This is a genomic window from Streptomyces sp. NPDC044719, from assembly GCF_056433405.1.
Window position 1 is genome coordinate 506600 of sequence record NZ_JBWKHE010000002.1, and the last position, 56134, is coordinate 562733.

Below are 56134 nucleotides of genomic sequence, written 5' to 3' on the forward strand. Positions count from 1 at the left end.
GCGCGTTTGTTCGGTTTCATCTGGGTTACTCGAACAGCAGCGGACCCAGAAGGAAGATGATGCGTCGTGACGTCCATGGACCTGAGTGACAAGCCCACCGTCCGCCGGCCCGAGACCGGCTGGTCGAAGGCACGCCGCCTGCGCGGCAAGGCCCCGCTGCGGACATGCCTCCCCGCCGTCGAGAACCGGGCCACCGCCGGAAGCACACGCTCCGGGCCGGAGTGGAACATCGTCAGGGGCGAGGACTGACCGCTCCCCGGGGGACCGCGCGGTGACCATTCGAGTAACTCCGCGCATCGACAACCAAAAGAAGTGATGTTCACAACCGCCGGATCACGACTAAGGTGAACCGAATGAAGGCTCTCGTGCTGTCCGGCGGCGCAGGAACAAGACTGAGGCCGATCACACACACGTCGGCCAAACAACTGGTGCCAGTGGCCAACAAGGCTGTGCTCTTCTACGGGTTGGAGTCGATCGCCGAGGCCGGCATCACCGACGTGGGAATGATCGTCGGGGACACGGCCGCAGAGATCGAGGAAGCCGTGGGCGACGGGTCGAAGTTCGGCCTGAAGATCACCTACATCCCCCAGGAGCGGCCCCTCGGGCTGGCCCACGCGGTACTGATCGCCCAGGACTACCTCGGCGACGACGATTTCGTGATGTACCTCGGCGACAACTTCATCGTCGGCGGCATCACCGACCTCGTCGACGAGTTCCGCGACAGCCGGCCCGACGCCCAGATCCTGCTCACGCGCGTGGCCGACCCACGCGCCTTCGGTGTCGCCGAACTCGACCCGTCCGGCCAGGTCGTCGGCCTGGAGGAGAAGCCCGACCAGCCCAAGAGCGATCTCGCCCTGGTCGGCGTCTATCTGTTCACACCCGTGATCCACGAGGCCGTGCGCGCCATCGAACCCTCGTGGCGCGGCGAGCTGGAGATCACCCACGCCATCCAGCACCTGATCGACTCCCGCGCCGACGTGCGCTCCACGGTCATCAAGGGCTACTGGAAGGACACCGGCAACGTCGGCGACATGCTCGAGGTGAACCGTACGGTCCTCGAAGCCATGGAGCGCCGCATCGACGGCGAGGTGGACGACGCGTCGGAGACTATCGGGCGCGTCGTACTCGAAGAGGGCGCGCGGATCGTCAACTCCCGGGTCGTCGGGCCCGTCGTCATCGGCTCGGGCACGGTCGTCAGCAACTCCTACGTCGGCCCCTTCACCTCGATCGCGGAGAACTGCCGGATCACCGACAGCGAACTGGAATTCTCGATCGTGCTGCGGGATTCCTCGATCCAGGGCGTCGGCCGGATCGAGTCCTCGCTGATCGGCCGGCATGTCCAGGTGACCCCGGCCCCCAGCGTCCCCAGCGCCCACCGACTCGTCCTCGGAGACCACAGCAAGGTGCAGATCACTTCATGAACCTCCTCGTCACCGGTGCCGCCGGGTTCATCGGCTCCCGCTACGTCCGTGCGCTGCTCGCCTCGGACGCGCCCGACGCGCCGCGCATCACCGTGCTGGACAAGCTCACTTACGCCGGCACCCTCGACAACCTCGAACTGACCCACCCCCGGCTGGAGTTCGTCCAGGGCGACATCTGCGACGCCGAGCTCGTCGACAAGCTGATGGCCGGCGCCGACCAGGTCGTGCACTTCGCCGCCGAGTCGCATGTGGACCGCTCCATCACCGGCGCCGCCGACTTCGTCCGCACCAACGTGCTGGGCACCCAGACCCTGCTGGACGCCGCCCTGCGCTACGACGTGGGCCCGTTCGTGCACGTCTCCACCGACGAGGTCTACGGCTCCATCGAGTCCGGCTCGTGGCCGGAGGACCACCCGCTGCAGCCGAACTCGCCGTACTCGGCCTCCAAGGCCTCCTCCGACCTGCTCGCCCTCGCCTACCAGCGCACCCACGGCCTGGACGTGCGCGTCACCCGCTGCTCCAACAACTACGGCCCGCACCAGTTCCCCGAGAAGGTCATCCCGCTCTTCGTCACCAACCTCCTCGACGGCGGCACGGTGCCCCTGTACGGCGAGGGCCGCAACATCCGCGACTGGCTGCACGTCGACGACCACTGCCAGGGCGTCGACCTCGTCCGCACCAAGGGCCGGCCCGGCGAGGTCTACAACATCGGCGGCGGCACCGAACTCACCAACAAGGAACTCACCGGCCTGCTCCTCGATGCCTGCGGCGCGGACTGGGACCGGGTGGAGTACGTCGAGGACCGCAAGGGCCACGACCTGCGCTACTCCGTCGACTGGAGCAAGGCCCGCGACGAACTCGGCTACCGCCCTGCCCACGACTTCACCACCGGCCTCGCCGAGACCGTCGCCTGGTACCGCGACAACCGTGCCTGGTGGGAGCCCCTGAAGCGGCGCGTCGCCCAGGAGCGCGCATGAGGTGGCTGATCACCGGAGCGGGCGGCATGCTCGGCCACGACGTCGTCGAGGAGCTCACCCGGCGCGGCGAGGACGTGGTGGGCCTGGACCGCTCCGCCCTGGACATCACACGCCCCGATGCCGTCGGCACGGCCGTGCGGGAGCACCGCCCCGACCTCGTCGTGAACTGCGCCGCGTACACGGCGGTCGACGACGCCGAGACCGACGAGGCCCGCGCCCTGGAGATCAACGGTGACGGACCGCGGCTGCTGGCCCGGGCCTGCGCGGAGCACGACGCCCGGCTGATCCACATCTCCACCGACTACGTCTTCTCCGGCGAAGCCGGTACCGCCCCCTACCCGGAGGACCATCCGCCGGCCCCGCGCACCGCCTACGGCCGCACCAAGCTGGCCGGGGAGCGGGCCGTGCTGGAGGAACTGCCCGGGGCGAGCGCGGTCGTGCGCACGGCTTGGCTCTACGGGGTCCACGGCACTAACTTCGTGCGGACCATGATCGGTCTCGAAGCCCGCCGCGACACCCTCGACGTCGTCGACGACCAGCGCGGGCAGCCCACCTGGAGCGCGGACGTCGCCGAACGGATCGCCGACCTCGGCGTACGGCTCGGCCCCGACGCGCATGGCGTCTTCCACGCCACCAACTCCGGTGAGGCCACCTGGTACGAACTGGCCCGCGAGGTGTTCTCCCTCATCGGCGCCGACCCGGACCGGGTGCGCCCCACCAGCAGCGCGGCCTTCCCCCGGCCCGCGCCCCGCCCGGCGTACAGCGCCCTCGCACACGGCCGGTGGCAGGAGATCGGCCTGCCCCCGCCGCGCGAGTGGCGCTCCGCCCTGCACGAAGCACTGCCCCGCATCCGCAAGGAAGGTCCCACTTCGTGAAACGCCATGAGTTCCTCCGGGGACTGCACAAGGTCAGCGCCAATCGCAACTACCTGGAGATCGGCGTCAACGACGGTCGCAGCCTGCGCCTGTCCCGCGTCCCCAGCATCGCGATCGACCCCGCCTTCAAGGTGGTCTCGGAGCTGAAGTGCGACGTCCACCTGGTGAAGGCCACCAGTGACGACTTCTTCGCCCGTGACAACCCCCTCCAGCACCTCAAGGGCGGCCGTCACCCGCTGCGCAATCTGCGCCGCGGCCGCAGCCCCTTCGGCTACTGGCGCCGCACCACGCTGGATCTGTCGTTCATCGACGGCATGCACATCTTCGAGTACGCCCTGCGCGACTTCATGAACGTCGAGAAGCACTCCGACTGGTCCAGCGTGATCGTCTTCGACGACATGCTGCCGCGCAGCGTGGACGAGGCGGCCCGGGACCGGCACACCAACGCCTGGACCGGTGACGTCTACAAGATCACCGAGGTGCTGGCGCGCTACCGCCCCGACCTGGTCACGATCCAGGTGGACACCGCCCCCACCGGCCAGCTCGTCGTCTTCGGCGCCGACCCGAACAACCGGGTCCTGCACGACAAGTACGACGAGATCATGGCCGAGTACAAGGTGCCCGACCCGCAGAAGGTCCCCGAGGCGATCCTCGAACGGGCCGGCGCGGTCCGCCCCGAGACCCTCCTGGAAGCGGGCTTCTGGGGGCCCCTCACTCAGGCCCGCAACCGCGGCCTGCCCCGCCGCATCGGCTGGGAGCCCCTGCGCAAGTCCCTGGAACAGGTGGGCGTCAGCCGCTAGCCGCTGAACGACGGCGCCGGCCGCCGCCCCAAAGGGCGGCGGCCGGCGCCGTACGTGGGTCAGCCGTCGAGCCGCCCGCCCCGCAGCTCCTCGTAGTAGGCCCGGCACGCCTCGTACGACGGGAGCAGCCCCTGGCGCTCCGCCTCGGCCAGCGTCGGGGCCTGTTCGTCCTTGGGGGAGAGGAGAGGGGTGATTCCCTCGGGCCAGGCGATGCCGAGGGCCGGGTCGAGGGGGTGGATGCCGTGTTCGCGCTCCGGGGCGTAGCCGGTGGAGCACAGATAGACCACCGTGGCGTCGTCGGTGAGCGCCATGAACGCGTGGCCCAGCCCCTCGGAGAGGAACACCGCGTGACGGGTGTCGTCGTCGAGCCGTGCGGCCTCCCACTGGCCGTAGGTGGGGGAACCCACCCGGATGTCGATCACCACGTCCAGAACCGCACCGCGCACACACGTGACGTACTTGGCCTGACTGGGCGGCACATCGGCGAAGTGCACACCACGCAGCACGCCCCGCCGGGAGACGGAGCAGTTGGCCTGGGCCAGGTCCAGATCCCGGCCCGTGGCCTCGCGGAACTCCTCGCCGCGAAACCACTCGTGGAAGCTGCCCCGGTCGTCCGGAAAGATCTTGGGCTCCAGAATCCAGGCGCCCTCTATCCCCAGTGGTCGCATGCCGTCACTGCCCTCCGATCCTGATACGGGAAACCACCTTCCGACGCGCGGTACCGACCACCCGCCGTGCCCGCCGCGCGAGCCGAAGCGCGACGCCGGGCCCCGGCGCCGGCACCACCAGCACCTGACCGTCGGCGGCGCGCAGCGCGAACGGCAGCCCGGTGAAGCGGGGCCGCTCGGCGCCCGGGGCCAGGCAGACAGCCACCCGCCAGGTGTCACGCGAGAGGTCCTTGGCTGGCATCTGCGCCTCCAGCACCGTCCCGCGCCCGTCCGGAGCGGGGGAGAGCGTGCCTGTCGCGTCGAGGATCCGGCTCGACGAGACGAACCTCAGCAGTACCTCGCTGTCACCCTCGACATGCAGCGGAAGCGGGGCACGGAAACGGTCCCCGGAGACGGTGACGTCCATCGGCTGCACGCCGCCCAGACCGAGCCGCTTGCCCCGCGCGCCCAGGTGCAGGGAGAGGTTGCCGTGCGGCTCCGTCCAGTACGGCAGAACCGGGCGGTCGCCGACGAGTCCCACGTCCGGAGTGGGCCGGGTAGCCCGCGGGGCCGGGCCCAGCCGGCACTCCTTGGTCCAGCCGCCCAGCTTGACCCGCACGACCGCGTCCCAGACGCCGTCACCCGGCAGGGAGGCCGGATCGACGGTGGCGGTCGCCCGCAGCACCAGCCGGACCTGCCCGCCGTCCCCGACGGGCACGGTCTCGCGCGTGAACTTCACCGGCTGGAAGTACTGCGCGGCGCTCGAGCGCTCCCGCAGCAGCAGATCGGCCGTGGCCTGCCCAAAGCGCGCTGCGGTCTCCGAGGCCACCCACTCCACGCCCTCCGTCACATCCTTGGGCGTGTCGTTCAGCGGGGCCGCCTCGGCGTCGGCGGGGAAGGCCATCGGCTCGCCGCCGGAGGTGTACTCGGCCGTGAAGCCGATGCTGAGGGAGCCGTCCCGCCACTCCACGTGCGCGGGTGCCGCCTTGGGCGCGATGCCGGACTCCCACTCCGCGAGGGACACGACGTCGTCGTACCGGTCGGCCGCGGTCAGCGCGGCGACGACCTGCTGCGTCGGCTGCAGCCCCGCCGCGACACCGGGGCCGAACCGTTCGACGACGACCTCGTGGATCTCCCTGAACAGCTCCCTGCGGTAGTCGTCCGGCAGGTTCAGGAAGCGCCGGGCCCGCAGCCGCTCGACCATCTCCACGCGCAGCCAGCGGCGGAAGAGCCGGTCACGCACCGGGCCGGGCTCGGTGTAACGCTCGACGACGTCGAGGGCCTCGCGGAGGTTCTTGAAGTACCCGACGGGATCGAAGCGTTCGAAGCCGGCGTTGGAGCTGTCGTCCCGCCTGATGTGGTAGTAGCAGACGTAGTCGCTGACCACGGAGACGTTCTCCGCGCGCAGATACGCCTCGGCGATGAAGACGTGGTCCTCCAGGCGCCGTCTGCCCTCGGGAAAGCGCAGGCCGGTGCGGTCGAGGAAGGCACGGCGGAACATCTTGTGCGGGGTGAGGCTGTCGATGAGCGGGGCGTTCTCGACGGTGGCACGCGGGTGGTTGCGGCGGAACAGCTCCACCGGCACGCCGCGGCCCTTGCCGGCCATCTTGCCCACGATGACGTCGGCGCCGTTGGCCACGCCGTAGTCGTACATCCGCTCCAGGGCCTCGTCGCCCAGGTAGTCGTCGTTGTCGACGAACATGACGAACTCGCCCGTGGAGGCGGCGATGCCCACGTTGCGGGGCTTGCCCGACCAGCCGGAGTTCTCCTGGTGGATGACCTTCATCCGGGGGTCCTCGGCGGCGAGCTGGTCGAGCCGGGCCGGGGTGGCGTCGGTGGAGCCGTCGTCGACGAAGATCACCTCGTACTCTTCGGGAGGCAGGGACTGCCTCTGCAGCGAGGTGATGCAGTCCTCGATGTAGATCCCCGGGTTGTAGACGGGGATGATGACGCTGACCTTGACCGGCATCGGGTTTCCGGGCCCCTTCGGGTCGCTTGCCGTAGACGTCCTGTCTTACTGCGTGTTGCCCGATGCTAACCCGGTAGACAACGCTGCCTCATCTTTCGAGACCTGGCCGTGATCATCTCCGTCGCCACGGCAACTGAGCCGTGCCGTCTGTCTGTTCGCGATCAAGTCGGTTCCGGGGTGGAGCGGGCCGCCGCCTCTAGGCTAGGGGTGTGCGTCTGCTCCTCATGTCCGACACCCACCTGCCGAAGCGGGCCAGGCAACTGCCCGCGCCGCTGCTGGCCGAACTCCCGCACGCCGATGTCGTGTTCCACGCCGGGGACTGGGTCGACACGGCCACCCTCGACCTGCTGGAGAGCCGCTGCCGCAGGCTCGTCGCCGTGTACGGCAACAACGACGGACCGGACCTGCGGGCCCGGCTGCCCGAGGTGGCGTACGCGGAACTGGGCGGGCTGCGCTTCGGGACGATCCACGAGACGGGTCCCGCCCAGGGCCGGGAGAAGCGCTGCGCCGCCCGCTTCCCCGACCTCGACGTGCTGATCTTCGGGCACAGCCACATCCCCTGGGACACCACGGCCCCCACCGGCCTGCGCCTGCTCAACCCGGGCTCCCCGACGGACCGCCGCCGGCAGCCCCACTGCACCTACATGACCGCCACGGCCGCCGGCGGCCGGCTCACCGATGTGGAACTGCACCGGCTGCCGCCGCGGGCCTGACCGCGGTGGGGGCCGCCGTGACATGATCGGCGCATGGGTCGGGACGAGGGATATCTCCTGGACAACCGGCAGGCCGAGGCCGGTACCCGCTTCGACGCGCTGGCGGCCCTCTTCGACGCCTCGACGTTCCGGCACTTCGAGACGGTCGGGATCGACGAGGGATGGCGGTGCTGGGAGATCGGGGCCGGCGGGCCGCGCGTCGCCGCGTGGCTGCGGGAACGGGCCGGGCCGCGCGGGCGCGTGCTCGCCACCGACATCGACGTCTCCTGGGCGGAGACCGCCGCCACCGGGGGAGTGGAGGTGCTCCGCCACGACGTGGGCCGCGACGCACCCCCGGCCGGGCCCTTCGACCTGGTCCACGCCCGTCTCGTCCTGGTCCATGTGGCCGAGCGCGATGCCGCGCTGCGCAGGATGGTCCAGGCCCTGCGCCCCGGCGGGTGGCTCCTGGTCGAGGACGCCGACCCCGCGCTGCAACCGCTGATCTGCCCCGACGAGCACGGCCCCGAGCAGGAGCTGGCCAACCGGCTCCGCAGCGGCTTCCGCGAGCTGCTGCGACGGCGTGGCGCCGACCTCTCCTACGGACGGAGGCTGCCGCGCCTGCTGCGTGAGGCCGGTCTCGCCGAGGTCGAGGCCGACGCCTACTTCCCGGTCACCTCGCCCGCGTGCGGCGTCCTGGAAGCGGCCACCGTCCGGCAGGTGCGGGACAAGCTCGTCGCGGCGGGCCTCGCCACGGACGAGGAGATCGAGCGGCACCTCGCCGCCGTCGAGGCGGGGCGCCTCGATCTCGCCACCTCCCCGATGATCTCGGCCTGGGGCCGCCGGCCGGTGGACGACGGCTCGCAGCCCTGATGCGGGGGCGGGTCGTCTGTCAGCCGGGCTGAGCCGACAGGTGGATGAGGATGCCGCACACCTCGTCCACGATCTCCCGGGCCTCCCTCTCGTCCTCGCAGTCGCCCAGCTCGCGTGCCGCCCCGCCGATCACGGTGGTCAGCACTCTCACCCGGACCCGGCCGACACGTCGCTTCTCGTCCACCTCCAGGAGCCGGGCGTTGCGCCGTACCCACGCGCGGTCCCACTGGCGGCGCAGCGCGTCGAAGCCGGCGGGGCCGTCGTCCTCCACGAGGAGCATGGCGAGGCGCCGGTTGTCCCAGGCACCCTCGAGGTAGGCCCTGGCTCCCGCGACGAAGAGGGCTAGCGGGTCGTCCACGCCACGCTCACGCTCGGCGGCCAGCGTGGCCGCGGTCCGGCGCTCCAGCTCCTCGCGGAACTCCTCCCAGAGGGCGAGGTACAGGCCGCGCTTCCCGCCGTAGTGCTGGAAGAGGCTGCCCACCAGGAGGCCGGAGCGCGCCGCGATCTCGGTGAGGCCGGCCTCGGCGTAGCCGCGCTCGGTGAACACCTCCAGCGCCGCGCCCAGCAGGGCGTGCCGGGCCGAGCCGTCGTGCTCGGCGTTCCCGTCCGGCAGGCGCGTCTTCCCCGCCGCGTCCGGGTGCTGACGGGGCGTCGGCGTCCCGGTCGTCTCCACGGTTCCGCTCACTGGTGTTCTCCGTGTTCCTCGGCCCCGTCGCGGATGGCGAGGGCGACCAGCAGTTCCATGAGGTCGGCGATCCGGCGCGGATTGCGCCCGGTGCGTTCCTCGATGCGGCGCAACCGGTAGTGCGCCGTGTTGTGGTGCACCCGCAGCCGGTCGGCGGCCAGCCGCAGGTTGAGATCCGCCTCCGCGAAGGCCCGGATAGTGGCCGCCAGCGGGTCGCCCCGTCTCCGGTCCTCCTCCAGCAGTGCCCGCACGCGGGGATCGACCAGCTGGCGGGCGAGGTCGTCGGCGCGCAGCGCCAGGTAGTCGAAAGGAGACAGGCGCGGCAGTGCCGCCACCCCGCCTTCGTCCGACACCAGGTCGAGGGCGGCCCGGGCCTCCTCGTGAGCGCGCGGCAGTTCGCCGGCGCCCTGGGCGACGGTGCTGATGCCCATGGCGAGCTTGGTTCCCTCGGCTGCGAGCCGCCGCTGCACGGCTTCGAAGTGAGCGCAGATGTCCTCCGGGTCCATGCCGGTGCGGACCACGGGCACGGCAACCACCTCGCCGTGGCGGACGACGACCAGGGTCCGGCCGGCCCAGGGCCCGGCGACGCTGAGGGACGCGCTGGTCGCGTAGCCGTGCTCGGCGGAGGTGAGGTCGCCGGTGCGGGTGTCGTCGACGCACACCGCCACGACCGCCATCATCGGCGAGTGCGGCCCGATGCCGTACGCCTGGGCCGCGGCGAGCAGTGGGCCGCGCGTCGGTGCCGCGCCCGACAGGAGCTGGTCCAGGAGGTCCCGGCGCTCCCGGTCCGCGTCCGCGACCACGTGCTGCTTGTACTCGACATAGGCCTGCGCGGCATGGGTGCTGGCGTAGTCGACGTACCGCATCAGCGGGGTGACGAGTGACAGCGCGGCCTGCTGCGCCTCGGCGGACGGGCCCGCACAGTCCAGCAGCGCGTCCCACAGCACCTGCCGACCCACCCGGAAGGCGCTGATCCAGTCCTCCAGGGCGAACCCCGCGCGTGCCCTGCGCATCGCTGCCGCGCGGCTGAAGACCAGATCCTCGGGGGCGATGTCGCGGTCGCCGGCCAGCGCCGCAAGCTGCATCCGGTAGTGGGTGAGCACCTGGTCCCGTACGTCGTCGAAGAACCGCTCGTCCTGAAGGGCGTACGACGGGATCTCCGTGCGCATCACCGCGACGGTGGTCTTCGCGATCTCTTCGAGCCGGTCCTGCACGGCGTGCAGGATCCGGTGCCGCTCCCGGCTGAGCGGTTCGGAGAGTGCGGGGGCGCCCAGGGCGGGACCACGAGGCATGGCGCCGATCGTCGCTGTCCGCGTCGTGCCCCGTCAACAGGCGCGGGGGAGGAGATGCCCAGGTGGTTGGGCGCGGCGCACAAGTCGAGGGCCGCGAAGTTGGGTGCTCGCACCCAATGTGCGCCCGGGAGGCACCCACCTACTGTGACGCTCGCTCACCCCCCCAGCACCTCGGAAGGGGCGTCACTCATGCTCGCGGTCGACGGTATCAGCGTGCGCTTCGGCGGGATCACGGCACTGGACGGTGTCGCGTTCACCGTCGAGCCGGGCACCGCCGTGGGGCTCATCGGACCGAACGGAGCCGGCAAGACCACCTTGTTCAACTGCCTCACCAGGCGCTGCACCCCTGATGCGGGGACGGTGCGGTTCGACGACGAGGACCTGCTCGCCCTCCCGCCGCACTCCGTGGCCGGGCGCGGTATCGCCCGCACCTTCCAGAACCTGGGGCTCTTCCCGCGGCTCACGGTCCGGGAGAACGTCATGGTCGGCGCCCACAGCCGGGGCCGCACCGGTCACTTCGCCGCGGCGCTCCGGCTGCCCCGCGTCCGGCGGGAGGAGGCGGAACTGCGGGACCGGGCGGACGACCTGCTGCACAGGCTGGGCCTGTCGGACGTCGCCGGCCACCCCGCCTCCGGGCTGCCGTTCGGCACCCTCAAACGCGTCGAACTCGCCCGGGCCCTCGCGGTACGCCCCCGGCTGCTGTTGCTCGACGAACCCGTCAACGGACTCAGTCACGGCGAGGTCGACCGATTCGCGGATCTGGTGCGGACGGTGCGGGAGGACTTCGACCTGACGCTCGTGGTGGTCGAACACCACATGGGGTTCGTGATGGGCCTGTGCGACAAGGTGGTGTGCCTCGACTTCGGGCGCAAGATCGCCGAGGGCCCGCCGGAGGAGATCCAGCGCGACCCGGCGGTCATCGAGGCGTACCTGGGGGTGGCCGCGTGAGCGAGTCCACCACCGACCCCACCGCCACCGGGGCGAGTGCGGAGCCGGACTTCCTGAACGTGTCCGGACTGCACGCCGGATACGGCCAGGCCCGCGTGCTGCAAGGCCTGGACTTCAGCGTCGCGCGCGGCGAAGTGTGCGCGATCCTCGGACCCAACGGCGCGGGCAAGACGACCACCCTGCGGGCCCTGTGCGGCATGGTCCGCGGCCAGGGCTCGGTGACCCTGGACGGGACGGAACTCCTGGGCCGGTCGCCCGAACAGGCCGCCCGGCTCGGTGTGGCGCACGTGCCCGAGGGCCGGGGCACCTTCAACGACCTGACCGTCGAGGAGAACCTGCGCGTCGGCGCCCACGTGCACACCGGTCACTGGCGGCGGGGCGGAGCCGAGCGCGCGGCCGTGGCGGCCGGCCTGGAACGGATCTACGACTACTTCCCCAAGCTGCGCCAGCGCTCCCGCCAGGCCGCAGGCAGCCTCAGCGGCGGCGAGCAGCAGATGCTCGCCATCGGCAGGGCGCTGATGCTGCGGCCCGCGCTGCTGCTCCTGGACGAACCGTCGCTGGGGCTCGCTCCGCTGGTCACGCGCGAGCTGTTCGAGATCGTCCGTGCCGTGAACGAGGAGGAACGAACCACCGTGGTCGTCGTCGAACAGAACGCCCAACTCGCGCTGGATGTCGCGCACCGGGCCCATGTACTGGAGGCCGGCCGCCTGGTGCTGTCCGGACCGGCCGCCGAGATCCGCGAGGACGGCCAGGTCGCCGAGGTGTACCTCGGTGTCTCCGTCCGCTCGGCACAGGGCGGGTGAGGGCCGTGACCGAAGTGCTCCAGCAAGTGGTGGAAGGGATCGGCTCCGGCGCGGTCTATGCCAGCCTGGCACTGGCCCTGGTGCTGATCCACCGGTTCACCGGGATCGTCAACTTCGCCCAGGGCGAGCTCGCCATGATCTCCACGTATGTGGCGTGGCAGCTCGTGGCGTCCGGGATGTCGTTCTGGCTGGCACTGCCGGTCACCCTGGCGGTGTCGTTCGCCGGCGGCATGCTGGTCGAACGGATCGTCATCCGTCCCATGCGGAACTCGCCCGAGCTGACGACGGTCATCGTCACGGTCGGCCTGTTCATCTTCGTCAACGCCATGGCCGGTCTGATCTGGTCGTTCACCGTGAAGGACTTCCCGCAGCCGTTCCCCGACGGCGGGATCGACCTGGCCGGGGTGCGGGTGGACTGGTCGACGCTCGGGATCATCGTGGTGGTGGCCGTCGTGATGGGCCTGCTCTACCTGCTGTTCCAGCACACCTCCGCCGGTCTCGTGATGCGGGCGGCCGCGTGCAACCCCGCCTCCGCCCGGCTGTCGGGCATCCGGGTGGGCCGGGTGCTGATGCTCGGCTGGGGACTGGCCGCGACCGTCGGCGCGGTGTCGGGCGTGCTCGTCGCCCCCGTCCTCTTCCTGGAGCCCAACATGATGGGCGGAGTACTGATCTACGCGTTCGCCGCGGCCACCCTCGGAGGCTTCGACAGCCCGGTCGGCGCGGTCGTCGGCGGCCTGGTCGTGGGCGTCGCCGAGACGCTGGCCGGGGCGTACGTCGACGTGATCGGAGCCGATCTGAAGGTCGGCGTACCCCTGGTGATCATCCTGGCGGTGCTGCTGGTGCGGCCACAGGGCCTGTTCGGACGGGCGGCGGTGGAGCGCGCATGAGTACGATCCTCACCACACTCGGCACCGGTCGCGCCCGGCGGCTGCGGGCCGCGCTCACCGCGCTGCTCGCGGCGGCGGTCGCCGTCGGCGTACCGTTCTACTTCGCCCCCTTCCAGGTCTTCCAGCTGACCATGGTGTTGCTGTACGCCGTGGCACTGGCCGGACTGAACCTGCTTGTCGGATTCGGCGGGCAGATCTCGCTCGGGCACGGGGCGTTCTTCGCGGCCGGGGCGTACACGGCGGCGGTCATGCTCGACCGGTACGACACCGGTCACCCGGCCACACTCCCGGTCGCGGCCGCCGGATGCTTCCTGCTGGGCCTCGGATTCGGAGTGCCGGCCCTCCGTCTGCGCGGGCTGTACCTGGCTCTGGTCACCCTCTCGTTCGCGGTGTTCCTGCCACCGCTGCTCAAGCGGCTCGAGCCGCTCACCGGCGGCTCCATGGGACTGACCGTGGAGAAACTGCAGCCGCCCGCGTGGAGCGGGCTGGCCGAGGACCAGTGGATGTACCTCGTCGTCCTCGCCGTCACCGCGGTGGCCCTGATGCTCGCCCGCAACCTCCTGCGGTCGCGGGTCGGCCGGGCACTGCTCGCCCTGCGGGACAACGAGAGCGCAGCGGAGGTCATGGGCGTGCAGTTGTCCCTGCACAAGACCCTCGCCTTCGCCTGGAGCGCGATGTTCGCCGGTGTCGCGGGGTGTCTGTACACGTGGGTGATCGGCTTCGTCTCGCCCGACTCGTTCAGCTTCGTCCTGTCGATCACGCTCCTGGCCGGCCTCGTGGTCGGGGGCCTCGCCTCGCTGTACGGGCCGCTGCTCGGGGCGGCGTTCGTGATGTACGTGCCGAGCGTGGCCCAGGACGTCAGCGATGCGGCGCCCGGTGTGGTGTTCGGCCTGCTGATCATCGCGGTGATGTTCGTGGCTCCGACGGGACTGGCCGGTCTCGCGGGCCGTCTCCGGGGCGCCGCCGCCCGCCGCCTCACCCGCGCCGTCCCCGTCGCCGGCCGCACGCCCGCGCCCGCCACGCCCCCCACCGCGGATCCCGCACCTGTCGACGCCGAACCCGTGGGCGCACCGCCCCGCACGGAAAAGGAATGAATCACATGCGCAAGACGACTTCTCTGCGGGCGGCCGCGGCCGCGTCCGCCGCCCTGCTCCTCGCCACCGCCTGCAACAGCCAGCGCGGGCAGGACGACAAGGACGCCGCCGCCGACGGCGCGTGCCGGGGCCAGCAGACCACCGGCATCACCGACAAGACCATCAAGCTGGGCGGAATCTACCCGCTGTCGGGACCGGCCTCCGCCTACGGCACCATCGGCAACGGCGTGAACACCTACTTCAAGTACGTCAACGGCAAGGGCGGAATAGACGGCCGCACCGTGGAGTTCATCGTCCGCGACGACGGCTACCAGCCCCCCAAGGCGGTCGAGGAGGCCCGCAGACTCGTCGAGCAGGAGAAGGTCTTCGCCGTGTTCCAGACCCTCGGCACCCCGTCCACGGCAGCCGTCTGGGACTACCTGAACAAGCGGAAGGTGCCGCAGCCCTTCGTCGCCACGGGCGCCTCCCTCTGGGGCACGGACGACAAGCACCCGTGGACCACCGGCTGGCAGCCCAACTACGTGTCCGAGGCACGGGTGTACGCGAAGTACCTCGAGGAGGAGAAGCCGAAGGCCAAGGTCGCCGTCCTGTACCAGAACGACGACTTCGGCAAGGACCTGCTCGGCGGGTTCAAGGAGGCCGTCGCCGGCGGCGGCATCAAGGTGGTCGCCGAGGAGAGCTACGAGGTCACCGACCCCTCCGTCTCCGCGCAGATGACAAGCCTCGCCCGGTCCAAGGCGGATGTACTGCTCAACGTCACCACGCCGAAGTTCGGCAGCCAGGCCCTCGCCGCCGACGCCAAGAACACCAAGTGGGACCCGCTGCACATCGTCAACGCCGTGTCCGCGTCCACCACCGTGCTCAAGCCCGTCGGGTTCAAGAACGTCCAGGGCCTGGTCTCGGCGACCTACTTCAAGGACCCCGCCGACCCGCAGTGGGCCGACGACGCCGAGATGAAGACGTACAAGGACGCGCTGAAGAAGTACGCGCCCGACTCCGACCCGGCCAACCAGTTCAACGCCTATGGCTGGGCCGTCGCCTCCAGCCTGCACAAGGCCCTGGACGCGATGGACTGCCCGACCAGAGAGGGGCTGCGGGACGCGGTGCGCGATCTGAAGGACGTCAAGGTGGACATGTTGCTGCCCGGTGTCACTCTCTCCACCGGGTCCGACGACGCCTTCCCGCTCGAGACGATGCAGTTGATGCGGTTCAAGGGCGAGCGGTGGCAGCTGTTCGGCGAGCCGGTGGACACCCGCAAGGAGTTCGGTTCTCCGGAGAGCTGAGCCCATCGCCCTCGGCCGGTGCCTCCTTTGAAGTCGGCCCCATGACGGAGGCACCGGCACGTCGAGCCGAACCGGCGATGGCATACTGCTGGTCCGATGAGCGAACCAACCGAGGCGGCCGCACGCCCCGCGACCAGGCGTGATGAGCAGCGAGAGGCCTCCCGCCGCAGGCTTTTGACGGCGGCGGTGGAGATCCTCGCGGAGGAGGGCTACCGCGGGCTGACGGTGAAGAAGGTCGGCGACCGTGCCGGCGTCAGCCGAGGCATGGTCAACTACCACTTCACCTCCAAGGCGGGGCTCGTGGAAGCCGTGGTCGCCGACATCCGCGAGACGTTCATCGATGTGCTCCGGGCCCGGCCCGGATACGCGCGGCTGAGCGGGCTCGAAGCCGTACTGGCCAAACTCGACCAGTTCTTCGCCCGTCTGGCCGAGCCCGAGCCGGGGCTACGGGCGCGCGCGCTGCTGGTGCTCCTCGTCGAAGCGGTCGGGACCGCCGACGGGATCAAGGGCGTGATGGCCGAGCACCTGAGCCTGGTGCGGACCGGCGTCGAGGAGGACATCCGGCGGGGGATCGCGGACGGCAGCATCCGCCCCGACCTGGATGCGGTCGCCCAGGCGTTCCTGGTGGAGAGCATCGCTCGCGGCGTGCTCCTGCAGTATCAACTGGACTCCGCCCGCACCCGCCTGGCGGACATCGCACGGGCAGCCCACGAGACGCTGGTGCTCGGACTCACGTCGACGCGCGGCGAGGACTGAACTCCCGGCCGCACGTCATACGGCACTGAGCCCGCCGTCCACCACCAGGCTCTGGCCCGTGATGTAGGAGGCGCGGTCGGAGAGCAGGAACGTGACGGCCTCCGCCACGTCCCATGCGGTGCCCTGGCGGCCCAGGGGAATACGCTCGAACGAGGCTGTCCGGGACGCACGTCCGGCCGAGGCCTGCCGCCCCATCGGTGTGTCGATCAGGCCGGGCACGACGAGGTTGGCGCGGATCCGGCGAGCCCCTCCCTCCCTGGCGACATGGCGGGTGAGCCCGAACAGGCCGGCTTTGGAACTGTCGTACGCCGGCGAGTTCGTGGCGGCGCGCAGTCCCGCGAGGGATCCGATGAAGACGACGGCACCTCCGTCGGCCAACGCCGGAAGACCGTACTTGGCGGCCAGAAAGGGCGCACGCAGATTCAGGGAGAGCACCCGGTCCCAGTCCTCGGGGGACGACCCCTCCAGCCCGGTGCCGAGCCCCACCCCCACGTTGACCACCAGCGCATCCAGCCCGCCCAGACCGCGAACCGCCTCGGCGACCATGGCGGCCGACTGCCCGGCCTCCGTGGCGTCACACACCACCGCGACGCCCGACCTCCCCTCGCGGACGACGAGTTCGGCGGTCGCGGCGGCGGCCGGCGCTGCCACGTCGGCGCATGCCACGTCGGCGCCCTCGCGGGCGGCGAGGACGGCGATCGCCCGGCCGTTGCCGACCGGCGCTCCTGGGTCGTCGTCGAGGCGGGTGCCCGCGCCGACCACCAGTACCTTGCGGCCGGTCAGACGACGGGCCGGTTGCTCCACTCGCTCCTCACCCATGGCCCCGTTCCCCCTCGGCGAAGCCGGTGCCCTCGAAACCGGGGTCCAGTTCCACGCCGGTGGCGTTCAGGAAGAAGGCCACCATGTGGTACTGCCCCACCAGGATGGCGATCTCGATCAGTTCGGCGTCGCCGAAGTGCTCGGCCAGCGCCTCCCAGGTCGCGTCGGTCATCGTGGCATCGCGGTTCAGCTCGTCAGCCGCGCGGATCAGGTTCCGCTGGAGCTCCGTCCAGCCGGGTGCTCCCGGCCCCTCGGTGACGCGGTCGATGTCCGCGTCCGTGACGCCGGCGGCCCTGGCGAGGGGGAGGTGCCGTCCCCACTCGTACCGTGCCCCGGTGTTCCATGCGGTGCGCAGGATCAGCAACTCGCGCAGGCCTTCCGGCAGTCGGCCCCTGAGGAGCAACTGGCCGCCGAAAGGCATGAACCGCTCGTAGAGATCGGGGTGGCGCACAAGCGTGGTGAAGATGTTCGGGATCCGGCCCCCAGGGTCGTGGGGTGCTGTGGCCAGCAGTTCCCGGGTCCGTGCATCCCGCTGCTCTTCGGGGAGCGGCATCAGCCGCGGATGGGTCGGCCGGGCGGCTTCATGGCGCTGTGGCATGGCGACCTCCAGTGTCCGAGGGGCTCACCCTAGGAGACTGGCTGAACGCTTAGCAAGTGAACGTGCCCTGGAGTATCAGCCGGCCGGGTCGAGGAGGATCTTGCGGACGCCGTCGGAGCGGCCGGCGAACAGTTCGTACGCCGCCGGGCCTTCGGAGAGGGCGAAGCGGTGGGAGACCACGACCTCGGGCTTGATCCGGCCGGCACGGGTGAGGGCGATCAGGGGAGGGAGTTCGTAGTGCACCGAGCACAGCCCGATGGCGAACTCCAGTTCCTTGATCTGCGCCAGTCCCATGTGGAACGGGAACGCCTTGTTCTGGCTGACCCCGATGACACTGACCCGGCCGGCCTGCCGGACGGCCTTGAGGGCGAGCTCGATGGTGGCGTCGGAGCCCACGGCCTCCACCACCGCGTCCGGCCCGCGTCCACCGGTCATCTCCCGGATGGCCGACCGCGCGTCGTCACCCTCGATCGGCTCGACGCCCAGGCCGGCGGCGAAGGCGCGGCGCTCCGCGACCAGGTCCGCGCCCAGCACCCGCGCCGCGCCCATCGCGAAGGCGGACTGGGCGGCCATGAGGCCGACCGGGCCGAGGCCGACGACCAAGACGGTCTCGCCGGGCTGGATGCGGGCACGGCGGCAGCCGTACCAGGCGGTGGGGGCGTTGTCCGTCAGGACGATGGCGGCCTCGTCGGAGATGCCCTCGGGCAGGTGCACCAGGTTGACGTCGGCGTAGGGCACCGCCAGGGCCTGGGCCTGGCTGCCCGGGAGCTGCGGGCTCACTCCGTAGCAGAGCTCCGTGCTCGACTTGGCGCGCTCGCACCGGGCGGTGAACCCGGCCGCGCACGACCGGCAGTGCGCACAGCCGACGGAGGCGGGCACCAGGACCCGGTCGCCGGGCTTGAAGCGGGAGACCTGGCCGCCGGTCTCGACGACCACGCCGACGCATTCGTGTCCCGGTGTGTAGCCCAGTTCCGGGCTGAACGGGTTGCCGCCGTAGATGTGCAGGTCGCTGCCGCAGATCCCGGCCGCGGTCACCTGCACCACCGCGTCGGTGGGGCTGGTGACGGCAGGGTCGGTGACGTCCTCGTAGCGGATGTCGTGACGGCCGTGGTAGGTCAGTGCCTTCATCGGATCTCTTCCTTCCTTGCCCTTCCTCCCTCCGGCCCGGTCAGTCCGCGATCTTCAGCACGAGCTTGCCGTGATTGTCACCGCGGAACAGCCGCATCAGGGTTTCCGGGAACTCCGCGACCGAGCCCGACACCACGTCCTCCAGGGACTTCAGCCGGCCCTCCGCCCGCCACGTGGCCATCTCCGCGATGCCCTCCGCGTACCGTTCGGCGTAGTCGAACACCACGATGCCCGTCATGGAGGCGCGGTTCACCAGCAGCGACAGGTAGTTGGCGGGGCCTTGCGGCTTGGTGCTGTTGTACTGGGAGATCGCGCCGCAGACGACGACGCGGGCGCCGCGCGCCAGCCGCAGCAGCACGGCGTCCAGTATGTCGCCGCCGACGTTGTCGAAGTACACGTCGACGCCGTCAGGGGCGTGCTCACGCAGGGCCTTGCGGACGTCCTCGGTCTGGTAGTCGATCGCTGCGTCGAACCCGAACTCGTCGACCACCATCCGGCACTTGGCCTCGCCGCCGGCGATTCCGATGACCCGGCAGCCCAGGATCTTGGCGATCTGCCCGACGACGCTGCCGACGGCCCCGGCCGCTCCGGAGACCACGACGGTCTGCCCGGGCTGGGGGCGCCCGACCTCGATCAGGCCGAAGTAGGCCGTCAGGCCCGACATGCCGAGCGTGCCGAGATACGTCGGCAGGGGGGCCGCCGCCGGGTCGACCTTGGTCACGTCGCGTCCGTCCGACACGCAGTACTCCTGCACGCCGAACGAGCCCGACACATGGTCGCCGACCGCGAACCCGGAGTGCCGGGATGCGATCACCCGTCCCACCGCGCCGGCGCGCATCACCTCGCCGATCTCCACCGGGCGGATGTAGGACCGGCCCGCGTTCATCCAGCCGCGCATCGCCGGGTCGATCGACAGACAGAGCACCTGCACCAGGAACTCCCCGTCGCCCGGCTGCCCGGCCGGCTCCTCGACGTGCTCCCAGTCGGTGGGGCGCGGCTCTCCCACGGGACGGGCGGCCAGTCGCACTTGGCGGTTGATCGTGCTCATCTCCGGCGGCTCCTTCGAGTGTCATACCGGCTAGTCGGTATGGAGGGGGAGCGTACGGGTGCCGTGCCGTCCGGGACAAGAGGGTCCCGGTGCGATGTACGGCTCATGCCGGGATGACCTACTCGCCGGGCAGTCCGTGGTCGCGGACGGAACGCGCGGTCGTGCCCCACCAGCGCCGTGCGTAGCGGCTCAGGACGGCTGCCTCGCTGAGCCCGATGTTGCGAGCGACCTGCGTCAGCGGCAGATCGGACTCGATGAGCAGGTCCGCGGCCCGTTCGCGCCGAACGTCGTCGAGGACTGCCGCGAAGGTGGTTCCCGCCGCGGACAGGTGACGCTGCAGGCTCCTCGGCGACATGCCGAGTGTGTGTGCGGCGAAGGCCAGGTTGCTGGGGCTGGTGCCCAGTGACTGCTTCAGAAGTGTTCTGACGCGCCTCGTCATCGCGCTGCCCGTGGCGGAGGGCTGGGCCTCCAGGTAGGCGAGCGCCACCCGGCGGGTCAGCTGGTCTCCGCCCTGGACGGCTCGCCCGGGAAGATCACTCGCGACGCGGAGAACGGCGTGCGGCTGGGCGAAGTTCACCCGGGAGCCGAACAGTTCCTCGTAGCGGGCGCGCGGGGCCACGGCACGATGGGGTAGTTCGACGGTCCGCAGGCCGTACGGCCCGTCGAGCAAGGCGATCAGGACGCGGTGGAGGAAGAGCAGACCCATGTCGACGCTCTGCGGGGGCACCTGGGCGCCTGGTGGGTAGCCGTACCGCACCGCGACCACCGCTCGATCGCCCTGAGGGTCGGGGCCCAGGGCCACGCGCAGGTTGCGGTCGTGTACGAACAGGTATCGCGACGCGCAGGCCAGAGCTTCGGCGACGGTCGCGGAGTTCTGCAGGGCGACGGCCAGGGGGCCGAGCATGCTGAGGTCCTGCTTGAGGGCGACCCGCAGTCCGAGGTCGGGGCGGTCGAGCCGACGGGCAGCGGTTTCCAGGAGGACGGCCACGGTGGTGTCCTGCACCAGCAGCTCATCGTCGTCGAGCACGCCCGATGGGGCTCCTGCCGACCGCGCCAGGGCGTCGGCGTCTCCGCCGAGCTCCTCGATGGTCTGACGAACCCCACGCAGTGCCGCTGAGCGCACCCAAGCCATGACGTCCATGGTCCGGACTGTGGCGTGATCGGTCAATTCTGTGGCGTGATCAGTCAACGATGTCCGGTTGTCGCGCGCCTACGTTGATCTCAGCGTCACCCCCGAGATGCCCGGGAGGCAGGATGACGAACAGGACCGTCCTCGTCGAACGACACGACAATGTCCTGGTCGCACGGCTCGACAGCCCACCGTCCGCCCTGATGACCCGCGAGATGGTCATGGAACTCGGGGACCTGGTACGCCGTGTGGACGCCGATCCGACCGTGGGCGCGGTGGTGCTCACGGGCACCCACGCGTCGCGGTTCCTCGCCCATTTCGACGTACGGCTGATCTACGGGGGCGCGAAGCGTTCTCCCAAGGTGAGCGCCTCGATCCTCCGTGCCGGGCTCCGGGTCACCGGCGCGGCTCTCAAGGCGCCGGGCGGCAGCGCTCTGCTGGCCCGCTCGCCGCTGGTGGGGCTCATGGCCTGGGAGCAGATGAAGGACGTCCTCCACGCCATCGAGACCTCGTCGGCCGTCTGGGTCGCGGCCCTGAACGGGGACACCGGTGGCGGGGGCTGCGAGCTGGTCCTGGCCTGCGACTACCGCTTCATGGCCGACGGGCCCTTCCGCATCTCCCAGCCGGAGATCTTCCTCGGGTTCCCGCCCGGTTCCGGCGGCACCCAGCGGCTGGCACGCCTGCTGGGCGGACGCCGGGCACTGCAGATCTCTCTGGAGGGCACACCCATCAGCCCGGCCGAGGCCCGGGAAATGGGCCTGGTGGACCGAGTCGTACCGCCCGACGCGCTGCTCCAGGAGGCCATCGAGCACGCGGCCCAGCTGGGCCGACGACCGAAAGCGGCGATCGGGGCCGTGAAACGAGCCGTCCGTGAGGGAGGCTCCCTTCCGCTCCGGGAAGGACTGCGGTTCGAGGGCGCCGAATGGCTGGCGGCCACCACGACGGCGGAGTCGCTGGACGCCCAGCGCGCGTACCTCGCCCGCACCGAGGAGCTCGGTGACGTAGCCGGGCTGGACCCCACAACGGTCGAGGAGACGGTGGCGCGCGGCCGGTTCGCCTGACGTCCCGCCGGAAGCGCGCGGGTCCCTGACGCTCGGACAGGGCGCTACTCCTGTCCTGGGACCGCCATCTCCCCGAGGAGCGCCCAGTCGTCCTGCGGAATCGTCGCGTTCACGATGCGCGGCGTCTCGACCAGATGGGGCGGCAGTGTCTGCTGTGCGGCCTTGAAGTGCGCGGACCGCACATGTGCGGCCCCGGCCTCGTCGTCGCGGAAGGCCTCGACCAGGACGTACTCCGTCGGCTCGGCCACGCTGCGCGACCAGTCGAACCACAGGCAGCCGGGCTCGGCGCGCGTCGCCCGGGTGAAGTCGGCGGTGATCTCGGGCCAGCGGTCGGCGTGCTCGGGTCGGACTCGGAACTTCGCGGTGATGAAGATCATGGGATTCCCTTCGCTGATGTGCCGGGCGGGCTGTGCTCGCGTTCCGCCGCGCCGGCGGCGCGGCCTTCGGGTCGATGATCCACGCCAGGACCGCACCTGTGGCGTGGAGGGCAGGGCGGATCCATCGTGGAGCAAGGAGCCACGACCAAGGATGGAGAACATCCTTGTCCGACACGAGGTGGTGTCCGGGGTGGAAAAGCGGATGACAGTGCTCAGCGAGAGCCCGGACGAGCCGTTCGCACTGCTCCACGCCGCCTCGGCGGTGCTCGACGACCGGGGGACCGTGGTCGGCTGGAGCAGGCGGGCCGAGGAGTTGCTCGGACACCCGGAGTCCGCCGTGATCGGCCGTCCGGCCGTCGGGGTCCTGATCGACCCTGGCGACCTGCCGGCCGCCAAGGACGCCGCGGCGACGTGCAGGAGAGACGGTGGCTGGTTCGGCGTACTGACGGTGCGGCATCGCAGCGGACGCCTCGTGGAGATGGGTCTGAGGGCAGGTGCGCTGTCGCGCGGTGACCATGCCCGCGAATGGTTCCTCGTCGGGGCACCCGCGGCCGAGGTCCTCGAATGGCAGAGGGACCGCGCGGTCCTCGACGGGTTGTTCTGCCGGTGCCCGATCGGCCTCGTCGTGCACAGCCCCGAGCTGACGATTCTGCGGGTCAACAGGGCGATCGAGCGGTTCACCGGCGTCCCGGCCACCTCCTTCCCGGGAATGCCCACGGGCGCCCTGCTGGTCTCCGAGGACGCGCGGAGGGCCGTGGAGCGGGTCCGCCAGGTGATGGAGAGCGGCAGTTCACTGGTCTCCACCGAGCAGTACGCCCGTCTGGAGCGGGACCCGGCACGTGTGCGGGCCGCGTCCGTCTCGGCCTTCCTGCTGCAGGATCCCGCCGGCCGGGTCCTGGGAGTGGCCGAGACGGTGGAGGACGTCACCGAGCGTCATCGGGCCCGACTTCGCCTGGCGCTCCTCGACCAGGCCGGCGCCCGCATCGGATCGACGCTCGACGTGCGGCAGACGGCCCGCGAACTGGCGGATGTGATGGTGCCCCACCTGGCCGACCACGTGACCGTGGACCTGTCGCTGCCGGTGACGCGGGGCGAGGAGCCGACGCAGGCACTGGCGGGACCCGTCACCCGGGTCGCGGTCCGCGGCGTCGTGGTCCAGCAGCCCGACCTGCCCTACCCGGAAGGCGAGCCGGTGCACTTGGCACCCGGCACACCACAGGCCAGGTGCCTGGCCGACGGCAGCCCCCTCCTCGAACCGGTCCTCGCACCCGAATGGTTCCTCGCAGAGCCGCGCCGGGGCGAGCAGGCACCGGACCTGTCGGCCCATTCCCTGATCGTGGTGCCCCTGGCCGCGCGCGGCCTGGTACTGGGAGTGATGAGCCTGTGGCGATCGCGGCACCCCGAGCCGTTCGAGGCCGACGATCTCACCCTGTCCCAGGAACTCGCCTCGCGGGCCGCCGTCAGCATCGACAACGCCCGACGCTTCACCCAACAGCAGCAGACCGCGTCCACCCTGCAACGCACCTTGCTGCCGAGGACCGTTCCGCACCAGCCGGCCCTCGAAGTGGCCCCTCGCTACCTCCCGGCCAGTACGGCCCCCGGTCCCGGCGGTGACTGGTTCGACGTCATCCCGTTGTCCGGGGCCAGGGTCGCGCTCGTGGTCGGCGACGCGGTGGGTCACGGACTGCACGCCGCTGCCACGATGGGCCGACTGCGTACCGCCGTGCACACCCTCGCCACCCTCGACCTGGAACCGGACGAGGTGCTCTCCCGGCTGGACGACCTGGTCAACCTCCTCGCCGTCGAACAAGAGACAGCCGGCGAAGGACCAGCGGGGGAGCAGATCGTCGGCGCCACCTGCCTGTACGCCGTCTACGACCCGGTCTCCCGGCAGTGCTCCGCGGCGCGGGCCGGTCACCCGCTACCGGTCGTGACCACCCCGGACGGGCAGGCGGCCCCGCTCGACCTGCCCCCCGGCCCGCCGCTCGGTCTGGGCGGTCTGCCGTTCGAAACCCGGGAGACCGAACTGGCCGAGGGCAGCCTGCTCACGCTCTACACCAACGGACTCATCGGCGAACGCCATCTGGACGTCGACAGGGGCCTGCAACGGCTGTGCACAGCGCTGACACACCCGGCGGACCCCTTGGAGAGGACGTGCCAGGCGGTCGTCGAATCCCTCGTGCCCCGACAGCCCGCTGACGACATCGCCCTGCTCATCGCACGCACCCGGGTGCTTCCACCGGAGAACGTCGCCTCCTGGCAACTGCCGGTGGGGCCGACCGCCGCGGCACAGGCCAGAAGGCTCGCCACGACCCAACTCACTCACTGGGGACTGGAACACCTGGCGTTCGCCACCGAACTGATCGCCAGTGAACTGGTCACCAACGCCTACCGCTACGCCAAGGGCCCCGTGACGTTGCGGCTCATCCGTGAACGATGTCTCGTCTGCGAGGTCGCCGACGCCAGCCACACCTCACCGCACCTGCGTCGCGCCCGCACCACCGACGAGGGGGGACGCGGCATGTTCCTGGTGGCCCAGCTGACCGAGCGCTGGGGCACCCGCTACACCCGCGAGGGCAAGACCGTATGGGCCGAACAGCCGCTGCTCGGGCTGTGAGCCGACCGAGGGGAGCGGCCCGGGTGTGGTCAGGAGGACCGGTGCGGATGCACCGCTCCCTCCGTGGTGGTCAGCGGGGCGCCGCTGCCGCCCCAGCGCAGTGCGACGATCTCGGCGGCGACGGACACCGCCACCTCCTCGGGGGTACGGGCCCCGAGATCGAGCCCGACCGGTGAGCGCAGCCGGGACAGCTCGTGTTCCGTGAGGCCGGCCTCGGCCAGTCGTTCCGCCCGGTCGGCGTGGGTGCGGCGGCTGCCCATCGCCCCGATGTAGGCGGCCGGCCGGCGCAGCGCCTCCTGGAGCAGCGGCACGTCGAACTTGGGGTCGTGGGTGAGGACGCAGATCACCGTGCGCGCGTCGGTGTCCGTGTCGCGCAGATAGCGGTGCGGCCACTGGGCGACCACCTCGACGCCCTCGGGGAAGCGCCGGGGCGTGGCGAAGGCGGGCCGGGCGTCGCAGACGGTGACCCGGTAGCCGAGGAAGTCCCCGATGCGGGCCACGGCCGCGGCGTAGTCGATGGCGCCGAAGACCAGCATCCGCGGCGGCGGCGCGAAGGACTCCAGGAAGACGCTGACGGAGTCCTCACGGCGCTGCCCCCGCGGCCCGTAGTGCCGCAGACCGGTGGCGCCCAGGGCGAGCTCGCCCCGGGCGTCGGCGGTGACGGCCGCGTCCAGGCCGTTCGCGCCGAGCGTGCCGGTGGCCCCATCCGGCCGGACGGCGAGCGTCGCTCCGCGCGGCGCCGGGCCGTCGGTCACCGTGGCGAGAATGACCGGATCACCCGCGGCGACCGAGGCGGCGACCGCGCCGAACGCGGGATCCCGCGCGGGCGTCACGGGACGCACCAGCAGCGTGATCTCGCCGCCGCAGGTCAGGCCGACGGCGAAGGCGTCCTCGTCGCTGTAGCCGAAGGTCTCGAGACGCGCCTCGCCGCTCGCCACGACGTCCCGCGCCAGCTCGAACACCGCGCCTTCGACACAGCCCCCGGACACACTCCCCACGACCTCCTCGCCCGGGCCCACCGCCATCGCCGCACCCGGGTCGCGCGGCGCGCTGCGGCTGACCTCGACGACCGTCGCGAGGCCGAACGGAAGCCCGGCCGCGTACCAGCGGCCCAGCGCCGGGAGGATGTCACGCACGATCCGCTCCTTCCACGCACCGCGCCGGGTACCCCGGCCGGGATTAATTCCGTTGTGGCCCCTCGGGCCGGTCTGCTGCACTGCACGGGACAGCGACGTCACCGAGTCCCGAGGAGCCAGCAGATGCGCACTGCGTTCATGTCCCCCCAGCCAGGAACGGACCTCTCTCCGAAGGACATGACGCTTCGTGCACATGCTCAACCTTGGAATCCTCGCCCATGTCGACGCCGGTAAGACCAGCCTGACCGAGCGGTTGCTCCATTCGGCCGGGGTGATCGACGAGATCGGTAGCGTCGACGACGGGAACACCCGCACCGACACCCTCGCGCTGGAGCGGCGGCGCGGCATCACCATCAAGTCCGCGGTCGTCTCCTTCCCCCTGGACGGTGTGACGGTCAACCTGATCGACACCCCAGGCCACCCGGACTTCATCGCCGAGGTCGAGCGCGTGCTCGGGGTGCTGGACGGCGTCGTGCTCGTCGTCTCCGCCGTCGAAGGGGTGCAGGCGCAGACACGGGTGCTGATGCGTACGCTCCAGCGGCTGCGCATCCCGACCCTGCTCTTCGTCAACAAGATCGACCGGCGCGGGGCACGGTACGAGGAGGTGCTGCGGGCGATCTCGGCCCGGCTGACACCCGCGATCGTGCCGATGGGAACCACGACCGGCCTCGGCACGCGCCGGGCGCGTTTCACGCCAGGGCCCGTCCCGGCCGCGCTCGACGTCCTCACCGGCCACGACGACACGCTGCTGTCCGCGTACGTCGAGAACACCGTCACGGACGCCCTTCTGCACGCCTCCCTCGTCGCTCAGACCCGGGAGGCCCTGGTCCACCCCGTCTTCTTCGGCTCCGCCGCCACGGGCGCCGGTGTGGACGCCCTCCTGGCGGGCATCGAGGAACTGCTGCCGCCGGCCGGCGGGGACGCTGACGGGCCGGTCTCCGGGACCGTGTTCAAGGTCGAGCGGGGTCCGGCGGGGGAGAAGGCCGCCTACGTCCGGCTGTTCTCCGGCACCCTGCGCACCCGCGACCGGATCCCGTTCGGAACGGACGGCGCCGAAGGCCGGATCACCGCGATCAGCGTCTTCGGGGAGGGGACGGACACCCGTGGCGACGCCGTCGTGGCCGGACAGATCGCCCGGCTCTGGGGACTCGGCGACATCAGGATCGGCGACGCGATCGGCGAACCCCGCAAGGCGTACGAGCACTTCTTCGCCCCGCCCACCCTGGAGACCGTCGTCGTCCCGGGCCCCGACGTGCACGGCGGCGCACTGCACCTCGCGCTCACCCAACTCGCCGAACAGGACCCGCTGATCGGCCTGCGCCACGACGAACGGCGGCAGGAGACCTCCGTGTCCTTGTACGGCGAGGTGCAGAAGGAGGTCATCCAGGCCACCCTCGCCGAGGAGTACGGGCTCGACGTCACCTTCCGTGAGACCACGCCCCTGTGCGTCGAACGGCTCGTCGGCACGGGACACGCCGTGGAGTTCAACAAGAAGGACGCCAACCCGTTCCTCGCGACGGTCGGCCTGCGCGTCGACCCCGCACCGGTCGGCTCCGGCGTCGGCTTCCGGCTGGAGGTGGAGCTCGGCTCCATGCCGTACGCCTTCTTCAAGGCCGTCGAGGACACCGTGCGCGAGACCCTCGACCAGGGCCCGCACGGCTGGCGGATTCCCGACTGCACGGTCACCATGACCCACAGCGGCTACTCGCCCCGCCAGAGCCATGCCCACCAGGGCTTCGACAAGAGCATGTCGAGCACCGGCGCCGACTTCCGCGGTCTGACCCCGCTGGTGCTCGTCGAAGCGCTGCGGCGGGCCGGGACCAGGGTCCACGAGCCGATGCACCGCTTCCGTGTCGAGGCCCCGGCGGACACGCTCGGCGCGCTGCTGCCGGTGCTGGCCGCGCTCGGCGCCGTACCGCAGACGACCGAGACCCGGGGCGCGGGCTGCGTCCTGGCGGGCACGGTGCCCGCGGCGCGGGTGCACGAACTGGAGCAGCGGCTGCCCGGGCTCACCCGCGGCGAGGGCGAGCTGGAGAGCGTCTTCGACCACTACGCGCCCGTCGCGCACGGCACGGTTCCGCGGCGCCCGCGCACCGACCACAACCCACTGAACAGGAAGGAGTACTTGTTGAATGTGACACGAAGAATGGCCGGATGACGTGTGCGAGCCGGCCGAGCGGGAACTTACTCCAGAGTCAGGGGTGTTGACGGTGTCCTGATATCGCCGGACTGTAGTGGACATGCCAACTATTCGGGCACGTCTCCTGGTTGTCCTGGCTGTCCTCTTCGGCTCCGTGACGGTGGCGGGCGTCCCGCCGGCCACCGCCGCGCCCCCTCCCGGCTCCCTCTGGTTCGACGACCCGACCGTCACCGTGCGGGACGGCCGCTTCACCGACGCCTCCGGCCGCGAGATCGTGCTCCGCGGCTACAACGTCTCCGGCGAGACCAAGCTGGCGGAGAACGGCGGCCTGCCCTTCGCCTCGGTCGCCGACGCGAAGAAGTCGGCGACCGCCCTGCGCGCCCTCGGCGGCGGCAACACCGTCCGTTTCCTGCTCTCCTGGGCGTACGCCGAGCCCGAGCGCGGCAAGGTGGACACGGCCTACCTGGCCGCCGCCACCGACCAGATGCGGGCCTTCCTCGACGCCGGCATCCGCGTCTACCCCGACTTCCACCAGGACCTCTACTCCCGGCACCTCTTCGACGCCGACAGCTGGTACACCGGCGACGGCGCCCCCAAGTGGGCGGTGGACGCCGGGAACTACCCCGACGAGTCCTGCGGGATCTGCCTCTTCTGGGGGCAGAACATCACCCAGAACGAGGCCGTGAAGCGAGCCTCGTACGACTTCTGGCACAACGCCCACGGCGTGCAGGACGCGTTCCTCGGCACCGCCGAGAAGACCATGGCGTACGTGCGACAGCACCTGAGTGCCGACCAGTTCAAGGGCGTCGTCGGCTTCGACCCCTATAACGAGCCGCACGCGGGCGTCTACGACTCCGGGCAGACCAGCCGCGCCTGGGAGAAGGACGTGCTGTGGCCGTTCTACGAGAAGTTCCGGGCCCGCATGGACACGGCAGGCTGGCGGGACAAGCCCGCCCTCGTGGAGCCGAACCTCTTCTGGAACGCCAACCTCGACTTCCAGAAGCAGGAGGGCGGCCTGCTGGACGCCGGCACGCTCGGACCGCGCTACGTCTTCAACACCCACTTCTACGACCAGAAAGCCATCTCCGGCGTCTTCATGTGGGGCAAGGCGGTCGACGGCCAGTACGTCAACGACTTCCGCACCGTCCGCGACCGGGCCGCCGCCGGGCGGACCGCCGCCGTGGTCAGCGAGTTCGGGCACCCGCTGGCCGGCAATGTCTCCGGCAAGGCGCCGACCGTCCTCAAGGGGATGTACCAGGCCCTCGACTCAACGCTGAAAGGGGCCGACTGGTGGTCCGACCCGGCCGCCTCGGGGCCCGTGCTCTCCGGCTCGCAGTGGCAGTGGGACATCTACAACGGCCGGCACCGCGAGCTGATGAACGGCAACCCCGACAAGGCCCTCACCACCGGTGACGCCTGGAACGACGAGGACCTGTCCGCCGTGCGACTCGACGACTCGGGCAAGCCCGTGCTGCGCCAGGACGCCCGGCTCCTGGACCGCCTCTACCCGAGCGCCACGGCCGGCAGGACCGTCGGCTTCACCTACGAGGACCGCTCCCGGGACGGCTCGACCACGCTGACCTGGAACCCGGTGCCGAGCTCGCTGCCGAACGTGCAGCGGCTCGTGGGATCGGGACAGTACGGGCTGCTTCTGTGGCGCTCGGACGGCGGCTCGGCACCCACCGAGCTGCACCTGCCCGCGAGCTTCCCGACCTCGTCCACCACGGTCGTCTCCGACCTGGGCACGGCCCACGCCCCGCCGGCGTACACCTCGACGACCCCGGTCGGCGTGGCGCAGGAGCCCGGCGGCACGGGAAGCCGCCGCCTGCTGCTCACCGCGCCCGACTCGGGCGTCCTGCACTACGCGCTGGTGACCAACGGGGCGACGGCTCCCTCGGCGGACCTGCTGAAGGCGGCCCGCTCCGAGCTGGCGGCATGGGCCGCGAAGGAGGCCGGCTAGCCGGCCGGGCTCGTCCAGCCGGCCTCCACATGGCCGAGCCGGACGCGCTGCGGGTGGTCTCCGACCGGCACGGACACGACCTTCTTCCCGGTGGCGAAGTCGATGGCCGTGACCTGGTCGGAGCCGCTCTCGGAGACCACACAACTCCTGCCGTCACCGCTGACCGTGGCCCAGTAGGGCTTGGCGGCGGTGACGAGCGGGCCCTCCTGGAGGGTGGCGCGGTCGACGACCGTGGCGTAGTCGTCCATGGTGCCCGCGACGCAGAGCTTGCGGCCGTCCGGGCTCATCGAGAGGCCGTGGTGGCGGGAGTCGTTGACGAACGTCGTGCGGTCGTCGCTGGTCGCCGGGTTCTTCGGCAGGGTCTTCGTGCGGGTGATCTTGTCGGTGGCCAGGTCGTACTCGAAGAAGCCGTTGAAGAACGACACCTGGAAGTACAGCTTCGACTCGTCCGGCGAGAACACGGCCGGCCGGACCGCGTCCGAGTAGTCCTTGAGACCGATCGCGTCCAGGCGCTGGCGCATGTCGATGACCTTGACCTGCTGGTACGTGGTCGCGTCGATGACGGTGATGCGCCGGTCGCCCTTCGTCCAGTCCAGCCACGGGGCGTCGCTCTGCGTGTTCACCTCGCCGATCGACATGTTGTAGATGTACTTGCCGTCCTTGGTGAAGATGTTCTCGTGCGGCTTGTCCCCGGTGGCCGCCTTGCCGAGCTGTCTGCCGGTCTCGATGTCCAGCACGTGCACGGAGTTGCCGGTCGACGCCGACACCGCGACCCGCTTGCCGTCGGGGGAGACCGCCATGTGGTCGGCGCGGAAACCGGACACCGAAAAGCGCCAGTTGATCCGCCCGGAGGCGAGGTCGATCGAGACGACGTCGGCGAAGCTCGGCCGGGAGACCACCACCGACTTCCCGTCCGGCGTGGAGTACATGTCGTCGACGAACTGGTCGTGGCCCTCGCCGACGCTGTTGCGGATCGTCATGAAGGCGATCCACCGGATCGGATCGGCGTTGATCTCCGCCATCCGCTCGTCCTTGTCGGGGACGACGTCGATCCGGCCGATCTTCGCGAAGTCGCCGGTGGACCTGATGACATCGGCGGTGCCTTCCCAGTTGTTGCCCACGAACAGCACCTCGCGCAGCGCGGCGGAGGCGTCCGGGGCGTCCGCGTGGGCAGCGGTCGCGGGGACGGTGAAGGTCAGGGCGAGGGCGGCGGCTACGGAGCACAGGTGCCGTCGTCGGAAAGCAGGCATGACTGCTCCTTGGAATCTGAACACACGTGATTTCAGAATGAACTTACTGAAAAGTAAGGAAGGGGCGGCCTTCTCCACAAGAGCGCGTGCACGACAAAATCGGTGTTCGAACCACGAAGGGAGAGCCGGTGCCGGGCAGACTCAGAGCGCCGACCGGCCGCTACGGTGGCAAGACGGCCGAGGAGCGGCAGGCCGAGCGGCGCCGGCGGTTCCTCGACGCCGCCCTCCAGCTGTTCGGCGACACCCCCGGCTTCCGCTCCGCCACGGTCGCGGCACTCAGCGAGGCCGCCGGACTGTCCACCCGCCAGTTCTACGAGGAGTTCCGCACCCTCGAGGACGTGCTCGCCGCGCTGCATCTCCAGGTCAACGGCTGGGCCGAGACGGCGGTCCTGGAGGCCGCGGCCGCATCCGCCGAACTACCGCTGGTCGAGCGCGCCACCGCGATCTTCCGCGCCTACGCCGGGAACCTCGCGGCCGATCCGCGCCGGATCCGCATCACGTTCGTCGAGATCATCGGCGTCAGCCCACGCCTGGAGGAACAGCGGCTCGCCCGCCGGGCCGGCTGGGTCGGCCTCATCTGCGCCGAGGCCGACGCGGCCGCCGCGCGCGGGGAGGCCGCACCGCGCGACTACCGCCTCGCGGCGACGGGCTTCATCGGCAGCGTCAACGGCCTGCTGCACGACTGGAGCGCGGGGTGGGTCGACGCGACCCTGGACGAAGTGGTCGAGGAACTGGTCCGGCAGCTGCTGGCGATCCTGCGGCTGCCGGGGTGGACTCCCCGGACGTGAGCCGGGCCCGTGCCCGGCCGCGTCCGCCGGTTGCCGCCCCGGGGAAGGCCCGCCGGTAGTCGCCCGGCGACACCCCGATGTGCTTGAGGAAGTGGTGACGCAGGTTGTTGGCCGTGCCGAGGCCACTGAGCTCCCCGACCTTCTCCACCGGCAGGTCCGTCGACTCCAGCAGTGACCGGGCGCGCCCGAGCCGCTGGTCGAGGAGCCACTGGAGAGGAGTCGTCCCGGTGGCCGCCTGGAGGCGCCGGTAGAACGTACGCGGGCTCATCGAGGCCCGCCGCGCCAGATCGGCGACCGTCAGCGGCCGGTCGAGGTTCGCCCGCGCCCACTCCAGGACGGGAGCCAGCCCCTCGTCGTCGCTGGGCGGCACCGACAGCTCGATGAACTGCGCCTGCCCGCCCGGCCGGTGGGCGGGCACCACCATGCGGCGCGCCAGCTGGTTGGCGACGTGCGCGCCCAGATCGCGCCGCACCAGATGCAGACACAGGTCGAGGCCGGCGGTGAGCCCGGCGCTGGTGAGGACATCACCGTCGTCCACGTACAGCACCGACTCGTCGACCTGCACCTTCGGGTACCGCTCGGCCAGCCGGTCGGTGTGCATCCAGTGGGCGGTCGCGCGGCGGCCGTCGAGCAGTCCCGCCTCGGCGAGCGCGAACGCGCCGGTGCAGAGGGAGACCATGCGGGCGCCCGCGTCATGGGCGCGCCGCAGGGCGGGGACCAACCCCTCCGGCAGCGGCCTGCCCTCGTCGACGCAGGGGTCCGGCACCGAGGGCACGATCACCGTGTCCGCGTCCGCCAGATCGTCGAGTCCGTAGCGGGTCCGCAGGGTCAGCCCGTGGCCCTGCGCACCCTCCCGCGCCCCCGCTCCCGTCCCGCAGAGCCGCAGGTCGTACCAGGGATCGGCCAGATCCGGCTGCGGCTTGCCGAACACGGTGCAGGGGATGCTCAGTTCGTACAAGTCCCACGACGGAACCCCGATCTCCTCGGTCACGACCACGGCGACGGAACCAGCACCCATGCCCGGAAGCCTATGGCAGGAATTTGGTGGACGCCGTCACCACTGTCACTGTTCCCGATCTTCGCGCCCTGCGAGCGTTGCCGTACGTGATCACGCATCACCTACGCACACTTCACGAGGAGTTGGGCATGAACGCAGAACCGCAGGCCGTCACCGTGCTCGGACTGGGCTCGATGGGCTCGGCGCTGGCCGCCGCGCTGCTGGACCGGGGCCACCCGACCACCGTCTGGAACCGCACCCCGGACAAGGCCCGCCCCCTGGTCGAGCGAGGCGCCCGCCTTGCCGCCTCGCCCCAGGAGGCTGTCACCGCCTCCGCGCTGACCATCGCCTGTGTGCTGGACTACGAGGCGCTGTACACGGTCCTCGACCCGGCCGCCGGCGACCTCGACGGCAGAACCCTGGTCAACCTCACCTCCGGCTCTCCCGAGCAGGCTCACGAGGCCGTCAAGTGGGCCCACGCCCACGGGGTCGGCTACCTCGACGGAGCCATCATGACCACCCCGCCCGGCGTCGGCGACCCCGCCATGATGTTCCTGTACAGCGGCTCCCGGCAGGTCTTCGAAACCCACCGCCCCACGCTGACGGCCCTCGGCGACCCGCTGTACCTCGGCACCGACCCCGGCCTCGCCTCCCTCTACGACGCCGCGCTGCTCGGCCTGATGTGGTCCACCATGACGGGCTGGCTGCACGGCACGGCGCTGGTCGGCTCCGAGGGGACGCCCGCCGCCGACTTCACCCCCGTGGCGATCCGCTGGCTGACCGCCGTGACGGGCTTCCTCACCAGGTACGCCGCCCAGGTGGACGCGGGCCGCTACCCGGGCGACGACGCCACCGTCGATGTACAGATCGCGGCCATCGACCACCTCATCCACGCGGCGGCGGCCCGGGGCATCGACAACGCGCTGCCCGAGCTGCTGAAGGCGGCCATGGAGAAGGCCGGCGCGGCGGGTCACGGACAGGACAGCTACGCCAGCCTGATCGAGGTACTGCGACCCCGAGCGCGGGACTGAGCGGGCTAGCCCGACCCCAGCACCACCAGGTTCACAGCGACCACCAGCGTGACTCCCAGCAGCAGGGCGGCCAGCAGACGTGCGCGGAGCCCGCGGTACACCGCCTCGTACTCACCCCGCAGTTCCTCCCCGCGGCGTGCCGTCCGCTGCCAGGAGGCCCGGGTGAGGCCGAGGTGCTCCTCGGCGAACAACCGCTCCACCTCTTGCCGTTGGGCCTCCGGCAGCCAGTCGAGCCCGGCGGTGAAGCGCTCGGCGGCCGCCCGGGCCTCCTCGCGGGCCGCGGCGGCGAGCAGATGGCCCTCGACCTCGTGGTGGAACGCCCGCAGGTCCGCGGGGAGACCCTCCATCGCGGTCATCGGAGCGTCAGCTCCCTCTCCGCCGCGGCGACCTGAGCATGGTGCAGGTCGAACGCCGGGGATTCGCTGCGGATCCGCGGCATGGTGATGAAGTTGTGGCGGGGCGGCGGGCAGGAGGTGGCCCACTCCAGGGAGCGGCCGTAGCCCCACGGGTCGTCGGCCGTGACCCGCTCGCCGTACTTCGCCGTCTTCCAGACGTTGTAGAAGAACGGCAGCATCGACATGCCGAGCAGGAACGAGGAGATGCTCGACACCGTGTTGAGCGTCGTCAGGCCTTCCACCGCCAGATAGTCGGGGATCCGCCGCTGCATGCCCTCCGCGCCCAGCCAGTGCTGGACGAGGAACGTGCCGTGGAAGCCGGTGAACAGCGTCCAGAAGGTGATCTTGCCGAGGCGCTCGTCCAGCATCTTGCCGGTGAACTTCGGCCACCAGAAGTGGAAGCCGGAGAACATCGCGAAGACCACGGTGCCGAAGATGACGTAGTGGAAGTGGGCCACCACGAAGTACGAGTCGGAGACGTGGAAGTCGATCGGCGGCGAGGCCAGCAGCACACCCGTGAGTCCGCCGAACACGAACGTGATCAGGAAGCCCATCGCCCACAGCATGGGGGTCTCGAACGAGAGGCTTCCGCGCCACATGGTGCCGATCCAGTTGAAGAACTTCACACCGGTCGGGACCGCGATCAGGAAGGTCATGAAGGAGAAGAACGGCAGCAGCACACCGCCGGTGACGTACATGTGGTGCGCCCACACCGTCACGGACAGACCCGCGATCGCGATGGTCGCGCCGATCAGACCCGTGTAACCGAACATCGGCTTACGGGAGAAGACGGGGATGACCTCGGAGATGATGCCGAAGAACGGCAGGGCGATGATGTACACCTCTGGATGGCCGAAGAACCAGAAGAGGTGTTGCCACAGCAACGCGCCGCCGTTGGCGGAGTCGAAGATGTGGGCGCCGAACTTGCGGTCCGCCTCCAGGGCGAACAGCGCGGCCGCGAGGACCGGGAAGGCGAGCAGGACCAGCACACCGGTCAGCAGCACGTTCCAGGTGAAGATCGGCATGCGGAACATCGTCATGCCCGGGGCGCGCATGCAGATGATCGTGGTGATGAAGTTGACCGAGCCGAGGATGGTGCCGAAGCCGGAGAAGGCCAGACCCATGATCCACATGTCGGCGCCGATGCCCGGGCTGCGGACCGCGTCCGAGAGCGGGCTGTAGGCGAACCAGCCGAAGTCGGCCGCGCCCTGCGGGGTGAGGAAGCCACCGACCGCGATGAGCGAGCCGAACAGGTACAGCCAGTAGGCGAACATGTTCAGCCGCGGGAACGCCACGTCGGGCGCGCCGATCTGCAGCGGCATGATCCAGTTCGCGAAACCGGCGAACAGCGGCGTCGCGAACATCAGCAGCATGATCGTGCCGTGCATCGTGAACGCCTGGTTGAACTGCTCGTTCGACATGATCTGCAGACCCGGACGGGCCAGCTCGGCGCGCATGAACAGCGCCATCACGCCACCGATGACGAAGAACGCGAACGACGTCGCCAGGTACAGCGTGCCGATCGTCTTGTGATCCGTGGTCGTCAGCCACTTGAGGTGCCTCATGCCCCGCCTGTGTCCGCGCCCCGCCCGGGAGTCACACTGCACCGACGCGACGAGCATCACGAAACGGGGTGTGACGATCTAGAAGGTGCCGGACAGGAACGGGACATGAGCGACGACGAGATCTTCGCCGCTGCCTACCGCGAGCACTACTGGGCGGTCAGCCGCTATGTCGCACGGCGACTGGACGGGCGGGCCGGCGAGGTGGAGGAAGTGGTGGCGGAGGTGTTCACGGTCGCCTGGCGGCGCCGGGCCGACCTGCCGCCCTCCCCGCTGCCCTGGCTGTACGGCGTGGCACGCAACTGCCTGGCCAACGCGGTACGCGGCCACGGACGCCGCCGTCGGCTGGTCGACCGGCTCGGCAACGACGACACGGCTCATGGGCGGCACGTCGCGGTGGGCCCCGAGGCCGACACACCCGGCGCCTGGGTCCACGAGGCACTGTCCCGTCTCTCCGCGGCCGACCAGGAGGTGCTGCGCCTGACGGCCTGGGAGGAACTCGGCATCGACGAGGTCGCGGTCGCCCTCGGCTGCGGCAGCCGGGCCGCCGCGATGCGGCTGCACCGGGCCCGCCGCCGCCTGAGAACCGAGATCGACCGCATGGCCCCCGAGCGCGCCAAGGCCGACGCGCACTCCGTTGGAGGGCGGGACGATGACTGACCCGTCTTCCGGGACGACCGGCGGTGTCCGGCACCGTGCCTCGTGTCCGTCGCCGCCGACGGCAGAGGCGTGTGCCGCGTCGGGGGCCGTCCCTCGTCGCGCTCGCGCCGCCCGCACCTCCTCCCCGAGCGAGGCCCCGACGGCCGGCGAGACCAGTGCCCCGCGCTCCCCGCTCGCCCCCCGCATGACCGCCCCGAAGGAACACGGCCATGGCTGACGAACTCGAACTGCTGCGCGGCGCCAACCCGGTGCCGCACGACGCCCCCCACTTCGGCGACGGCCCCCTGGACCACAACGCCGAGCGCGGGCTCGAGCGGCTGCTGCGTGAGCGGCCCTCCGGCCGTCTGCGGGACCGGCTCCTGCCGGGCCAGGGCCGGCCCCGGCTGGCCTGGGGGCTCGTGGCCACGGCCGTCGTCGCCCTGGCCCTCACCCTCGTGCTGAGCGGCCCGGACACCACACCGGCGGTCGCCGCACCCCGCCCGCTGGTGGTGCAGTCCGGCTCCACCCCGGTGTCGCTGGACCGGCTGGCCGAACGTGCCGAACAGGCCGCGGCCGACGGCTCGCCCCGTCTGCGCAAGGGCACGCACGTGCAGTCCTGGAGCCTGGGCATGTCGGACGACAAGCCCCCGATCACCCTGCCCGAGGAACGCATCGTGCGCTGGCGGGCCGATGCCAGCCACACGGAGCTCGTCGTGGCCACCGACCCGAGGCACCCGGGCCGCCCGGTCCTCTCCGGCGCGGGCGGTGAGCCGCACCTCGTCGACGACGGACACGTCATCAGCGACCGGACGTACCCGCCGAGCTGGAGCGACGCCCCGCCCCACTCACCCCCGCCGCGGGATCCGGCCCGGCTGCGCGACTACCTGAGGGAAACCAGGTTCACGGACACGCCGTTGACCACGCCGGAGCTGCTGGACGCCGTGGCCACCCTGCTGGACAACTGGACCCTCGGCGTCAGGGAGAGCGCGACACTCGCCCGGCTCCTGGCCGGCTCCGAGGGGTTGCGGCCGGTCGGCCAGGTGACCGACCGGCTGGGCCGCCGCGGCCAGGCCTACGTGAACGACACTCAGGGCGTCCGCCGGATGCTGATCATGGACCCGGACACCGGCGCCGTTCTCGGTCTGGAGAGCACCCTCACACGCCCCGACCCCCAGTACGGGGTAGAGAAGGGCGCCGTCATGTCGTACAGCGCCTGGATGCGCTGATCACACCCCAGGCAGGCCCTACTCGTCCCAGGCCTGGACCAGGGTCTGTTCGGTGATCTTTCCGCCGCGCAGCGAGAGCATGGACTCGGACAGGACGCGCACGCCGTCCGCGTACTCGCAGCTCTCGCTGTAGGCGGCCTCGTCGCCCTGGACGACGCACCGCTCCAGCTTGTGCGTCATGTCGCGGCTGTACACGTCCTCGAGCATCCGGCCGATCTCGTTCCGGCCGTGCAGGACCTTGGGGTGGCTGGGCTGGGTCGTACGGTCCACGATGCGGAGCTCCGCGTCGTCGGCGTAGAGGGAGAGCAGCATCTCCGGGGTCTGTCCTTCCACGCCCTGACGCAGGATCTCTCGGTCGAAGGCGGGTTCTGCCGCGGTTCCCATGATGATGACCTCCTTCGAAGGGCCGCGACCCGGCCGGGAGCGGGCCGCGAGAAGCCTCACCCTTGAGCCTCCTCCCGCCCGCCGGGCTCGGCAAGCGCAGCCGGGTCACCGGGCCCCGCACACCGGCTCAGTCGGCCGCGGCCAGGAACTGGGTCGCCGCCAGCTCCGCGTAGAGCGGGTCCGAGGTCACGAGTTCGCGGTGGGTGCCGACGGCCCGGACCCGGCCCGCGTCCATCACCACGATGCGGTCGGCCATCGTCACCGTGGACAGCCGGTGCGCCACGACGAGGACCGTGGTCGTACGGGCCACGTCCGCGACGGTGTCGCGCAGCGCCGCCTCGTTCACCGCGTCCAGCTGCGAGGTCGCCTCGTCGAGCAGCAGCAGCCGGGGGCGGCGCAGCAGGGCGCGGGCGATGGCGACGCGCTGCCGCTCACCGCCCGACAGCTTGGTGCCGCGGTGCCCGACGAGCGTGTCGAGCCCGGCGGGCAGACGGGACACCAGACCGTCGAGACGGGTCGTCTTCAGCACCCGTGCGAGGGCGTCCTCGTCCGCCTCCGGATTGCCCAGCAGCAGGTTGTCCCGCAGCGAGCCCGACAGGACCGGCGCGTCCTGCTCCACATAGCCGATCGCGGCCCGCAGTTGGGGCAGCTCCCAGTCGGACAGGTCCCGGCCGTCGAGTGTGATCACACCGGAGTCCGGGTCGTAGAACCGCTCGATCAGCGAGAAGACGGTGGTCTTGCCGGCGCCGGACGGGCCCACGAACGCCGTCATGCCCTGCGCGGGCACGGCGAACGTCACGCCGTGGTGGACGTACGGCAGGTCCTCGGCATAGCGGAAGCGGACGTCGTCGAAGGCGAGGGCGGCGGGCCGGGCGCCGGGGGAGGGCAGCGGCGCGAACCGGGCGGACGGCTCCGCGGGCAGGCGCAGCGCCTCCTGCATGCGGGTGAGGGCCGCGGCGCCCGTCTGGTACTGCGTGACGGCGCCGACGACCTGCTGTATCGGCGACATCAGGTAGAAGACGTACAGCAGGAACGCGACCAGCGTGCCCACGTCGACGGCGCCGGTCGCGACGCGGGCGCCGCCCACCGCGAGCACCGTGATGAAGGCGATCTGCATGGAGAGCCCCGCCGTGTTGCCCGCGGCCGCCGACCACTTGGCGGCCCGCACGCTCTGCCGCCAGGACTCCTCGGCCGCCTCGTGCAGCGTGTTCTCCTCCCGGTGCTCGGCACCGGACGCCTTCACGGTGCGCAGGGCGCCGAGGACCCGCTCCAGCGAGGCACCCATGACACCCACCGCGTCCTGCGCCCGCCGGCTCGCCTTGTTGATGCGCGGCACGATCACACCGAGGATCACCCCCGCACCCGCGATCACGGCCAGCGTGACGCCCAGCAGCACGATATCCACCAGGCTCATCATCACGATCGTCGCGACGAGCGTGAGACCGCCCGTGCCCAGACCGACCAACGAGTTGGTGGTGACCTGGCGCAGCAGCGTGGTGTCGGAGGTGATGCGGGCCATCAGGTCCCCGGGTTCGCTGCGGTCCACGGCCGTGATCCGCAGCCGCAGCAGATACGACGACAGGGCCCGCCGGGCGCCGAGCACCACCGACTCGGCGGTGCGCTGCAGCACGTACGAACCCAGGGCGCCCACCACCGCGTTGGCCAGCACCAGCGCTGACATCGCCAGCAGCGCTCCGGTGATGGCCCTCTCGTGCGACAGATCGTCGATCAGGCCCTTGGCCACGAGCGGCAGCAGCAGCCCGGTCGCCCCGGTGACCAGCGAGAGCACGGCACCGGCGGCCAGGGACCAGCGGTGCGGCCGAACGTATCCGAGGAGCAGCCGCCAGGGAGGTATGGCGGTATCGGTCTCTGTGAGGCTCACGTCGCTCCTTCGGCGTCGGGCGGAGCGTTCAGGCTACGGCGCGGGCCTCGCGAGGCGCCCTGATGTTCGCCGGTGGGCGAACTCGTGATCATGCCTCTGAGGTGGCCGATCCGTGCCCCTTACCGATCAGTCGCGCGTAGGGTCGGAAGGGACGGACCCCGGCCGACGAAGGAGTCAGCGCGATGGCGCAGGAAGTACGCGGTGTGATCGCACCAGGCAAGGACGAGCCGGTGCGCGTCGAGACGATCGTGGTGCCCGACCCCGGCCCCGGGGAGGCGGTCGTGGCCGTCCAGGCCTGCGGGGTGTGCCACACGGACCTGCACTACAAGCAGGGCGGCATCAACGACGAGTTCCCTTTCCTGCTCGGCCACGAGGCAGCGGGCGTGGTCGAGGCCGTCGGCGACGGCGTCACCGATGTCGCGCCCGGCGACTTCGTGATCCTCAACTGGCGCGCGGTGTGCGGCACGTGCCGGGCCTGTCTGCGCGGGCGGCCCTGGTACTGCTTCGACACCCACAACGCCGGGCAGAAGATGACCCTCGCCTCGACAGGCCAGGAGCTCTCCCCGGCCCTCGGCATCGGCGCCTTCGCCGAGAAGACGCTGGTCGCCGCCGGGCAGTGCACCAAGGTCGCCCCGGACGTCGCCCCGCAGGTGGCCGGGCTGCTCGGCTGCGGTGTCATGGCCGGCATCGGCGCCGCGATCAACACCGGCAACGTCGGCCGGGGCGACACGGTCGCCGTCATCGGCTGCGGCGGCGTCGGTGACGCGGCCGTCGCCGGGGCGCACCTGGCCGGAGCGGCGCGGATCATCGCCGTCGACATCGACGACCGCAAGCTGGAGACCGCGCGGACGATGGGCGCCACCCACACCGTCAACTCGCGCGAGACCGACCCGGTCGAGGCCATCCGCGAGCTCACCGGCGGCTTCGGCGCCGACGTCGTCATCGAGGCGGTCGGCCGCCCGGAGACGTACAAGCAGGCCTTCTACGCCCGCGACCTCGCCGGCACGGTCGTCCTCGTCGGCGTGCCCACCCCGGAGATGAAGCTCGAACTGCCGCTGCTCGACGTCTTCGGCCGCGGCGGATCGCTCAAGTCGAGCTGGTACGGCGACTGCCTGCCCTCCCGCGACTTCCCCATGCTGATCGACCTGCATCTGCAAGGGCGCCTGGACCTCGGGGCGTTCGTCACCGAGACCATTCAGCTCGACGAGGTGGAGAAGGCGTTCGAGCGGATGCACCACGGCGACGTGTTGCGCTCGGTGGTGGTGCTCTGATGGCCACCCGAGTGGAACACCTCGTCACCTCCGGCCGGTTCAGCCTCGACGGCGGCACCTGGGACGTCGACAACAACGTGTGGATCGTCGGCGACGACCACGAGGCGATCGTCATCGACGCCGCCCATGACGCCGACGCCATCGCCCGGGCCGTCGGGGACCGCAGGCTCACGGCCATCGTGTGCACCCACGCCCACAACGACCACATCGACGCCGCCCCCGCCCTCGCAGAGCGCACCGGCGCCACGATCTGGCTGCACCACGACGATCTGCCGCTGTGGAAGCAGACCCACCCGGACCGTGAGCCCGACGCCTGGCTGGTCGACGGCCAGACCATCGAGGCCGGCGGGGCCGACCTGCGGGTCCTGCACACCCCGGGGCACGCGCCCGGCGCGGTGTGTCTGTACGACCCCGGCCTCGCCACCGTCTTCACCGGCGACACCCTCTTCCAGGGCGGCCCCGGCGCCACCGGCCGGTCCTTCTCGCACTTCCCGACGATCATCGACTCGATCCGCGACCGCCTGCTCACGCTGCCGCCGGGGACGAAGGTCCTCACCGGCCACGGCGACCCCACGACCATCGGCGCGGAGGCCCCGCATCTCGAGGAGTGGATCGCCCGCGGCCACTGACCGCGTGCGGCCAGGACACACCGACAGGAAAAGACGACAGAAGATGTCCGGCTTACCCGTCACCCTGAAGGCGACAAGCAGCCACGGTCACAGGAGGTCGGACATGTCAGCTCCGCTGAAGGGCAAGGTCGCACTGGTCGCCGGTGCGACCCGGGGAGCCGGACGGGGCATGGCGGTGGAACTCGGCGCGGCGGGCGCCACCGTCTACGTCACCGGACGCAGCACGCGCACCCGCCGCTCGGAGTACGACCGGCCCGAGACCATCGAGGACACCGCCGACCTGGTCACCGAGGCCGGCGGGCAGGGCATCGCCGTACCCACCGACCACCTCGACCCGGCACAGGTCCGCACCCTCGTGGAGCGGATCGACCACGAGCAGGGGCGCCTCGACGTCCTCGTCAACGACATCTGGGGCGGCGAGAAGCTCTTCGAGTGGGACGCCTCACTCTGGGAGCACGACCTGGACAAGGGCCTGCGCCTGCTCCGGCTCGCCGTCGAGACCCATGCGATCACCAGCCACCACGCGCTGCCCCTGCTGCTGCGCCACCCCGGCGGCCTGGTCGTCGAGGTCACCGACGGCACCGCCGACTACAACGGCGCCAACTACCGCGTGAACTTCTTCTACGACCTCGCCAAGGCCTCCGTCCTGCGCATGGCCTTCTCCCTCGGCCACGAGCTCGGATCGCGCGGCGCCACCGCCGTCGCCCTCACACCCGGCTGGCTGCGCTCGGAGCTCATGCTGGAGCACTTCGGCGTACAGGAGGAGAACTGGCGCGACGCCCTGGAGCGCGTCCCGCACTTCGCCATCTCGGAGACCCCGCGCTACGTCGGCCGGGCCGTGGCCGCGCTCGCCGCCGACCCGGAGGTGGCGCGCTTCAACGGCCAGTCCCTCTCCAGCGGCGGCCTCGCCCAGGTGTACGGCTTCACCGACCTGGACGGCAGCCGCCCGGACGCCTGGCGTTATCTCGTCGAGGTCCAGGACGCGGGCAAGCCGGCCGACACGAGCGGCTACCGCTGAGCCACCCCCGGGGCAGTACGGTCGGCCCATGACGGACACCAGGCGCTTCGAGGGGTACGGGGTTCTCATCACCGGCGGGGCACGCGGCATCGGCGCCGCCACCGCCCTCCGGTTCGCGCGGGAGGGGGCACGGGTCCTGGTGGCCGACCAGGACCCGGCCGCGGCCACGCGGACCGCGCGGGCCCTGCGGGACGAGGGGCTCACGGCCGAGGGGATCGCCTGCGACGTGGCCGACCGGGCGGCCGCCGAGGCCGCCGTCGCCCACGCCGTCGACACCTTCGGCTCGCTCGACGTGCTGGTCAACAGCGCCGCCCACTGCTCGCCCGACGCGCCCCTCTTCGAGGACGAGCCGGACGAGTCGTGGGCGCGGGACCTCGACGTCACTCTGTCCGGCGCGTACCGCTGCTGCCGTGCCGCGTTGCCGCACCTGGCCGCCTCGGGCCGCGGCGCCGTCGTCTCCATCGGCTCGGTCAACGGCCTGCAGGACTTCGGCAACCACGCCTACAGCGCCGCCAAGGCCGGCCTGGGCTCCCTGACCCGTACCCTCGCCGGGCACGCCGCCGCCCGCGGGGTCCGCGTCAACCTGGTGGTGCCGGGCACGGTCCGCACCACCGCCTGGGAGGGCCGTGACGAGGACCTGGAGGCGCTGCGCCGGCTGTACCCCTTGGGCCGGGTCGGCGAACCGGAGGACATCGCGGCGGCCGTCACCTTCCTCGCCTCCTCCGACGCCTCCTGGATCACCGGCACCACCCTGGTCGTCGACGGCGGCCTGACCGCCGTCAACACGGGTTTTCACGACGCCCTGCGACCCTAGGCCGTGCCCCCAGGGGCCCCTGGCGTGCGGCCGGCCGCGCGGTGAGGTATGTCACCGTTTCGTCGCAGGCCGCACCCCCGCACAACCGAAGTCGCCCTGCGCCCGTCTAGCTGGCAGAACACCGCAGACTCACTCCGCGAAAGGGCTGACCAGCCATGGGGGACGTACGCAGACGGGGAGCCGTCGCACTCGGGATCACCGGCCTGGTGGCACCGCTCACACTCGCGCTCGGCGCCACCCCGGCGCAGGCCGCGAGCTGCACCACGCAGACCGGCCCGTACCAGAAGCAGGTGGAGAAGTTCCTCGGCCGTCCGGTCGACGGCAAGCAGTCCGCCACCGACTGCAAGGCGATCCGCGCCTTCCAGACCAAGCACGGCATCTCCCCGAACGCCGGCTACGCCGGACCCGTCACCTGGGGCGTGATGGACCTGATGCTGAAGCAGAAGGCCGTCGGGACGAACCCCAACAAGGACGGCAAGTGCCCGGTGAACAAGGGCCGGATCGCCTGCGTGAACCTGACCCTCCAGCTGAGCTGGATCCAGGACGGCAAGAAGCTCGTCTACGGCCCGGTCCCGGTCCGTACGGGCCGCGACGGCTACGAGACCCGCACCGGCCTGAAGAAGATCTACTGGCGCAACATCGACCACGTCTCGTCCATCTACGACGTGCCGATGCCCTACGCCCAGTTCTTCGACGGCGGGCAGGCCTTCCACTCGGTCGGCGTCAGCATGTGGAACCCGCCGGGTTCGCACGGCTGCGTCAACATGACCAAGACCGACGCCAAGAAGTACTGGTCGCTGCTGAAGAAGAACGACGACGTCTTCGTGTACGGCCGCAAGCCGGGCACCTGATCCAGGCACCCGGCCCGCATCGGGCATCCGCTACTGGGGCGCGTCCCCGAAGTCCGGGATCTCCAGCCGCACCCCGCCCTGCCGCGCGGACTCGTGCGCGATGATGCCCGGCAAGGTGTATCGGGCGGCCACCCACGCGTTCACCGACGGCAGGGTGCGCGAGTTGACCGCGGTCACGAAGTCGTCCACCAGGAAGTGGTGGCTGCCCTCGTGGCCGTTGTGCAGGTTGTCGAACTCCCTCGGCAGCCGCGCACGGTCGTGTACGGGCGCCGACCCCGAGGTGAAGGCGGCCCGCAGCTCCGGCGCGATGTGCTGCAGCGACGGGTCGTCGGGAGCCATGGTGGGCTTGGGCTCCAGCAGTTCACTGATGTCCTTCACCCCCTGCTTGTCCTGCCACAGGGCGACCGTGGCGAGCTGCTCCATGCTCGCCTCGGTGCCGAAGAAGCGGAAGCGCGACTCCCGGATGTGCGAGGGGTAGCCGACCCGCCGGAACTCGTTCGTACGGAACGAGCCGCCGCCGGCGACCTCGAACAGCGCGGTGGCGTTGGAGAAGTCGTTGCCGAACTGGCTGATGTCCTTGTCGAAGACGCCGTCGCCCCGGTCGTCGAGGACACCGATCGCCGACACGCTGACGGCGTGCGTCTGCCAGGCGCCCAGCACCCCGCCGATCGCGTGCGTCGGGTACAGCAGCGGGGGATAGCTGGCGGTGGCCTTCCAGTTCTCGCCGCCGCTGTACTGGTAGGCCTCGTAGAAGCCCAGGTCCATATCGTGGACGTAGTCGCCCTCGGCGTAGAAGAGCCGTCCGAAGGCGCCCTCGGCTATCTGGTTGCGGGCGTGGACGGTGGCGGGGTTGTACTCGCTGGTCTCGCCCATCATGTATGTCAGGCCGGTGGCCTTGACCGTGTCGATGATCGCCGCGATCTCCTCCGTGCTGATCGCCATGGGGACCGCGGAGTACACGTGCTTGCCGGCGTTGAGCCCCTGGAGCACCAGCGGGCCGTGCGTCCAGCGCTGGGTGAAGATCGCGACCGCGTCGACGTCCTCCGACTCCAGCATGGCCTGGTACGACGGGAAGGTGCCGGCGAGGCCCTGCGCGGCGACGAGTTGGTCGGCCCTCTCGGGCAGCAGGTCGGTGACGTAGACGTCGCTGACGCCGGGGTGGGCCTGGAACAGGGTGGCGAACTGGCCCGAGAACTGTCCGGCGCCGACGATGCCGATGGAGAACGTCATGTAAGGCGTGCCCTTCACTGGTCGGGTGATCGGGTGATCACTGCGAGAGGATCAGGTTGATCTGGTCGTTGGTCTGGTCGAGGCTGCTGACGGGCTTACCGTTGCCGTAGATGTCCTCCATCGCCGGCTGCATGAGCGCCGTCATGTCCGCGGAGTAGCTGGCGATCGGGTACGAGAACGTCCGGAAGCGCTTCTTGTCGGCCACGGGATCGGTGAACGACGAGACGTCGATGCCCTTCTTCCGGTACGCGGCGACGGCGGCCTCGGTCCCGGCCGCGGTGGCGGGGAAGACGACGCCGTATTTGCCGACGACGGTCTGGCACTTGTCCGAGGCCAGATACGCCACCCACTTCTTGGCGCCCGCCTTGTTCTTGGAGGCCTTCGTGACGGAGTCGGCAAGGCCGTTCATCATGGTGGCGCGCTTGCCCGTCGGGCCGGCCGGGGTCAGGGCGGTCTTCATGTCCCGGCCCTTGAAGCCCGCGTAGGTGGAGATCATCCAGGCCCCGTCGAACGCGGTGGCCGCCTTCCCCGCCGCGATCTGGGTGTTCTGCTGGTTGGACTGGATGTTGTAGTCCGACAGGGGCGGCATGTAGCCCTTCTTCGCCAAGCCGAAGTACCACTCGACGACCGATTTGAAGGTCTTGCTGTCGTACTGGTACTTCGTGCCCCAGCGCGCCTTGTTCAGATAATTCCACCCGGCCGAGCCGGTGAAGGGGCTCCACTGCGTCTGGCCGTCGCCGAAGCCGCCGCCGCCCGTGGCCATGCCGTACACCTTGACGTTGTTCTTGTCGAAGCCCGGCTCGTCGCCCCGCTTGCCCTTCCTGTCGATCGTCAGGTGGGCGATGGCCTTCTCGAAGGTGCCGCCGTCCTTCGGGTTCCAGGACAGGCTGTTCAGCTGGTCGGCGGTGAGGCCGGCCTCCTCGGTCATCTTGGAGTTGTAGAACAGCGAGACGGTGTCCCAGTCCTTCGGGGCGCCGTAGCGGTGGCCGTCCTTGCCGACCCAGTTGGCGGCGAGGCCAGGCTGGTAGTCCGAGTCCTTGATGCCGAGGTCGTCGAGCGGTTCGAGGACCTTCAGGTCGGCGAACTGGCCGAAGTTCTGGATGTGGTCGGTGAACACGTCCGGTGCGGTGCCCGCGATGAACCCGGCGGTGAGCTTGGTCCAGTAGTCGCTCCAGCCCAGCTGCGTGATCTTCACCTTCAGTCCGGGGTTCTCCTTCTCGAACCCCTTGGCGCAGGCCTGGTAGGCGGGCAGCTGGTTGGCGTCCCACAGCCAGTAGGTGACCGTGTTCGCGGAGGATCCGGCCGCGCCTGACTGCGCGCATCCGCTGACCAGGGACAGCGCCAGCGCTCCGGTCGCCGCGACGAGCGTACGAATTCGCATCACAGTCCCCTTACTTGATCCCGGTGAAGCCGATGGAGCTGACGATGCGGCGGGCGAAGCAGGCGAACAGCACCAGCATCGGCAGCGCGGCGATCAGCGTCGCCGCCATGAGCCCGGACCAGTCGACGCCGGTCGCCGGGGTCTGTGCCCGGAAGACCGCGAGCGCCACCGTCAGCACGCGCGAGCTGTCGCTGTAGGAGACCATCAGCGGCCAGAAGTAGTCGTTCCAGGAGGTGATGTAGGTCAGCACGCCCAGCGTGATGATCGGCGTGGACGCCATCGGCAGCACCACCCGGAAGAAGATCTTGATCTTCCCGGCGCCGTCGAGCAGCGCGGCCTCCTCGACCTCCCGGGGGATGTTCATGAAGAACTGCCGCAGGAAGAACACCGCGAACGGCGTCATGAACATGGTGGGCAGCGCGATCCCGAGGAGCGTGTCGATCAGGTGCAGTTGCTTGATGAGCACGAAGTTCGGCAGCAGCGTGAAGATGGCCGGCACCATCATCCCGGCCAGGAACAGGCCGAACATTTTGTCCCGCCCTCGCCAGCGCAACCGGGAGAAGGCGTACGCGGCCATCGCGGAGAAGAAGATCTGGCAGCCGGTGATCAGGGTCGAGACCAGCACGGAGTTGAGCAGGTAGCGCCAGAAGTCCAGCCCGCCGCCCGCGCCGCCCTGTTTGACGGCCTCCTCGGCCGACTGCAGCCCCAGGGCCCGCTCGAAGCCGCTCGTGGTGAGGTCCACCGGCAGCGGGTTGGTCGGGTCGGCGCTCAGGCCCGCGTTGGTGGAGAGCGCGGTGCGCAGGATCCAGTAGAACGGCAGCAGGGTGATGAGGACGACCAGTCCCATCACGGTCCAGGCGGCGGCTCGCCCGAAGGGGAACCTGCGCCGGACCGGTCGCAGGGTCGTCGGCGTCGTTGTCGTCACGGCAGCCATGCGGATGTCTCCTTTCCGTCAGCCGAGGTCGGTCCGGCCGGCCCGGGTGAGCCGGTACTGGAGGATGGTGATCGCGCTCAGCACGACCAGGAGGGCGACGGACATGGCCGAGGCGTAGCCGAACTGGAAGCGCCCGAAGGCGGAGCCGTAGATGTAGAACTGGAGCACGTTGGTCGCGTTCGCCGGACCGCCCGCGGTGGTCACCGCGACGGTGTCGAAGACCTGGAACGACCCGATCACGGTCATGATCAGCACGACCGCGAGCACTGGCCGCAGCAGCGGCATGGTGATCCGCCAGAACATCCGCCACTCGCTCGCGCCGTCCACCCTGGCCGCCTCGTACATGTCGTTCGGGATCGCCTGGAGACCGGCGAACAGCAGCAGGGCGGTGTATCCGACGTGCCGCCACACGTTGATGAGCGCGATCGTCGGGATCGCCCAGGTCTCGTCGGCGAGGAACGGGATGCGGTCGGCGCCGAGAGCGCTGACGATCTCGTTGCCGATGCCGAGCTGCGTGTCGAGGATCCAGAGCCAGACGAGGCCGGCCACGACGTTCGACATCAGGTACGGCGTGAGCACGATGCCGCGCAGCATCGCCGACCGGGTCAGCCGCTGCAGGAGGACGGCCATGGCGAGCGCCGCGACCGTCTGCACACCGATGTTGATGACGACGTACTCGACGGTGACCCACAGCGAGTCCCAGAAGATGGGGTCGTTGACCATGCGGACGTAGTTGTCCAGGCCCACCCACTCCGCCGGCGTCAGCAGGTTGAAGCGGGTGAAGCTCAGATAGATGCCCCGGAGCGTCGGCCAGAGCAGGAAGACCAGGAAGCCGAGCAGCGCCGGCGCGATGAACACCGCGGCCAGCCGTCCGTCTCCCCGGTCGTCCCCCACCTCGGTCCGGTGTGTCCTGGGTTTGCTGCGTGCCTCCGCGGCGCCGCCCGCGGGCAGACGCGACGGAGGACTGCTGGAGGCGATGGTCATCGGGCGACTCCCTCGCATACGGCGGCTCGTCCTCTGGCGGGACTTACTTTTGGGGCGAAACAATTGCTGCGTCAAGGGGTGCGCAAACATCTTTTCGCAGGAACCGTCATCGCCTTAGAGTGGTCATGTTGTTTTCAGTGCGGAAAAAAGGCTGAGGGGAGTCGGACGTACATGACCGCAGGCACCGCCGGCTGGCTGCCGCTGAGCGCGGGGGAGCGCTCCGTGGCGATCGAAGTGCTCGTCCACGGCCCGCTGTCCCGGACCGAGCTCGCCCGGAGGCTGGGCCTCTCGGCCGGCAGCCTCACCCGGCTGACCAAGCCGCTGATCGAGTCGAACCTGCTGATCGAGGCGGCCGAGGCCGGAGCACCGGCGGAGTCCCGCCAGGGCCGCCCCTCACAGCCGCTGGACGTGGTCGCCGACTCCGGGTCCTTCCTCGGCTTCAAGATCACCGAGGACACGGTCTACTGCGTCGTCACCACGCTCCGCAGCCACATCGTCGCCCGCCACGACCGTCCGCTCACCACCCACGACCCCGCCGAAGTCGCCGACGTGCTCGGCGCGATGACCGCCGAACTGGCCGCCGAGCACCCCCGGCTCGCCGGGATCGGCATCGGGGTCGGCGGTTTCGTCCAGGACCGTGCCGTGGTCGGTGAGTCCCCCTTCCTGCTGTGGCGGGACGTCCCCCTCGCCGAACTCGTCGAGGAGCGCACCGGGCTGCCCGTGGTCGTCGAGAACGACGTCGCCGCCCTGGTAGAGGCCGAGACCTGGTTCGGCGCCGGGCGCGGCCTGGACCGCTTCGTCGTCCTGACCATCGGCGCCGGCATCGGCTACGGGCTCGTCCTGGGCGGCAAGCGGGTGCCCTGTGCCGAGGAGGACCGCGGCTTCGGCCGTCACTGGATCGTGGACCCGGGCGGCCCGCTCACCCCGGACGGCCGGCGTGGCAGCGCCGTCTCGCTGCTGACCATCCCCAACATCCGCTATCAGGTCCAGGCCGCCACCGGCCGCGACCGGAGCTACGAGGAGATCCTCGCGCTGGCCGCCGCGGGGGAGCCGATGCCCGCCCGGGTCATCGGCGAGGCCGCACGCGCGCTGGGCACGCTCGTCGCCCAGATCTCCAACTTCGTGATGCCGCAGAAGATCCTGCTGGCGGGGGAGGGGGTCGGGCTGATGGACGTGGCGGGCGACACGGTCGAGGAGGCCATCCGCGACAACCGGCATCCCCTGGCCGCCCCGGTCGACCTCGAGACGAAGGTGTCCGATTTTCACGACTGGGCGCGAGGTGCGGCCGTGTTGGCTATCAAGGTGCTGGTCCTGGGATCGGCCGAAGCGTGAACAGCCTCACGTTTACCGGGAGATGGACGTGATCAGTAACACTGTCCGGAATGCCCGTTTCGCTCGTGATTACTCACATCGCCTTCACGTTCGGGGCCGTATGCTTCACAGCATGTCCACCACTGTTGAACCCTCTTCCGAGCGATCGGCTGACGAGGTCAACGAGGAGATCCGGGCCCTGTGGCGCCGGTCGGGCGGGACACTGAGCGTCGAGCAGCGCGAGGAGTACCAGCGGCTCGTCCTGGAGTGGGCCGCCGCGGCCCCGCAGCCCGCGCCCGCGGCCTGAGCATCAGCCAGGTCCGCTGACGCATCGGACCCTCGTCCGGGGGCACCCCTGATCCAATGGGTGCCCTTCTCGCACTTGCCTCGGCCGTCGTCTACGGCATCGTCGACTTCGCCGGCGGCCTGCTGTCCCGGCACATCCACCACTCCGCCGTCACCTTCTTCGGCCAGCTGGGCGGGCTGTTGCTCGCCTGCGCCGCCGCGCTCATCGTGCCCGCCGACACCGTCCACACGGCCGACCTGCTGTGGGGCGCGCTGTCCGGCGTCGGCAGCGGCTTCGCCATGCGGTTCCTCAACCGTGGGCTGAGCCGCGGTGCGATGACGGTCGTGGTGCCCGTGAGCGCCGTCACCGGCGTCGCGCTGTCGGTGCTGTGCGGGGTCCTCGTCCTCGGCGACCGCCCGGGCACCCTGGCCTGGTTCGGCATCGCCGTGACGGTGCCCTCGTTGTGGTTGGTGTCCGGGGGCAGGGCCGGTGCGGGGAAGGGAACGGCGGACGGACTGCTCGCCAGCGCGGGGGTGGCCGTGCAGTACCTCGCGCTTGGCCAAGCCGGTCCGGAGAGCGGGCTGTGGCCCGTCGCCGCGGGGCGAGTCGCCGCAGTCCTCGTCCTCCTGCCGGACGCCGCTCGCCACGCCCGCCGGCTGAAGCTGCCGCCGGTCCGCCGCGTCCAGGCCCTCGCCATCGGCGCCGGCGCCGCACTCGGCCTCGTGCTGTATCTGCTCGCCGCGCAGCAGCAGTTGCTGGCCGTCGCCGTCGTCCTCGCCTCCCTCTACCCGGCTCTGCCGGTCGTCCTCGGTCTCGCGCTCCTGCGCGAGCGGATCAGCCACCGCCAGACGATGGGGCTGCTCGGGGCGGGAGCCGCGACAGTGCTGCTCACCCTGGGGTGAGGGGGACACCCGCCGAGGTGCGCCCCCGTGTCCCGGACTCACCCCCAAGTGGCCGAGTAGTACCGCCGGTACGCCTTGCGGTCCTGCTCCGAGCGGATCCAGCGGGTCGCCACCAGAGCGAGGAGACTGCCCGCGATGACCAGCAGACCGGGGCCGACGTTGCGCGGGTCGGTGAGCCGGGTCAGCAGGCTCGACACGTCCTCGCTCGTCACCGGCGCCGACGAGCCGGGCGAAGCGGCACCCGAGGCCGACGGCGCCGGTGCGGTGCCACCGGCCTGCTTGGCCACGATCAGCTTGACTCCCAGCTCGGTCAGCGCCTTCGTCACCGGCTGGAAGAACGTCGTACCGCCCGCCGCGCAGTCCCCGCTGCCGCCCGAGGTCAAGCCCAGCGCGATGCCGTCGGCGAACATCGGGCCACCGCTGTCGCCCGGTTCGGCGCACACATTCGTCTCGATCAGCCCGGTGACCGTGCCCTCGGGGTAGTTGACCGTCGCGTTCAGCGCGGTCACCTCGCCCTCGCGCAGCCCGCTGGTGCTGCCGCTGCGGAAGATCTTCTCCCCGACCTCGGCATCGGCCACACCCGTGATCCGCACGCCCTCGTCCTCGCCGACCGCAACGACCTCCGCGCCCTTGCCGGCCTTGCCGCTGTCGTACTTCACCAGGGAGTAGTCGTCGCCGGGAAAGCTCCCCCTCTGCGATGTGCCGACCTGATCGCGGCCCCGGTCGTCGGAGAACCAGACGGAACCGTCGGGTCCGCAGTGTCCTGCCGTGAGGATGTAGTCGGTCGTCCCGTCGGTCACGTTGAAGCCCGCCGAACAGCGCCCGGCGGTCGACAGGATCGGCTCCGCGCCGTTGATCCGCGTCGTGAACCTGCCCTCGGTGCGCTCCATGCGCACGAAACCGCCGATGCTGTCCGCGACCGCGGTCAGCCGGGACCAGTCGGAGGAGGAGACCGTGCTGTCGCCCCGTACGACCACCTTGTTGTTCTTGTAGTCCAGTGCCCAGGAGGTGCCCGCCACTCTGGGCGCCGAACGCAGCGTCGCGGTGGCCGCCTTGAGATCGCTCATGCTGTGGTCGACCATCTTGGCCTGGGCGCCGGCCCGCTTGACCTCGGCGGCGGCCTTGTCGTCGGTGACGGCGACGACCGGCCGCCCGGACGAGTCGACCCAGCTGCCCGCCGTGCGCGACGTCCCGAGCCGGGACACCAGGTCGGTGCCCATGCCGGTGCCCGGCTTCGCCGAGTAGGGGACGCCGACGGATGCGTCGGGGGGCTCGCTCGCCACAGCGCTGGTGACCATCGTTCCTCCGAGGAGGAGTCCGCCGACGGCCGCCAGCTGTGTCACTCGCCGGACGACCCGTCGTCGTGCGTGCCTCATGCATGGCTCCCGAACCCGAACATCGCGGCGCGAACACCGCGGGGCCCTCCTTGAGTTGAGCGCCCTGTTCTCCATACGGAGCGGAGCCGCGCCGCGTTCAGCGCGCGCGTGATCTCTTCACCGCCGGCGGGTGACCGGAGCGGCCGGGGCGGCGAGCAGGGCCAGGCTGCGGGTGTCGCCCCACACCGAGGCCGGATCGACGTAGGGCCGCAGCAGGGCGGTGAGCGTGGGGTCCCCGCGTCCGTTCAGCTCGTCGGAGGCGATCTTGCGGGCGATCCCGGCCAGGAAGTCCGCCACCTGCACCCGTGCGTCCTCGCGCGCGACGACGAGCCGCAACCCGGCCAGGCCGGCCCCCGTCCGCCGGGCCGCCTCCTCGATCCACGCGATGCGATCGGGCGTCAGCATGTTCTGCCGGTCGTGCACCAGACGCACCTCCCGCCCGCCGCCGCTCCACAGGGCGGCCGTCCGCACGATCGCCGGGAGCAGCGGGTTGAGCACCGGGATCAGGGGCGGCCCGTTCAGGAAGTCCGCCCGATAGGACACCGCCCGGTCCCGGGTCGCCCCGAGCCGGGCCAGGACCCTCCCCGCGTCGGTCCGCGGATGCGCCTGCCGCAGGGCGTCGACCGTGTCGTAGAACCCTTCGACAGGGGCGCCCGGCTCTCCGTTGTTGCGGACCCGCAGCAACTGGTTGGCCGCCTCCAGGAACGCCCGCCAGCCCGCTTCCCCGAAGGTCCGGCGTCCCTCGCGGAACAGGACGACGGCCGCGGCCGGGTCCCCCAGCAGCAGGCAGACCGCCCGGTCCACCACGAAGAACGTCTTCTCCATCAGATGCACCCGCGCCTGCCCGTGCATCGGCCCCTCCGGCACCAGCAGCCACTCCAGCACCGCTCGGTGCTTCTCCCGCAGCAGGTGGTTCGCCTTGTACTCCTCCGCGGGCGAACGGATCCGGTCCCGGATCTCCCGTACGGCCGCCGCGGCCGACGCCACCGACAGCGAGACACTCGCGTGCGCGAACACGTCCGTGTTCCCACCGGTGAGGTTCTCGCCGTCCGACCCCGACTCGTCGCAGGCGATCTCCAGGAACCGGCCCGCCGGCCCTCCCCGCACCCCGTCCGCAAGATTCCCGCTCACCGCACAGCCCCCTATCGTGTGCCCATGACCAGGATCCCGCACGAGACGTCCGGTGAACCGAATCCTCTGCGAGCCCTCACTCTCGACCACCTCCGCCGCCGCACGAGCATGAAGTGGCGCACCTATCCCGAGGACGTGCTGCCCCTGTGGGTGGCCGAGATGGACGTACCGCTCGCCGAGCCCGTCGTGCGGGCCGTCACCGACGCCCTCGACCTGGGGGACACCGGCTATCCCGCCGGCACGGCCTACGCGGAGGCGCTGGCCGCCTTCGCCGAGAAGCGGTGGAACTGGGACGGGCTCGCCGTGGAGCGCACCGCGATCGTGCCGGACGTCATGCTGGGCGTCGTCGAGATGCTGAGACTGGTCACCGGGAACGGGGACGCGGTGGTCGTGAACCCGCCGGTGTACCCGCCGTTCTACCAGTTCATCGCGCACATGGACCGGCGCGTGGTGGAGGCCCCGCTCGGGACCGGCGGGCGTATCGACCCCGTTGTCCTGGAGGAGTCCTTCCGGCAGGCCGTTGCGTCCGGGGACCGGGCCGCCTATCTGCTGTGCAGCCCCCACAACCCGACCGGCGTGGTCCACACGGCGGAGGAACTGTCCGCCGTCGCCGCGCTCGCCGAGCGGTACGGCGTGCGGGTCGTCGCCGACGAGATCCACGCGCCGCTCGTCGTCGGCGGCACGGACTTCGTGCCGTACCTGAGCGTGCCGGGCGCCGAGCGCGGCCTGTCGCTGATGTCGTCCTCGAAGGCGTGGAATCTCGCCGGGCTCAAGGCCGCCCTCGCGATCGCCGGGCCCGGGGCCGCCGCCGACCTGGCCCGGATGCCCGAGGTGGTCGGGCACGGCCCGAGCCATGTCGGCATCATCGCCCACACCGCCGCCCTGCGCGACGGCGTAGCCTGGCTGGACGCCCTGCTGACCGGCCTCGACAGCAACCGGCGGCTGCTCGCGGACCTGCTGGCCGAGCACCTGCCCGCGATCCGCTACCGCCCGGGCGACGCCACCTACCTCGCCTGGCTCGACTGCCGCGCGCTCGGCCTCGGCGACGACCCGGCGGACGTCTTCCTGCGGCGCGGCCGCGTGGCCCTCAACTCCGGCCTCCCCTTCGGCACCGGCGGCGCCGGTCACGTCCGCCTCAACCTGGCGGCCTCGCCCGAAGTGATCACGGAGGCGGTGCGGAGAATGACCGCCGCGCTGCGCTGACCCCGGGGCGCGCGCCGGGCAGGTAGCGCTCGTACACTGCCCGCCATGGACGACAGTGCGCTGGACGAACTGGGTGCGGGCAAGTACCTGCTGATCACCAGCTACCGCAGAAACGGTACGCCGGTCGCCACCCCCGTCTGGGTGGTACGCGACGGGGACGCGCTCGGTGCCTGGACGCCCGCCGGCTCCTGGAAGGTGAAGCGGATCCGCAACCGCGCCGACGTCCTGGTCGGCCCCTGCGACCTGCGCGGCAACCCCACGGGTGAGCAGCTGCCCGCGACGGCGGAGATCTGCGACCCCGCCACCACCGCCCGCTACCGGCAGCTGATCGCCCGCAAGTACGGCCTCACGGGCCGGCTCACCCTGCTCGGCAGCCGGCTGCGCCGGGGTCTGGACGGCACCGTGGGCATCCGCGTCACCCTCACTCGCTGACCAGAGCCTCGGCAAGCGCTTTCGGCGCCGGGGGAGTGGACCGCCCGCCCCCGGGAAAGGCCACCTGCCATGAGCCGAACTCCCGTCCTGCGCGCAGCCGTCGTCGGCACCGGCCACCGGGCCCAGTTGTTCACCCGGGGTCTCACCGAACGCCCCGGCCACCTCGTGGCCGCGCTCTGCGACCCCAGCCCCACCCGGATGGCCTTCCACAACCG

Annotated in this window: 54 protein-coding genes and 1 pseudogene (1 of these 55 only partly in view); 32 read left to right on the forward strand and 23 right to left on the reverse strand. The window is 70.9% G+C overall.

Features of this window, described 5'->3' with window-relative positions:
- Positions 1-66 precede the first annotated feature (66 nt).
- From AC07DF_RS09045 to AC07DF_RS09065, 5 genes are all read left to right on the forward strand, one after another.
- Complete coding sequence (locus tag AC07DF_RS09045; RefSeq protein ID WP_478969519.1) at positions 67-249, forward strand: hypothetical protein; 183 nt, start codon at positions 67-69, stop codon at positions 247-249.
- Between the two features lie 104 nt (positions 250-353).
- Positions 354-1421 carry a glucose-1-phosphate thymidylyltransferase gene (locus tag AC07DF_RS09050; RefSeq protein WP_478968440.1) on the forward strand — a complete coding sequence of 356 codons (1068 nt, stop codon included), beginning with the start codon at positions 354-356 and terminating at the stop codon, positions 1419-1421.
- Positions 1418-2398 (forward strand): dTDP-glucose 4,6-dehydratase, encoded by a 981-nt coding sequence (gene rfbB, locus AC07DF_RS09055; RefSeq protein WP_478968442.1) that lies wholly within the window; start codon positions 1418-1420, stop codon positions 2396-2398. Before AC07DF_RS09050 ends, rfbB begins: the two co-directional genes overlap by 4 nt.
- Positions 2395-3273, forward strand: a complete 879-nt coding sequence (gene rfbD, locus AC07DF_RS09060) for a dTDP-4-dehydrorhamnose reductase (RefSeq protein ID WP_478968444.1) — start codon at positions 2395-2397, stop codon at positions 3271-3273. Before rfbB ends, rfbD begins: the two co-directional genes overlap by 4 nt.
- A complete protein-coding gene (locus AC07DF_RS09065; protein WP_478968446.1) occupies positions 3270-4073 on the forward strand; it encodes a class I SAM-dependent methyltransferase in 804 nt (267 codons plus the stop codon). Before rfbD ends, AC07DF_RS09065 begins: the two co-directional genes overlap by 4 nt.
- A 59-nt stretch (positions 4074-4132) precedes the next feature.
- Here AC07DF_RS09065 and rfbC read toward each other — a convergent pair whose 3' ends face one another.
- Both rfbC and AC07DF_RS09075 read right to left on the reverse strand, forming a co-directional pair.
- On the reverse strand, positions 4133-4741 hold the full coding sequence (gene rfbC / locus AC07DF_RS09070) for a dTDP-4-dehydrorhamnose 3,5-epimerase (protein ID WP_478968448.1): 609 nt from the start codon (positions 4739-4741) through the stop codon (positions 4133-4135).
- A 4-nt stretch (positions 4742-4745) separates the two neighbouring features.
- The gene (locus AC07DF_RS09075) at positions 4746-6689 is read right to left on the reverse strand and encodes a glycosyltransferase family 2 protein (RefSeq protein WP_478968451.1); all 1944 of its coding nucleotides are present in this window, start codon (positions 6687-6689) and stop codon (positions 4746-4748) included.
- A 209-nt stretch (positions 6690-6898) separates the two neighbouring features.
- Here AC07DF_RS09075 and AC07DF_RS09080 point away from each other — a divergent pair, with 209 nt between their 5' ends.
- Entirely contained in the window at positions 6899-7402 is a 504-nt protein-coding gene (locus tag AC07DF_RS09080; protein ID WP_478968453.1) for a metallophosphoesterase family protein, read from the forward strand.
- Positions 7403-7435: 33 nt separating this feature from the next.
- Positions 7436-8251 (forward strand): class I SAM-dependent methyltransferase, encoded by an 816-nt coding sequence (locus tag AC07DF_RS09085; protein WP_478968455.1) that lies wholly within the window; start codon positions 7436-7438, stop codon positions 8249-8251.
- Positions 8252-8270: 19 nt separating this feature from the next.
- On the opposite strand, the gene AC07DF_RS09090 is transcribed toward AC07DF_RS09085, so the two are convergent.
- Positions 8271-8936, reverse strand: a complete 666-nt coding sequence (locus AC07DF_RS09090) for a TetR/AcrR family transcriptional regulator (RefSeq protein ID WP_478968458.1) — start codon at positions 8934-8936, stop codon at positions 8271-8273.
- On the reverse strand, positions 8933-10228 hold the full coding sequence (locus AC07DF_RS09095; RefSeq protein ID WP_478968461.1) for a PucR family transcriptional regulator: 1296 nt from the start codon (positions 10226-10228) through the stop codon (positions 8933-8935). Before AC07DF_RS09095 ends, AC07DF_RS09090 begins: the two co-directional genes overlap by 4 nt.
- A 189-nt stretch (positions 10229-10417) precedes the next feature.
- On the opposite strand from AC07DF_RS09095, the gene AC07DF_RS09100 reads away from it, so the two are divergent.
- From AC07DF_RS09100 to AC07DF_RS09125, 6 genes are all read left to right on the forward strand, one after another.
- Positions 10418-11176: an ABC transporter ATP-binding protein gene (locus AC07DF_RS09100; RefSeq protein WP_478968463.1), complete on the forward strand. Its 759-nt coding sequence runs from the start codon at positions 10418-10420 to the stop codon at positions 11174-11176.
- Positions 11173-11979, forward strand: coding sequence for an ABC transporter ATP-binding protein (locus tag AC07DF_RS09105; protein WP_478968465.1), 807 nt, complete (start codon positions 11173-11175; stop codon positions 11977-11979). The genes AC07DF_RS09100 and AC07DF_RS09105 overlap by 4 nt, the downstream gene beginning before the upstream one ends.
- 5 nt (positions 11980-11984) lie before the next feature.
- On the forward strand, positions 11985-12866 hold the full coding sequence (locus AC07DF_RS09110; protein ID WP_478968467.1) for a branched-chain amino acid ABC transporter permease: 882 nt from the start codon (positions 11985-11987) through the stop codon (positions 12864-12866).
- On the forward strand, positions 12863-13960 hold the full coding sequence (locus AC07DF_RS09115; RefSeq protein WP_478968469.1) for a branched-chain amino acid ABC transporter permease: 1098 nt from the start codon (positions 12863-12865) through the stop codon (positions 13958-13960). Before AC07DF_RS09110 ends, AC07DF_RS09115 begins: the two co-directional genes overlap by 4 nt.
- 5 nt (positions 13961-13965) lie before the next feature.
- On the forward strand, positions 13966-15243 hold the full coding sequence (locus AC07DF_RS09120; RefSeq protein WP_478968471.1) for an ABC transporter substrate-binding protein: 1278 nt from the start codon (positions 13966-13968) through the stop codon (positions 15241-15243).
- 96 nt (positions 15244-15339) lie between these two features.
- Entirely contained in the window at positions 15340-15999 is a 660-nt protein-coding gene (locus AC07DF_RS09125) for a TetR/AcrR family transcriptional regulator (protein ID WP_478968473.1), read from the forward strand.
- 15 nt (positions 16000-16014) lie between these two features.
- Here the strand turns inward: AC07DF_RS09125 and AC07DF_RS09130 are convergent, their stop codons facing one another.
- The 5 genes from AC07DF_RS09130 to AC07DF_RS09150 form a co-directional block, all read right to left on the reverse strand.
- On the reverse strand, positions 16015-16818 hold the full coding sequence (locus tag AC07DF_RS09130; protein WP_478968476.1) for an SDR family NAD(P)-dependent oxidoreductase: 804 nt from the start codon (positions 16816-16818) through the stop codon (positions 16015-16017).
- Complete coding sequence (locus AC07DF_RS09135) at positions 16811-17416, reverse strand: carboxymuconolactone decarboxylase family protein (RefSeq protein ID WP_478968479.1); 606 nt, start codon at positions 17414-17416, stop codon at positions 16811-16813. Before AC07DF_RS09135 ends, AC07DF_RS09130 begins: the two co-directional genes overlap by 8 nt.
- A 75-nt stretch (positions 17417-17491) precedes the next feature.
- Positions 17492-18544: an alcohol dehydrogenase catalytic domain-containing protein gene (locus AC07DF_RS09140; protein ID WP_478968481.1), complete on the reverse strand. Its 1053-nt coding sequence runs from the start codon at positions 18542-18544 to the stop codon at positions 17492-17494.
- Positions 18545-18584: 40 nt separating this feature from the next.
- Positions 18585-19592, reverse strand: coding sequence for an NADP-dependent oxidoreductase (locus AC07DF_RS09145; RefSeq protein WP_478968483.1), 1008 nt, complete (start codon positions 19590-19592; stop codon positions 18585-18587).
- 118 nt (positions 19593-19710) lie between these two features.
- Positions 19711-20733, reverse strand: a complete 1023-nt coding sequence (locus tag AC07DF_RS09150; protein ID WP_478968485.1) for an AraC family transcriptional regulator — start codon at positions 20731-20733, stop codon at positions 19711-19713.
- Between the two features lie 113 nt (positions 20734-20846).
- Between AC07DF_RS09150 and AC07DF_RS09155 the strand changes: the two genes are divergently transcribed.
- Positions 20847-21782, forward strand: a complete 936-nt coding sequence (locus AC07DF_RS09155; RefSeq protein WP_478968487.1) for an enoyl-CoA hydratase/isomerase family protein — start codon at positions 20847-20849, stop codon at positions 21780-21782.
- Between the two features lie 44 nt (positions 21783-21826).
- Here the strand turns inward: AC07DF_RS09155 and AC07DF_RS09160 are convergent, their stop codons facing one another.
- Complete coding sequence (locus AC07DF_RS09160; protein WP_478968489.1) at positions 21827-22159, reverse strand: putative quinol monooxygenase; 333 nt, start codon at positions 22157-22159, stop codon at positions 21827-21829.
- Positions 22160-22361: 202 nt separating this feature from the next.
- Here AC07DF_RS09160 and AC07DF_RS09165 point away from each other — a divergent pair, with 202 nt between their 5' ends.
- Positions 22362-24776 carry a SpoIIE family protein phosphatase gene (locus AC07DF_RS09165; protein WP_478968492.1) on the forward strand — a complete coding sequence of 805 codons (2415 nt, stop codon included), beginning with the start codon at positions 22362-22364 and terminating at the stop codon, positions 24774-24776.
- A gap of 29 nt (positions 24777-24805) precedes the next feature.
- Here the strand turns inward: AC07DF_RS09165 and AC07DF_RS09170 are convergent, their stop codons facing one another.
- Positions 24806-25912: an XdhC family protein gene (locus AC07DF_RS09170; protein ID WP_478968494.1), complete on the reverse strand. Its 1107-nt coding sequence runs from the start codon at positions 25910-25912 to the stop codon at positions 24806-24808.
- A 187-nt stretch (positions 25913-26099) separates the two neighbouring features.
- On the opposite strand from AC07DF_RS09170, the gene AC07DF_RS09175 reads away from it, so the two are divergent.
- Positions 26100-28070: a GTP-binding protein gene (locus AC07DF_RS09175; RefSeq protein ID WP_478968498.1), complete on the forward strand. Its 1971-nt coding sequence runs from the start codon at positions 26100-26102 to the stop codon at positions 28068-28070.
- Positions 28071-28152: 82 nt separating this feature from the next.
- Positions 28153-30012, forward strand: a complete 1860-nt coding sequence (locus AC07DF_RS09180; protein ID WP_478968500.1) for a cellulase family glycosylhydrolase — start codon at positions 28153-28155, stop codon at positions 30010-30012.
- Here the strand turns inward: AC07DF_RS09180 and AC07DF_RS09185 are convergent.
- Positions 30009-31262: a YncE family protein gene (locus AC07DF_RS09185; RefSeq protein ID WP_478968502.1), complete on the reverse strand. Its 1254-nt coding sequence runs from the start codon at positions 31260-31262 to the stop codon at positions 30009-30011. The genes AC07DF_RS09180 and AC07DF_RS09185 overlap by 4 nt on opposite strands.
- A 128-nt stretch (positions 31263-31390) precedes the next feature.
- Here AC07DF_RS09185 and AC07DF_RS09190 point away from each other — a divergent pair.
- Positions 31391-32044: pseudogene (locus tag AC07DF_RS09190) on the forward strand (TetR/AcrR family transcriptional regulator); the annotation flags it as partial.
- Here the strand turns inward: AC07DF_RS09190 and AC07DF_RS09195 are convergent.
- On the reverse strand, positions 31926-33047 hold the full coding sequence (locus AC07DF_RS09195; RefSeq protein ID WP_478969472.1) for a GlxA family transcriptional regulator: 1122 nt from the start codon (positions 33045-33047) through the stop codon (positions 31926-31928). The pseudogene AC07DF_RS09190 and the gene AC07DF_RS09195 overlap by 119 nt on opposite strands.
- A 149-nt stretch (positions 33048-33196) precedes the next feature.
- On the opposite strand from AC07DF_RS09195, the gene AC07DF_RS09200 reads away from it, so the two are divergent.
- Positions 33197-34078, forward strand: a complete 882-nt coding sequence (locus AC07DF_RS09200) for an NAD(P)-dependent oxidoreductase (protein ID WP_478968504.1) — start codon at positions 33197-33199, stop codon at positions 34076-34078.
- Positions 34079-34083: 5 nt separating this feature from the next.
- Here AC07DF_RS09200 and AC07DF_RS09205 read toward each other — a convergent pair whose 3' ends face one another.
- On the reverse strand, positions 34084-34434 hold the full coding sequence (locus AC07DF_RS09205) for a hypothetical protein (protein ID WP_478968506.1): 351 nt from the start codon (positions 34432-34434) through the stop codon (positions 34084-34086).
- Positions 34431-36038, reverse strand: coding sequence for an aa3-type cytochrome oxidase subunit I (gene ctaD / locus AC07DF_RS09210; RefSeq protein ID WP_478968508.1), 1608 nt, complete (start codon positions 36036-36038; stop codon positions 34431-34433). The genes AC07DF_RS09205 and ctaD overlap by 4 nt, the downstream gene beginning before the upstream one ends.
- Positions 36039-36143: 105 nt before the next feature.
- Between ctaD and AC07DF_RS09215 the strand changes: the two genes are divergently transcribed.
- Positions 36144-36695, forward strand: coding sequence for an RNA polymerase sigma factor (locus AC07DF_RS09215; RefSeq protein ID WP_478968511.1), 552 nt, complete (start codon positions 36144-36146; stop codon positions 36693-36695).
- Positions 36696-36904: 209 nt separating this feature from the next.
- Positions 36905-37900 (forward strand): CU044_5270 family protein, encoded by a 996-nt coding sequence (locus AC07DF_RS09220; RefSeq protein ID WP_478968516.1) that lies wholly within the window; start codon positions 36905-36907, stop codon positions 37898-37900.
- Between the two features lie 18 nt (positions 37901-37918).
- Here the strand turns inward: AC07DF_RS09220 and AC07DF_RS09225 are convergent, their stop codons facing one another.
- Both AC07DF_RS09225 and AC07DF_RS09230 read right to left on the reverse strand, forming a co-directional pair.
- Positions 37919-38284 (reverse strand): nuclear transport factor 2 family protein, encoded by a 366-nt coding sequence (locus AC07DF_RS09225; protein WP_478968519.1) that lies wholly within the window; start codon positions 38282-38284, stop codon positions 37919-37921.
- Between the two features lie 127 nt (positions 38285-38411).
- Positions 38412-40166, reverse strand: a complete 1755-nt coding sequence (locus tag AC07DF_RS09230; protein ID WP_478968521.1) for an ABC transporter ATP-binding protein — start codon at positions 40164-40166, stop codon at positions 38412-38414.
- Positions 40167-40348: 182 nt separating this feature from the next.
- On the opposite strand from AC07DF_RS09230, the gene AC07DF_RS09235 reads away from it, so the two are divergent.
- The 5 genes from AC07DF_RS09235 (at position 40349) to AC07DF_RS09255 (ending at position 44749) form a co-directional block, all read left to right on the forward strand.
- A complete protein-coding gene (locus tag AC07DF_RS09235) occupies positions 40349-41437 on the forward strand; it encodes an S-(hydroxymethyl)mycothiol dehydrogenase (protein ID WP_478968526.1) in 1089 nt (362 codons plus the stop codon).
- Positions 41437-42066 (forward strand): MBL fold metallo-hydrolase, encoded by a 630-nt coding sequence (locus AC07DF_RS09240; RefSeq protein WP_478968529.1) that lies wholly within the window; start codon positions 41437-41439, stop codon positions 42064-42066. Before AC07DF_RS09235 ends, AC07DF_RS09240 begins: the two co-directional genes overlap by 1 nt.
- A 103-nt stretch (positions 42067-42169) precedes the next feature.
- Positions 42170-43084, forward strand: a complete 915-nt coding sequence (locus AC07DF_RS09245; RefSeq protein WP_478968532.1) for an SDR family oxidoreductase — start codon at positions 42170-42172, stop codon at positions 43082-43084.
- 28 nt (positions 43085-43112) lie between these two features.
- Positions 43113-43898 (forward strand): SDR family NAD(P)-dependent oxidoreductase, encoded by a 786-nt coding sequence (locus AC07DF_RS09250; protein WP_478968534.1) that lies wholly within the window; start codon positions 43113-43115, stop codon positions 43896-43898.
- A 155-nt stretch (positions 43899-44053) separates the two neighbouring features.
- Entirely contained in the window at positions 44054-44749 is a 696-nt protein-coding gene (locus AC07DF_RS09255; protein WP_478968536.1) for a L,D-transpeptidase family protein, read from the forward strand.
- A 30-nt stretch (positions 44750-44779) separates the two neighbouring features.
- On the opposite strand, the gene AC07DF_RS09260 is transcribed toward AC07DF_RS09255, so the two are convergent.
- The 4 genes from AC07DF_RS09260 to AC07DF_RS09275 are packed head-to-tail and all read right to left on the reverse strand — an operon-like array spanning position 44780 to position 49278.
- Entirely contained in the window at positions 44780-45979 is a 1200-nt protein-coding gene (locus AC07DF_RS09260; protein WP_478968539.1) for a Gfo/Idh/MocA family protein, read from the reverse strand.
- 37 nt (positions 45980-46016) lie between these two features.
- Positions 46017-47360, reverse strand: a complete 1344-nt coding sequence (locus AC07DF_RS09265) for an ABC transporter substrate-binding protein (RefSeq protein ID WP_478968541.1) — start codon at positions 47358-47360, stop codon at positions 46017-46019.
- 10 nt (positions 47361-47370) lie between these two features.
- Positions 47371-48294 (reverse strand): carbohydrate ABC transporter permease, encoded by a 924-nt coding sequence (locus AC07DF_RS09270; RefSeq protein WP_478968544.1) that lies wholly within the window; start codon positions 48292-48294, stop codon positions 47371-47373.
- Positions 48295-48312: 18 nt separating this feature from the next.
- Entirely contained in the window at positions 48313-49278 is a 966-nt protein-coding gene (locus AC07DF_RS09275; protein WP_478968545.1) for a carbohydrate ABC transporter permease, read from the reverse strand.
- A 171-nt stretch (positions 49279-49449) separates the two neighbouring features.
- On the opposite strand from AC07DF_RS09275, the gene AC07DF_RS09280 reads away from it, so the two are divergent.
- The 3 genes from AC07DF_RS09280 to AC07DF_RS09290 all read left to right on the forward strand — a co-directional run bounded on the left by AC07DF_RS09280 (position 49450) and on the right by AC07DF_RS09290 (position 51777).
- Entirely contained in the window at positions 49450-50610 is a 1161-nt protein-coding gene (locus AC07DF_RS09280) for an ROK family protein (RefSeq protein WP_478968547.1), read from the forward strand.
- A 100-nt stretch (positions 50611-50710) separates the two neighbouring features.
- Positions 50711-50896, forward strand: a complete 186-nt coding sequence (locus AC07DF_RS09285) for a hypothetical protein (RefSeq protein WP_184563058.1) — start codon at positions 50711-50713, stop codon at positions 50894-50896.
- Between the two features lie 56 nt (positions 50897-50952).
- A complete protein-coding gene (locus tag AC07DF_RS09290; RefSeq protein WP_478968549.1) occupies positions 50953-51777 on the forward strand; it encodes an EamA family transporter in 825 nt (274 codons plus the stop codon).
- A 38-nt stretch (positions 51778-51815) separates the two neighbouring features.
- On the opposite strand, the gene AC07DF_RS09295 is transcribed toward AC07DF_RS09290, so the two are convergent.
- Both AC07DF_RS09295 and AC07DF_RS09300 read right to left on the reverse strand, forming a co-directional pair.
- Positions 51816-53153 (reverse strand): S1 family peptidase, encoded by a 1338-nt coding sequence (locus tag AC07DF_RS09295; RefSeq protein WP_478968551.1) that lies wholly within the window; start codon positions 53151-53153, stop codon positions 51816-51818.
- A gap of 117 nt (positions 53154-53270) precedes the next feature.
- Positions 53271-54284, reverse strand: coding sequence for a hypothetical protein (locus AC07DF_RS09300; RefSeq protein ID WP_478968553.1), 1014 nt, complete (start codon positions 54282-54284; stop codon positions 53271-53273).
- Between the two features lie 24 nt (positions 54285-54308).
- Between AC07DF_RS09300 and AC07DF_RS09305 the strand changes: the two genes are divergently transcribed.
- From AC07DF_RS09305 to AC07DF_RS09315, 3 genes are all read left to right on the forward strand, one after another.
- Positions 54309-55487 (forward strand): MalY/PatB family protein, encoded by a 1179-nt coding sequence (locus AC07DF_RS09305; RefSeq protein WP_478968556.1) that lies wholly within the window; start codon positions 54309-54311, stop codon positions 55485-55487.
- 45 nt (positions 55488-55532) lie between these two features.
- Positions 55533-55919 carry a PPOX class F420-dependent oxidoreductase gene (locus tag AC07DF_RS09310; protein ID WP_478968558.1) on the forward strand — a complete coding sequence of 129 codons (387 nt, stop codon included), beginning with the start codon at positions 55533-55535 and terminating at the stop codon, positions 55917-55919.
- 69 nt (positions 55920-55988) lie between these two features.
- Positions 55989-56134, forward strand: partial view of a Gfo/Idh/MocA family protein gene (locus tag AC07DF_RS09315; protein ID WP_478968560.1) — the beginning only. 1192 nt of this gene lie beyond the right edge of the window; 146 of the gene's 1338 nt are visible here — the first part of the coding sequence; it begins with the start codon at positions 55989-55991; its stop codon lies off the right edge, out of view.

Bases quoted from the DNA above. Each gene is read 5' to 3' on its own strand.
- AC07DF_RS09155 (WP_478968487.1), top strand. From the start codon at position 20,847: ATGACGAACAGGACCGTCCTCGTCGAACGACACGACAATGTCCTGGTC.
- AC07DF_RS09295 (WP_478968551.1), bottom strand. From the start codon at position 53,153: ATGAGGCACGCACGACGACGGGTCGTCCGGCGAGTGACACAGCTGGCG.
- AC07DF_RS09225 (WP_478968519.1), bottom strand. From the start codon at position 38,284: ATGGGAACCGCGGCAGAACCCGCCTTCGACCGAGAGATCCTGCGTCAG.
- AC07DF_RS09135 (WP_478968479.1), bottom strand. From the start codon at position 17,416: ATGCCACAGCGCCATGAAGCCGCCCGGCCGACCCATCCGCGGCTGATG.
- AC07DF_RS09050 (WP_478968440.1), top strand. From the start codon at position 354: ATGAAGGCTCTCGTGCTGTCCGGCGGCGCAGGAACAAGACTGAGGCCG.
- AC07DF_RS09260 (WP_478968539.1), bottom strand. From the start codon at position 45,979: ATGACGTTCTCCATCGGCATCGTCGGCGCCGGACAGTTCTCGGGCCAG.
- AC07DF_RS09180 (WP_478968500.1), top strand. From the start codon at position 28,153: ATGCCAACTATTCGGGCACGTCTCCTGGTTGTCCTGGCTGTCCTCTTC.
- AC07DF_RS09205 (WP_478968506.1), bottom strand. From the start codon at position 34,434: ATGACCGCGATGGAGGGTCTCCCCGCGGACCTGCGGGCGTTCCACCAC.
- AC07DF_RS09245 (WP_478968532.1), top strand. From the start codon at position 42,170: ATGTCAGCTCCGCTGAAGGGCAAGGTCGCACTGGTCGCCGGTGCGACC.
- AC07DF_RS09075 (WP_478968451.1), bottom strand. From the start codon at position 6,689: ATGCCGGTCAAGGTCAGCGTCATCATCCCCGTCTACAACCCGGGGATC.
- AC07DF_RS09120 (WP_478968471.1), top strand. From the start codon at position 13,966: ATGCGCAAGACGACTTCTCTGCGGGCGGCCGCGGCCGCGTCCGCCGCC.
- AC07DF_RS09095 (WP_478968461.1), bottom strand. From the start codon at position 10,228: ATGCCTCGTGGTCCCGCCCTGGGCGCCCCCGCACTCTCCGAACCGCTC.
- AC07DF_RS09200 (WP_478968504.1), top strand. From the start codon at position 33,197: ATGAACGCAGAACCGCAGGCCGTCACCGTGCTCGGACTGGGCTCGATG.
- AC07DF_RS09130 (WP_478968476.1), bottom strand. From the start codon at position 16,818: ATGGGTGAGGAGCGAGTGGAGCAACCGGCCCGTCGTCTGACCGGCCGC.
- AC07DF_RS09275 (WP_478968545.1), bottom strand. From the start codon at position 49,278: ATGACCATCGCCTCCAGCAGTCCTCCGTCGCGTCTGCCCGCGGGCGGC.
- AC07DF_RS09185 (WP_478968502.1), bottom strand. From the start codon at position 31,262: ATGCCTGCTTTCCGACGACGGCACCTGTGCTCCGTAGCCGCCGCCCTC.
- AC07DF_RS09240 (WP_478968529.1), top strand. From the start codon at position 41,437: ATGGCCACCCGAGTGGAACACCTCGTCACCTCCGGCCGGTTCAGCCTC.
- AC07DF_RS09140 (WP_478968481.1), bottom strand. From the start codon at position 18,544: ATGAAGGCACTGACCTACCACGGCCGTCACGACATCCGCTACGAGGAC.
- rfbD (WP_478968444.1), top strand. From the start codon at position 2,395: ATGAGGTGGCTGATCACCGGAGCGGGCGGCATGCTCGGCCACGACGTC.
- AC07DF_RS09280 (WP_478968547.1), top strand. From the start codon at position 49,450: ATGACCGCAGGCACCGCCGGCTGGCTGCCGCTGAGCGCGGGGGAGCGC.
- AC07DF_RS09150 (WP_478968485.1), bottom strand. From the start codon at position 20,733: ATGGACGTCATGGCTTGGGTGCGCTCAGCGGCACTGCGTGGGGTTCGT.
- AC07DF_RS09220 (WP_478968516.1), top strand. From the start codon at position 36,905: ATGGCTGACGAACTCGAACTGCTGCGCGGCGCCAACCCGGTGCCGCAC.
- rfbC (WP_478968448.1), bottom strand. From the start codon at position 4,741: ATGCGACCACTGGGGATAGAGGGCGCCTGGATTCTGGAGCCCAAGATC.
- AC07DF_RS09160 (WP_478968489.1), bottom strand. From the start codon at position 22,159: ATGATCTTCATCACCGCGAAGTTCCGAGTCCGACCCGAGCACGCCGAC.
- AC07DF_RS09215 (WP_478968511.1), top strand. From the start codon at position 36,144: ATGAGCGACGACGAGATCTTCGCCGCTGCCTACCGCGAGCACTACTGG.
- AC07DF_RS09125 (WP_478968473.1), top strand. From the start codon at position 15,340: ATGAGCGAACCAACCGAGGCGGCCGCACGCCCCGCGACCAGGCGTGAT.
- AC07DF_RS09235 (WP_478968526.1), top strand. From the start codon at position 40,349: ATGGCGCAGGAAGTACGCGGTGTGATCGCACCAGGCAAGGACGAGCCG.
- AC07DF_RS09310 (WP_478968558.1), top strand. From the start codon at position 55,533: ATGGACGACAGTGCGCTGGACGAACTGGGTGCGGGCAAGTACCTGCTG.
- AC07DF_RS09270 (WP_478968544.1), bottom strand. From the start codon at position 48,294: ATGGCTGCCGTGACGACAACGACGCCGACGACCCTGCGACCGGTCCGG.
- ctaD (WP_478968508.1), bottom strand. From the start codon at position 36,038: ATGAGGCACCTCAAGTGGCTGACGACCACGGATCACAAGACGATCGGC.
- AC07DF_RS09115 (WP_478968469.1), top strand. From the start codon at position 12,863: ATGAGTACGATCCTCACCACACTCGGCACCGGTCGCGCCCGGCGGCTG.
- AC07DF_RS09085 (WP_478968455.1), top strand. From the start codon at position 7,436: ATGGGTCGGGACGAGGGATATCTCCTGGACAACCGGCAGGCCGAGGCC.
- AC07DF_RS09145 (WP_478968483.1), bottom strand. From the start codon at position 19,592: ATGAGCACGATCAACCGCCAAGTGCGACTGGCCGCCCGTCCCGTGGGA.
- AC07DF_RS09255 (WP_478968536.1), top strand. From the start codon at position 44,054: ATGGGGGACGTACGCAGACGGGGAGCCGTCGCACTCGGGATCACCGGC.
- AC07DF_RS09165 (WP_478968492.1), top strand. From the start codon at position 22,362: ATGACAGTGCTCAGCGAGAGCCCGGACGAGCCGTTCGCACTGCTCCAC.
- AC07DF_RS09250 (WP_478968534.1), top strand. From the start codon at position 43,113: ATGACGGACACCAGGCGCTTCGAGGGGTACGGGGTTCTCATCACCGGC.
- AC07DF_RS09290 (WP_478968549.1), top strand. From the start codon at position 50,953: ATGGGTGCCCTTCTCGCACTTGCCTCGGCCGTCGTCTACGGCATCGTC.
- AC07DF_RS09305 (WP_478968556.1), top strand. From the start codon at position 54,309: ATGACCAGGATCCCGCACGAGACGTCCGGTGAACCGAATCCTCTGCGA.
- AC07DF_RS09285 (WP_184563058.1), top strand. From the start codon at position 50,711: ATGCTTCACAGCATGTCCACCACTGTTGAACCCTCTTCCGAGCGATCG.
- rfbB (WP_478968442.1), top strand. From the start codon at position 1,418: ATGAACCTCCTCGTCACCGGTGCCGCCGGGTTCATCGGCTCCCGCTAC.
- AC07DF_RS09100 (WP_478968463.1), top strand. From the start codon at position 10,418: ATGCTCGCGGTCGACGGTATCAGCGTGCGCTTCGGCGGGATCACGGCA.
- AC07DF_RS09265 (WP_478968541.1), bottom strand. From the start codon at position 47,360: ATGCGAATTCGTACGCTCGTCGCGGCGACCGGAGCGCTGGCGCTGTCC.